Source organism: Bradyrhizobium sp. 139 (assembly GCF_023074175.1).
In the GTDB taxonomy this organism is placed as follows: domain Bacteria; phylum Pseudomonadota; class Alphaproteobacteria; order Rhizobiales; family Xanthobacteraceae; genus Bradyrhizobium.
Genome location: NZ_JADPKS010000024.1, coordinates 115,165 through 164,533 on the forward strand (window position 1 = coordinate 115,165; position 49,369 = coordinate 164,533).

Genomic DNA, 49,369 nt, shown 5'->3' on the forward strand with positions numbered 1-49,369 from the left:
TTGCGCGGCTTGCGGCGCAGATCGATGCAGCGGTTGGAGATGACGCGGTAGAGCCAGGTCGAGAATTTGGCGCGGCCGTGCTGCCAGCGACCGCGATGGCTCCATATCTTGAGCATGGTGTCCTGCACCACGTCTTCGGCGTCCGCCGCGTTGCCGACAATGCGCAGCGCGATCGCATAGGCGCGGTCGATGTGACGCTCGACCAGCAGGCGGAACGCGGCTTCGTCGCCGGTGGCGAGCTTGTCCAGAAGCTCGCTGTCCTCGTCGTAGACGACATCGGTGGTGACAGGAGCGCTGTCCGGCGCGAGCGGCACCGACGGCATCACCGGTACGATCGCATCGACCGGCGCCGTCGTCGTGATCCCGGTCCCGGCGGGAGCCCAGACATCAGCAGCGTAACTCATCCCGCAACCTCCAACCCGCAATGCCGGCAGCGCACGTGCCACACGGCTTCCAGGCGTTGAACGCGGCACCAAAACGATCCAGGCGGAGATTTTTTGTTATTTTTCAAGACGTTATCCGGACTCTTTTGCCGAGTATCGGGCAATAATTGCCGACTGCGCGCGCCTCTCGCCCATCACACCTTGCAATCATCACATCGTCTCGCACCATGGCGGATCATTCATCCTGAACAGATGCACTCGGAAGAAAATGCTGACATTACGCGGCACTAGGTGATCGAACGCGACACGCGCCTGGCGCGTGAAGAAGCGATTGTTTCGGAGTGTGAACGAACGCGAGACGATTTCTGCACTCGGCAATTTTTTCCGAATCACCTTTTTCGAACCTAGCGATTTTTTTGAATCTGTCAGTCGCGACGAATGCGATTTCGAATCGTGCGCGCAGTTTTTTCGCTGTTGTGGCGCCTGACTCCCCGCATGCGCACGTTAATCCTCCCGGTGGACGGGGAATTGTCGCATGAAGATCGCAATGGCCGGGCTCGAGCCCCGCGCGCAAATTGTTTCTGCTTGGTCGTTCGATGTTTTCGATACATTTCTGCTTCGCGCCTGCACGACGGCAGATGGTGTATTTGAAAGGACTTACGAGCTTTCGGGTATTTCAAGAACTTGTCCGAATGTTTCCGTGAGTTTCGTTCAGCATCGAATTCAGGCCGAAGCACGTGCACGCAGAACCGCGAACGAGAAGCGCGGCGCGAGCGAAGTCCACATCGCAGAGATCTATTCCTATTTTCCGTTCAGGCTGTTCGGCCTCACACGCCCTGATCTGAACGGTCTGGTCGAATCGGAGTTCGCAGCCGAGATCGAGCTTTGTCGCGCCAATCCAGACATGCTTCGGCAATATCTGGACACGAAGCGCGCCGGTCACCGCGTCGGATTCATCTCCGACACTTATTGGGATTCCGACCGGCTGGCACGGCTGCTGCGAGCCTGCCGTCCCGGGCTGACATGGGATTTCCTCTACGCGTCCTGCGACCACGGCAGCAGCAAGAGCGAGACGATGTTTGCCAGATATCTGTCTGAGCAGGGCATCGACGCGGCGACCTCCTTTCACGTCGGCGACAACGAGAAGGCCGACATCAGGGGCGCAAAGCGCCACGGCATCCAACCCCGCTATTATCCGCAGGCGACCGCGCAACTGGCCTCCAGGTTTCAGCGCGAAACGGCGCTGTTCGAACTGTTGTGTGCCGGCGCGCCGTCGCGGCTTGATCATGGTGCGCGAACGCTACGGCGCATGGTCGTCTCCCGCAGCGCCGAGAAATCTCCAGCCTTCCATCTGGGGCTGACCGTCCTCGGCCCGGTCATGGCCGCATTCGATGGCTTCATCGCCAGGCGTTGCGAAGAGGTGTCCGGTCCCGACCGAAAGGTCGCGCTCGGCTTCCTGGGCCGCGATGGCTTTCTGCCGCACCGGATCTGGAAGAATCTGCACGGCATGACGTCGGCCTATATCGAGGTCAATCGCCGCGTAAGCCTGATCGCCTCAGCGGATACGATGCGGCCGTTGCTCGATCTCCTCAGCAAGATCTTCAAGATCGACGCGCCGACCTTCCGCGACATCGTGAAAATCATGCCGCCGAAGGTCGCAGCCTTCTTCGCGAGCTTCCCTAACGGGATCGCCCCCGGCGAGGATCTTGCCAAAGCACTTCCCGAACTGATGGACGCCGGCGAGATCGTCGAGCTGGCGGCGTCCTTGCGCGCGCGGCTGCTCGCCTATCTACGGCACATGATTCCCGGCTTTGACAACTGCACCGACCTCGTGCTCGCCGATCTCGGCTATTCCGGCAGCGCACAGAAGGCGCTGCGCCGCATCTTCGACATGGAAGGCCTCAATATCCGCCTCCACGGTGCTTATTTACTCTCTCTCGACGACGCCTTCGACGACATCGCCGAAGAGGACAGCGCGGAAGGATTCATCTCCGACCTCGTGGTCACGCCCCATGTCAAGCGCATGCTGATCCGCAACATTGCGCTGCTGGAACAAATCTGCTGCTCGGCCGACGGCTCGGTGCGCGATTATGACGGCGACCAGGTGCTGCGTGAGGTCAATCCGCGCCCAGCGAGCCAGATCGCGCTCGCCGCGGAGATCCAGGCTGGCGCCCTCGCCTTTGCAGCGAGCGCGGAGGATGTCGCGCTCGACTTTTGTCTAGACCCCTATGCCGCGCCCGACGTCGCCGCGCGCTGGTGCATGGCGACGCTGGTGCGGCTGTTGCTTCTGCCTGATGACGGCGAACTGGCACTGCTCGGCGAATTGAAGCACGACGTCAATCTCGGCACGCATGCGCTGGCGCCGATGATCGACGCCGACTTCGTCCGCAATCAGATCACCGCCCGCGGCCTTTCCGCAGCCTGCACGTCGGCCGCGCCGCCGATGTGGCTCGCAGGCAGCTTTGCGCGCCTGTCGCCATCCCACGCCTATCTCTACACGCTGTTCGGCGCCAACCGCTTGCCGGCCGACGTCTTCGAGGAACGCCCCTGTGGCCCGATACAGGTCGGGCTGTTCCACGCCAATGGCGAAGCGACACTGGAGAGGGTGACCGTCCACCGCACCGGGCTCGGCGAGTTGCGCGTGCGCATTCCGGTCTCGCGCGCGATGAGCATCGCCATGATCGCACTGCCGCTGCCGAAGTTTGCCGCTGAAGGCCTGCTGCATGGTGTAACCATCCAGACTGCCGACGACGTCCGCGACGCCGCCGAGAGCCAGGAGGTGCTCGGGATCGCGGCTGAAAGTCTGGTTTGTGCCGGGATTCAGAGGAACGGCGACCACTATCGCGCCGAGACCGAGGACGGTTGTCTGCTGATCCCGGTCGCGCCAATGACGCAGAACATTGCGATCTATTCCGTGGCAATCGCACCACTCGGTTCCAATCCCAAATAGTTCGCCTGATCGCACCACTCGAGTCGTTGAAGTCCTAGGGCTGGTGACGTGAGGGGCACGGAATTGACAGACGGGACACACGAAAAGCTTGATCGGCTGCTGCAATCCGGCGGTATCCGGCTCGGCCGGTCCCAGCGCGATCGCTTGGACTGGCTGGTCGGCGAGTACGGCGCGCCGACGCTCGACGATCTGCCGGACAGCCGGCGAAACGGCGTCATCATCCTCAAGGAGCCGCTGAGTGGCGCGGCGGCCGAGCTGTTTTACCGCTCGCTCACGCCCGGCTCCGCCGTCGTCATTCCCAGAAGCGAGAATCCCGGCTTCGACTTCCTCAAATCGAAGCTGACCGAATTCGGCACCGTCAGCCCCTGCGGCGCGGACGGCCCGCACGAGATGTGGTGGGGCGGCATCGGCTGGTCGAAATTCCTCACCGCGGCGGATGCCTCCACCCTCCGACCGCGGATTGTGTCCTGCTATCCGCGCGGCGGCGACGCAACCGCCGCCTTCGCGCTCCGGCACTCGCTCGAGCGATTTGATCTCGCCTGCCATATCGAACCGATCGAGACGGAGTTCAGCGACCGCCTCCTCTGCTTCGAAAAGGCCGAGTTCATGATGCGGATGTGGAACAAATATCGCGAACCGCTGCTGTTCGTCGAAGCCGGCGCCGCGCTACGGGAGCAGCCTTTGCTACCGTCCTTCCTCGGCTGCGACGTCGCGCTCCACAAGTGGAATCGCTGGGAGATGTCGGCACGCACGCTCTATCTCGGCCGCACCGAGCGCGCCGAAATGCTGTTGCGCGCGTGGCAGCAGCTCGCCGCGTCGTATCCTGCGATCTGGGAAGGTTATCTGCTCGACCAGGTCTGGAGCCTGACCTCCTCGCAGGTGCCGCTCGACACGGTGTGGCTGCCGCGGTCCTATCACGCGCTGAAGGGCGATCTCGGCGCGATGCGCGCCACAATCCTGCATGACCAACAGACGACGACGATGGAGCTCGGGCCCGATCCGGCCTTTGCAAACATCGTGCGCTCCGCCCGCCGCGCCGGCCGCACCGGCGCCCGCGATGCCTTCATGGTCATGACCGCGAAGCCCGAGACCGCCAACGGCATCGCCGTGGTCCTGCGCGACGTTTCGGCCAGCGACGCGGGCGCGGTCGCCGCAACGGTGGAAGCCGTGACCGGCGCCTACGCCGCCGATTGCGGCGGATACGGCCGGCTCGAGCTGTCGCTCTGCGCCTGGCAGGAGGATGTCGGCATCGCGCGCGATGCCGCAGCACTGGCGCGCCACCGCATCCTGGAGATCGCGCCGGGGCAGCGCATCGCCAACGACTTCTTCGCTCACCACGCGGCCGACGATGCGGCCCTGACCGCCCGCCACCTCTTCCCCTGACGGACATTACGCGATGCTCAAGACCATCATCCTGCTCACCGATACCGTCCCACAGCAGCAACCGCTGGCCAATCTGCTCCGCGAGCACAATCGCGAGCTCGCCTTCTGTTCGGCACTGCGCGCAAACGACCTCGGCGCAATCGATCCGGACGTGCTGAGCGAAGCGCGCCTGGTGTCCTTTGCCAACGAGGTCGCCATCTCCGAAAAATTCCTGCTCCAGCTCGGCTATGGCGCCTACAAGTTCTACGCGGCGCCGGTGCAATATCCAGGCTTGCCGCCCGCGCCCGACGAGAGCGATGACGATCCGCGGTGCTACTCCGTGATCGCGCAGTCGATGACGATCTGGCCGGATTTCAAGAAAGTGGTCGGCCTCGAAACCGTGACAGTCCCGGACAGCACCGTTCCTGCCGAACGCGAGCGGCTGGTGTTCTCCCGCCTCGCCCATCTGTTCTGGCGAATGTCGGGCATGATCGCCGGCGAGGCGGCGGATCTCCCCGGCATCATCGAATCCAGCGAGAGCCAGCGTCCGACGCTCGCAATGATGAACTGAGCTAGCGCAGGGACCCGCGGAGCTGTGCCGACAGCGCGTCGCGGTGCCCCGGCGCCGCGATCGCGATCATGCGCCGCGCACGCTCGGCAAGGCCGCAGCCGCGCAGCTCCGCGATACCCCATTCGGTAACGATGGCATCGACGTCGGCGCGCGGTGTCGTCACCGTCTCGACGTCAGTGACGATCCGGCTGGTCCCGTCGGATGCCGTCGCCGGCAGCGCGATGATCGCCCTGCCCCCGGGCGAGGCATTGGCTCCGCGCACGAAATCAAGCTGCCCGCCGATTGCTCCGACCGCAATGCCATTCAGCGTTTCGGAGTTCACGCTGCCATCGAGCCCAACCTGAAGCGCCGAGTTGATCGCGACGAGCCGGTTGATCCGCGCCAGCACGCCCTGGCCATGCGTGTATGACGCTGGCCGCACCGCGACGGCCTTGTTCTCGTGCACGAAGCGATAGAGCCGCTGCGTCCCGATCACCTGGTTGGTGACGGTGATACCGGGATCGATCCCCTTCTCCGCATTCGTTACCGCGCCCCGCGCGATGAGGTCGACGGCGGCATCGTTGATCAGGCCGGAATGGATGCCGAGATTGCGCGCATGGGACAGTGAGGACAGGATCGCATCCGGAATCCGCCCCACGCCGAATTGGAGCGTGCTGCCGTCGGCGATCAGGCTCGCCGCATTGGCGGCGATACGACGCGACACCTCATCAAGCGGCGGCAAAGCGAATTCGACGGGTGGACGGCGGGCCGGCACGCGGACATGGATCGTCAGGCCCTCGGGCCATTCCGCTCCGAACGTAAAGGGTGCATCCGGGTTGATCTCGGCAATGACGAGGCGTGCGCCGCGCGCAGCATCGATGACATAGTCGTTGGAGAGGCTCGCGCTCAGCCGCCCCTCGGACTCCGCGAGCTGCACCAGAACGACATCGGCCTGATGGCGGCGCGCGGCGAAATCGGAACAGAAGGCGCTATAGTTGCTCGGGATCACGTCGAGCCGTCCGGCTTTTGCCAGACGCCGCGCATTACCGATCACGCCATAGCTCTGGAACGAGACGTTGGGCGCGCAGGCTGCGAAAAATGTGTCGGAGAACACCGGGCCGATCATCATGCGAAAGCATGGCAAGTCCCCCGCCCGTGCCATCAGCGCTTCGGTCAAGGTGACCGGCTCCGCCGTCGCCTGCCCGCACACGACGAGATCGCCCTCGCGGATCAGGCTGGAGAAGTCGACCGGTGCCGTGCGCTCGGGCATTGCCGCGTCAGTCCATCGGCGCAAGGCGAACGGAGGACTCGCCGAGCAGCGTCCGCAGCTCCGTCTTCACGATCTTCCCGTAGCTGTTCTTCGGCAGCTCGCCGGTGATGTAATAATGCTTCGGCCGCTTGAAGCGGGCGATCCAGGCATTGCACATCTGGTCCAGCTCAGCGCGCGTGACCGTCCGTCCCGCGACGGGAACGACGACCGCCACCACCTCCTCGCCCCATTCCGGATGCGGCCGGCCGATCACTGAAACCTCGGCGACGGCCTCATGCCGCAGCAGCACCTCCTCGACCTCGCGCGGATAGATGTTGGTGCCGCCGGAGATAATGACGTCCTTGGAGCGGTCCTTCAGCGTGAGGAAGCCGTCCGTGTCGAAGGCGCCCATGTCACCGGTGTAGAGCCAGCCGTCGCGCAGCGTGCTCGCAGTCGCCTCAGGATTTTTCCAGTAGCCGGACATCACGGTGTCGCCCCGCACGATGATCTCGCCGACCTCACCTGGCGCGACGTCTCGTCCGGCGTCATCCACGGTGCGGACTTGCACAACGCTTTGCGCGATGCCGACCGAGGCCAGACGCTCCTCCTGGCGCGGATGCCCGGCATCGATATGCATGGCTTTCGGCAAGTAAGTAATGCTCATCGGCGTCTCGCCCTGACCGTAGATCTGCGCGAGTTTTGGTCCGAACACGGCAAGCGCCGCCTTGCAATCGGCGACATACATCGGGCCGCCACCATAGATGATGGACTTCAGCCCTGGCGCAGTCGCACCTGCCGCTTCTGCCGCGACCGTCAGGCGACGCACCATGGTGGGCGCGGCGAAGAAGGAGACGCCGTCGCGCTTTGCCGTCAGCTCCAAAATCTCATCCGGCTCGAAGCGGCCGCTCTCCGGAACGATCTGCGCGCCCATGCCGAGCACGTGCGGCACCATGTAGAGGCCTGAGCCGTGCGACATCGGCGCGGCATGCAGCAGCGCTTCGCCTGGGACGACCGGATTGACCTCGGCGAGATAGTTCAGCGACATCGCCAGCAGATTGCGATGGCTCAGCACCGCGCCCTTCGGCCGACCGGTGGTGCCGCTGGTGTAGAAGATCCAGGCGGGATCGGTGATCGCGATATCGGCGATGGCGATGCCTTCGGCCTTCTCGAGGCTGCGATGTTCGGCCGAGCCGATTTCGACGATGCGCGGCTTTGCCGTGCCGAGCTCCAGCGCTTCCGACGCGACACCAGCCATATCCTCTGTCACGAACACGACCGCAGCACCCGAATTGTCGAGAATGAACGCGATCTCACGCGGATGCAGCTTTGCATTGATGGGGACGGCGATCAGCCCGGCATGCCAGCAGGCATAGAGGCAGGCGACGTAGTCGGGCACGTTCTTCATCAGCAGCGCGACACGCTCGCCCTTGGCTAGGTCAAAGCGTTGCTGCAACGATGCGGCTATCGACGCGACCGTTGTGGCGAGCCGGCCGTAGTCAGCCACCGGCGTCAGCCCCTTGAATAACGCCGGTGCGGACGCATCAGCCTTGGCGGCACGCAGGAGATGATGAGCGAGGTTCATGGCAATCCTGCCGAACTATCCGCGCGACCTTAGTAGGACTTCGCTAGCCCCAGCACCTTTTCCGCGATGAAGCTGAGCGCGAGCTGCGGACTGACCGGCGCGATGCGCGGGATCAGGACCTCGCGCAGATAACGCTCGACGTGGAACTCCTTGGCGTAGCCGAAGCCACCATGGGTCATCACCGCCTGCTCGCAAGCCGAGAAGCCGGCCTCACCCGCCAGATATTTCGCGGCGTTGGCCGCGGCGCCGCAGGGCATGCCCTTGTCGTACTGCCAGGCCGCCGACATCACCATCAGCCAAGCCGCCTCGAGCTCGACCCAGTTCACCGCGAGCGGATGCTGGATACCCTGGTTCTTGCCGATCGGGCGGTTGAAGACGACACGCGTCTTGGCATATTCGGTCGCGCGCGACAGCGCGAGCTTGCCGAGGCCGACCGCTTCCGCCGCGATCAGGATGCGCTCGGGGTTCATGCCTTCGAGGATGTACTGGAAGCCCTTGCCTTCTTCGCCGATGCGGTCCTCCATCGGGATCTCGAAATCCTCAAAGAACAGCTCGTTGGAATCGACGACCTTGCGGCCCATCTTCTCGATCTCGTGGACCTTGATCTTGTTGCGGTCGAAATCGGTATAGAACAGGCTGAGGCCATGGGTCGGCGAGCGCACCTCCTCCAGCGGCGTAGTGCGCGCCAGCAGCAGAATCTTGTGCGCGACCTGCGCGGTCGAGATCCACACCTTCTGGCCGTTGACGATGTAGCGGTCGTTCTTGGCGACGGCGCGGGTCTTGAGCTGGGTGGTATTGAGGCCGGTGTTGGGCTCGGTGACGGCAAAGCACGCCTTCTCGCGGCCCTCGACCATCGGCGGCAACATGCGCTTGCGCTGGTCTTCAGTGCCGAACACGACGACGGGATTGAGACCGAACACGTTGATGTGCACCGCGGATGCGCCGGACATGCCGGCGCCGGATTCCGCGATGGTGCGCATCATGATCGCGGCTTCAGTGATGCCGAGCCCCGAGCCGCCATAGGCTTCCGGGACACAGATGCCGAGCCAGCCGGCATCGGCCAACGCCTTGTGGAAGTCGTGCGGGAAGCCGCCGTCATGGTCCTTCTTCAGCCAGTAGGCGTCGGGAAAGCCTTCGCAGATCTTTGCGATCGCGTCGCGAATGGCTTCCTGCTGATCGGTAAGCGCGAAATCCATGTTGTTGATCTCCTTGATTGGAGCCGCCACGGTCCGGGCGTGCTAGCGTCCCATCTGCGAGGGCAGCCAGAGAATGATGGACGGAAACGCCACCAGGATCGCGATGGCGATCAGGTGCGCGATGAAGTGCGGGAAGGTGCCGTGGAACACCTCCGCGACCGGCCGCTTGGCATAACGGGCGACGATGAAGCAGTTCAGACCGACCGGCGGCGTGATCATGCCGACCTCGGCGGTGACGATCTTGATGACGCCGAACCAGATCGGATCGAATCCGAGCGTCTTGATCAGCGGCAGCACGATCGGCACCGTCAACACCAGGATCGCGATCTGGTCCATGAACGAGCCGAGCACGATGTAGCCGCACAGGATCAGCGTGATGATGACCCAGCGCGAGGTCTCCAACGAACCGATCCAGGCGACCAGGTCCTGCGTGACATGGGTCAGCGTGAAGAAGTAACCGAAGATCGAGGCGCCGACCAGGATCGTCACGATCATGCAGGTGCCATGGCATGCGCTGAGCAGCGCCTTGTAGAGCGAGCCGGGGGTCACCCTGCCCTTGGCGACGGCCAGCCCCAGCGCTCCTGCGGCGCCGAGCGCCGAAGCTTCCGTCGGCGTCGCCACGCCGAGATAGATGGTGCCGGTGACGAGCGAGAACAGCAGCGCCATCGGGCCGACCTGCCACAGCAATGCGAACCGCTCCCGCCACGGCACCGGCTCGACACGCGGGGCCCGCGACGGGTCCTGCCAGACCAGGAAAAGGATCGTTGCCATGATCGTGGCGGTCACGAGCGCCGCTGGAATGATGCCGCCGATCAGGAGCTGCCCGATGTTGACCTCCGCGAGCAGACCGAAGATCACTAGCGCCACGCTGGGCGGAATCAGCATGGCCAGCGTTCCCGAGATCGCGACGACACCGGCCGCCATCTTTGGCTCATAGCCCTGGCGGATCATCGCCGGGAGGCTGGTTGACGACAGCGTCGCGGCGGACGCCGTCGAGGTGCCGCAGATCGCACCGAAGCCGGCGCCGGCCAGCGCCGTCGCCATGCCGAGGCCGCCGGGAATCCGGCCGACCCAGGCAGACGCCGTCTTGAACATGTCGTCGGCGACGCCGGACAGCAGCACGAGGTCCGCCATCAGCAGGAACATCGGAATGGTGATCAGTTCATAGGACGAGACCGTTGAGAGCGGCGCCGTCTGGAGAATGCCGAACAGCGTGCCGGTGCCGCCGACCATCAGCAGGCCGACCGAACCCGCGAAGCCCATGGCGAAACCGACCGGCGTGCCGATCGCCAGCAGGAAAAAAAGCAGCCCGAGCACAAGAATGACTGACATCGATACCGCCGTTATTCGAAGGTGTGGGCTTCGCCGGTCTCGTTCACAGGCGGCAAAGGAAAGAGATCACGTCCGGTGAGGAGGCTGAGCACGTTACCGAGGAGTTGCAACGCCAGCCGCAGCACGAGCACGCCGCAGCCGAACGGCACCAGGGCGGCCGAAATCCCGGTCGGCCACGCAATGGCGCCGGCGAGCACATCGTGCTGCTCGTAATTGTCGAGCGCGCGCTCGAACCCGACCTTGCTGATCAGGCCAAAGACGAACAATCCGGTGAGCGCGGTGACGATCTCCGACAGGCGCCCGCCCGCTGGCGGAAAGCGCGACAGCAGGATGTCCACGCCGACATGCGCGTGCACGCGCAAGGTGTCCGACAGCGTCAGGAAGAACACGCCGGCCAGGAGATAGAGCCCGATCAGGTCGTAGGTGAAGGAGAACGGGCTGTTCAGGACGTAACGCATGAACACGTCGGCCACCACCAGCGCCATGATCGCGAAGAGAGAGATCGCCGCGATCACCGTCAACGCGCGCTCCATCGCGCCGAGCACGTCCGCTGCCCGCTTGATCATCTCTGACGTCTCCATTCCGCTGCGAACCTGCCGCGCTACTTCGTGCCGCCGGCGGCAAGCAAGCCCTCGAATTCCCTAAGCGCGGAGGAGGCCTGCTTGCCGCGACCGTCCAGCCCTGCCGCCCATTCCTGCGCGACGCCCTTGAGCTTTTCCTTCATTTCCGCGCGCGTGGCGTCCGGAAGCGCGGTGAAGCTGATGCCCTCGTCTTTCATCTTCTGCCGCGTCACGTCTTGCTCCTTGTCGACGTCGGCGCACGCCTTCGGCGTGATCGCCTCCGACGCCGCGTCCATTGCCTTCTTCACGTCGTCCGGCAATTTGTCCCAGACCGACTGGTTGATGGAGTAGGCGACGATGAAGCTGCCGAAGCTCACTCCTTCGGTCGCATGCTTGACGAGCTTGTCCAGGCCATAGGCGACGACGCTGTCCATGGGGAATAACAGCCCGTCCATCGTGCCGCGGGACAGCGACTCATAGGCGTCCGGCGCGGCCATGCGCACCGGCACGGCGCCGAGCGTACGTACGGTCAGATCCTGTGCGCCGCCCGTGGTGCGCAGCTTCAGGCCTTGCAAGTCCTTGATCGTCTCGACCTTCTGCTTCGCGGTCCACACCTGATAGGGCGGCAGCACCACGGCCATCAGCAGCTTGATCTTGTTGGGCGCATATTCGCGGCTGGCGAGAATGCCCTCGCGCGCAGTCTTCCAATAAGCGAGCGTGCCCTGGCAACTGGTCTGGAACGCGCCCGGCAATTGCGCGACCTCGGAGAGCGGCATCTTGTCGGACACATAGGACGGCCCGATGTAACCGATGTCGACCACGCCGGACTGGGTCAGCCGCAACATGTCGGTGGCTTTACCGATCTGCTGGTTCGGATAATGGGTGAAAGTGACGGCGCCGTTGGTCCGCTTGGCGACGTCGTCCATCCACGGCTTGAGCATCAGACGGACGAGATAGTGGTCGGCGGGGAAGGAGTCGGCGACCTTCAGCTCCAGCGCCTGCGCCGACATTGTCGAGACCGGCAGCGAGAGAGCGAGCATTGCGGCAGCCCGGACCAGGTTCTTCTTCATTTCGTTCTCCTTGGCGCGTCCCCATGCCGAAGACGGCAGCCTTTCGCCGCCAGCCGACCGGCCCTCGCTCCATTTCTTGCTTGAAGAAAGTGTACATATCGGTGAATTTATCTGTCAAGTATATGAACTAAGCATAGGCCCATGCGCGACAAGCTGAGGCCGGCGAATTGACATCGAGCTTTTATGAACTCTAACTCCACTGCTATGAATTCATCCAACGAGGCCTCATGGGACCGCTCGCCGGCTTCACCATTCTCGACCTGACCTCGGTGTTGATGGGCCCTTACGGCACTCAGGTGCTGGCGGACATGGGTGCCGACGTGATCAAGGTCGAAAGTCCCGAGGGCGACATCGTCCGCCAGATCGGTCCCGGCCGCACGCCCGGCATGGGCGGGATGTTCCTCAACGCCAACCGCGGCAAGCGCAGCATCGTGCTCGACCTGAAGAAGAAGGAGGGGCGCGACACGCTGCTGCGGCTGGCAAAGCGCGCCGCTGCGCTCGTCTATAATGTGCGCCCGCAGGCGATGGCGCGGCTCGGCCTCGATTACGAGACACTTCGCGAGATCAATCCCGCCCTCGTCTATGTCGGCGCATTCGGCTACGGCCAGTCCGGCCCCTATGCCGCAAAACCCGCTTATGACGACTTGATCCAGGGCGCCGCCACTATTCCGACACTGCTCGCGGCCGCCGGCGACGGCACGCCGCGCTACGTTCCCGTCACCATCGCCGATCGCATCGTCGGCCTGATGATGGTCAATGCAATCATGGGCGGGCTGATGCATCAGCAGCGCACAGGTGTGGGCCAGCGCATCGACGTGCCCATGTTCGAATCGATGACGGAATTCGTGCTGGTCGATCATCTCGGCGGTCTCACCTACGATCCACCGCTCGATCATGGCGGCTATGCCCGCCTGCTCTCGCGCTATCGCCGGCCCTACAAGACCAGCGACGGTTATCTCTGCGTCCTCATCTATAACGACAAGCACTGGCGCAGCTTTTTTGAGGCGATCGGGCAGCCGCATTTTCTCGATCAGCCGCGCTTCGCCAACCATGCCGCGCGCACGAAACATATCGACGAGATCTACGAAGAAATCGGCCACATCTTTGTCACACGCACGAGCGCGGAGTGGCGCGCGTTGCTGGAGCACGCCGACATTCCGGTGATGCCGATGCATACGCTGGAAACGATCCTCGAGGACCCGCATCTCAAGGCGATCGATTTCTTCAAGACGGTGGATCACCCCGTGGAGGGCCGCATCCGCCAGATGCGGGTGCCCTCCACATGGAGCGTGACCCAGCCGGAAGCCTCCGGTCCCGCGCCGACGCTCGGCCAGCATGGCCGCGACATCTTGCGCGAGGCCGGGTTCTCGGCTGAGGAGATCGAGCAGCTTGCAGAGAAGAAAGCAGTTCACGTGGCCGCGCCGCCCTAAAGGCAGCGCTGGCCAAATCGCAGGATATAGGGAGGGAACCGCGATGGCCGGACTTTATTTCGAAGACTTTTCCGTGGGCCAGGAGTTCAGGCATCCGCTGACCCGGACGGTCACGGAGATGGACAACACCATGTTCAGCCTGCTGACGCTCAATCCGCAGCCGCTGCACATCGACGCGCATTTCTCTGCAAAGACCGAGTTTGGCCAGCGCATTTTCAACAGCCTTTACACCCTCGGCATCATGATCGGCATGACGGTCTATGATACGACCATGGGTACCACCGTTGCCAATCTCGGCATGACCGACGTCACGTTTCCAAAACCGGTCTTCCATGGCGACACCTTGCGGGCGACGACGAAGGTGCTTTCGTTGAGGGAATCCAAATCGCGCCCCAAGGCGGGCATCGTCGAGTTCGAGCACCACGCCTTGAACCAGAACGACGAGATCGTCGGCAAATGCCGGCGCATGGCGATGATGCACAAGAGGCCGGTCTGATGCGTTCGATGCTGTTCGTGCCGGGCGATTCCCCGCGCAAATTCGAGAAGGCGAGCGAAGGCAAGGCCGACGCGCTGATCATCGACCTCGAGGACTCCGTCGTCACCGAGAGGAAGGAAGAGGCGCGCGGGTTGACACTCGCGATGCTCAGGGGTCGCCGCGGCCCGCATCAGCTCTATGTCCGCGTCAACGCGCTCGACACCGGCATGACCCTCGCCGATCTCGCCGCGGTCACGCCGGGCGCGCCCGACGGCATCGTGCTGCCGAAATCGCAAGGCGGCGATGACGTGCGCCAGGTTGAAACCTGGCTCGAAGCCTTGGAAGCCGCGGCCGGCATCACGGTCGGCGCGACCCGCATCATTTGCGTTGCCACCGAAACCGCGGGCTCGATCTTCGGCCTTGGCAGCTACAAGGGCTGCTCCCCCCGCCTCGCAGGCTTGATGTGGGGCGCGGAGGATCTCTCCGCCTCGCTCGGCGCAACGGAGAAGGCTTCGGGCGGCGTGTTCCACAGTCCCTATCGTCTTGCGCGCGATCTCTGCCTGATGGCGGCAGCCGCGGCCGATGTCGCGCCGATCGATACCGTCTACACCGACATCGACAATCTGGCAGGCCTCGAGCAGGAAACGCGCGCCGCGCGTCGCGACGGTTTTTCGGCGAAGGCGCTGATCCATCCCAAGCATGTCGACATCGTCAATGCGGCGTTCGAGCCAACGGATGCCGAACGCATCTGGGCGGAGAAGGTGATTGCGGCGTTCGCGAACAATCCGAACTCCGGCACACTGCGTCTCGACGGCCAGATGATCGACAAGCCGCATCTTCGCGCCGCGAAGAAGATCCTCGGCCAGCCCTAGATCAGGACGCAAGCCTCGCCATGATCGTTCGCCAAGCCGCAAATGTTCTGGAGATCATGGAATTCTTCGCGCAAGCGAGGAAGCCGGCGACCCTCGCGGAGATCGCCGATCATTTCGGCTGGCCGCGCTCGTCGACCTTCAACCTGCTCGCGACGCTCTCCGAGAAGGGCTACCTCTACGAACCGCGGCCACGTGCCGGCTTCTATCCGACGCCGCGCTGGCTCGCGATGGCGCGGATGATCTCCGAGGTCGAGCCGCTGCCGACCTGGACGCACACGCTGATCGCCGATCTCTCCGCTGAAACCGGCGAGACCGCTTCCATCGTAGCGCCGGCGGGCGTGATGGCGGTGTTCATCGACGTCGTCGAGTCCCAGGCCGCCATCCGCTATTTCGCCACCATCGGCCATCGCGTGCCGATCCACGCCACCGCCAGCGGCCGCGCGCTGCTGCTGCAATATTCGCAGGAAGAGCGCGACTCCGTCTATCGCAAGATCGAATTCAAGCAGTATGGTCCGTCGACACCGATCAGCATCGAGGCCGTGGAGGCGGAGCTGCGCAATTCGATCGCGCGCGGCTACTGCCAGAGTTTTGGCGATTACAGCCGCGACCTCGCCGGCGCCGCGATCCCGCTGCCGATCAGCGATCGCAGACTGTCGGTCGTGGTCGCCGGGCCGGAGTTTCGGATCGGCCCGAAAGTCGGCGAAGTCGCCGCGCTGATCGCGCGGACGGTCGACCGGCTGCGGCGGAAGACCGCGGCGTAGGATAACTTCAGTCGAATCCCTGAACGGGGGGCGTCGAAGTCTGCGCCGGCACCGCAGGAGCAGCCTGAACAGGCTGCACCGCGGGCGCGGTTTGAACCGGCGGATTGCTGGCAGCTCTCATCTGGCCGCTGGCATCCATCGCCTCGCGTGTGCGCGGCGGAGCGCCATTCGTGGCTGCGCGATACGCCTCGCGGCGCGGCGGCTGCCGATGTCTCGCCGAGTGCGAACCTCTCACGCCCCAGGACCGGGCGATTGAAGGTCCTGCGGTATAACCGACCACCGCGCCCGCGACGGCACCGATCGGACCCAACACGACGGCGCCTGACAGGGCTCCCAGCGCTGCGGCACCAGCGCGCTCCTGCGCGATGGCGCTTGCAGGCACGCCAGCCAGCATCACGACGGCCATAATCATAGCTTTCTTCATAGGAGCGCCTCCCTCACGGGAGATCACTCATGCTCAAATATGGCCGCAGGAGGTCTGTTCATTGCCCAACACGCGGCAATCGCCGATGGAACTCCGGCAATACAAGGGCGAGGCCCCGGAGCAGGCAGATCGAGGCGACTACGGCGCAACCTTGTCGCCGGTGAATCCGTTGCCGTCGAGCGCGCGGCGCACCGTGCTGTCCGCCTTTACCTCATCGAGGAAATGCGCGGCCCAGAGCTTCGCCGCAGCCTTGCCGTTGGGGACGACCACGACCACCCCGGTTCGATTGCATCACCTCACTCTTTCCGATCAACTCGGCTGCCGCGGGGCTTTTCGGTGAACGGATCACGCGTCGTCCAGAACGCCGACGCAGCGGGGCCGACGGCCATCGCCACGCGCAGTGTTCCGGCGCGACGTCGCTGGATCCCTCGGCTTTCGCGCCGGCAATGCCGGTCACCACGAAGGTCAGGCCCAGCGCAGCAAGCAATGCCGCGGCATATCGTGCCTCCAGGATTAGACGATGCGATGCGACCTCTCCCCGCAAGCGGCCGTTCGCGGGGAGAGCTGAAAGCGCCTACACGATCTTGATCGACATGTCCGGCAGGCCCTCGAGCTTGCACAGCAGCACGTCGCCCTTCACCACCGGGCCGACATTCTCCGGCGTGCCGGAATAGATGATGTCGCCGGCCTTGAGCTCGAACGCTTCCGAGAGCTTTGCGATCTGCTCGGCAACGCTCCAGATCATCTTGCTGAGATCCGAGCTCTGCTTGACGGTGCCGTTGATCGCCAGCGAAATCGCGCCCTTGTCGAAATGGCCGGTCTTGCTGGCCGGATGGATCGGGCCGATCACCGCGGCGTGGTCGAAGCTCTTGCCGATCTCCCACGGCTTCTTCTCCGCGGCCATGCCGTTCTGGAGATCGCGCCGGGTCATGTCGAGGCCGAGCGCGTAACCATAGACATGGTCGAGCGCCTTGTCGGCCGGGATGTTGGTGCCGCCGGATTTCAGCGCGGCGACCAGCTCGACCTCGTGGTGATAGTTCTTGGTCAGCGACGGATAAGAATGATCGGCGATCTCGCCGACCGCGACGTTCTGGATTGCATCGGTCGGCTTCTGGAAGAAGAACGGCGGCTCGCGGCTCGGATCCGAGCCACGCTCGATTGCGTGCGCGGCGTAGTTGCGGCCGATGCAGTAAATGCGGCGGACCTGGAACACCTGGGTCTCGCCGACGATGGGGATCGCGACCATCGGCACCGGGAAGATCGGCTTCGGCCCGGCCTGCGCCGCGGCCGGCGTTGCTTCGGCGATGCCCGCCGCCGCTATTGCGGCTGCGGCGGTGAGGACGTCACGTCGAGAAGTCTTTGTCATGGTTCTGTTCCCTGGCTTGGGGCACTCGTTTGCTACGTGGCTATTCTTAGGGCGAAACAACTCAATGGGCCAATGGATCTGGCCATCATCGATGCGGCCGTCAACATTCTTGGTGAAGAAACCGAGCGGGTATGGATTGCGCAGGTTCACCAACTCGCCGTTGATCAGCGCGAGCAGCGGCTCGCTGCCATTGGCGCTTGCGATCGGCACGTTCGCGCCGAGACCGAACGTGTCGTAGCGGTCGACCCAGACATAATAGGCTTGGTTGGCGCTGCCGCTCGCGTTCAGTCACCGCTGCCGGCGACTGCTGAAGACCAGGCTGTCGGAGCTGGAGCGCCATTGATCGAGAGACGCCTCGCGGAGGAACGGTCGGCGCTTGATGTCCTGACCACCGCGACCTTCCCGGTTGCTTTCGAGCCCATGGCCGCCCCGCGGCTTCCCAACTCAGGCCGCGCGGTGATCCAGCTGCGGGCGTCCGGAAACTCCCGGCGTCGATTGCGAGGTAAAATGGAGGTAAAATTGTCGATATAGGCAAAGGCCAGGATTGCCTCTTATGCATCTGGACCGTCAGCGCGCATGAAGAAGCACCGGACAGCACGTGACCGGCAAGGATCCCGAACGCGCCGGACGGGTCGCGCAGCAGGCGCAATGACGATTGCGCTGTTCGCTGCTGCATCCTTGTGCGCGGCGCACGCCGCCGATATCTCCATCGCGCCGGCGGAACTGAAGGCGATCGGCGCAATCGATACGCGCTTTCAGTCCTACAACATCGAAATGGTGAAGGTGACCGGCGGGCGGTTCTGGAAGCCCTATCCGCGAACGACGCGGGTCTTGGACGCGCGGGATCGATACAGCAAAAGAGCACCGATCGATCTTGCCAATGCGCGCCTGCGCGGGCTCGCGGCTGCGTTGGCGCCGGCCTATCTGCGGGTGAGCGGAACCTGGGCGAACGCCGCGTTCTTTGCCGATGCGCCGGGCAAACCGCCGCAGGGATTCGACTCCGTGCTCAGCCGCGAGCAGTGGCGCGGCGTCGTCGAATTCGCGCGTACGGTCGATGCGGAGATCGTCACCTCCTTTGCGATCAGTCCCGGCAGCCGCGATGCGGATGGCAGGTGGCGACCGGATCAGGCGCAGCACCTGATCGACTACACGCGCGCGCTGGGCGGCCGCATCGCCGCCGCCGAGTTCATGAACGAGCCGACGCTCGCAACGACCAACGGTGCACCGGCGGGATATGACGCGACCGCCTATGGCCGCGACTTCGAGATCTTCCGCGACTGGATGCGGCGCGCCGCGCCGGACACGCTGATCCTCGGCCCTGGTTCGGTCGGCGATGCACCATCGTCCGCCGGCTCGGGCATCACCACGCGCGACCTGCTTGCCGCGTCCGGGTCCGGCGTCGACCGCTTCTCGTATCACCATTACAATACGATCTCGCCGCGCTGCGGCGGGCACGATGATCCGGCGCAGGCGCTCTCGGAAGGATGGCTGGCACGCACGGATGCGACACTCGTGACCTACCAGGCGCTGCGCGACGCATTCGAGCCGGGCAAGCCGATCTGGCTGACGGAGACGGCCGACGCCGCCTGCGGTGGCAACCGGTGGGACAAGACGTTTCTCGACACGTTCCGCTATCTCGACCAGCTCGGACGGCTGGCGAGGGCCGGCGTCCAGGTGGTGATGCACAACACGCTTGCCGCCAGCGACTACGGCCTGCTCGATGAAGGCACGTTCCGTCCGCGGCCGAGCTACTGGGCTGCGCTGCTCTGGCGCCGGCTGATGGGAACGATCGTGCTTGACGCGAACTCAGTCGCAGCGCGAGATTTCCATCTCTATGCGCATTGCCATCCGGACATGCGGGGCGCGGTGTCCGTGCTCGCGATCAACGCATCGCAGCATGCATCATCTACCCTCACGCTGTCACACCCTGCCGAGCGTTACACGTTGCATGCGACGCGGCTGCAAGGCGCGACCGTGCAGCTGAACGGCAAGACGCTCGCGCTGAGTGCCGATGACGAACTGCCCCGACTCGAGCCGCGCGCAGCAATCGCGGGAGCGATCCGGCTTGCCCCGGCGACCATCACCTTCCTGGTATTTCCAACGGCCGCGAATCCTGCCTGCAGTTAGCCGCTCTCAGGATTTCAACGTGTCGCGCGCCGTCTCGGGAGCCATCAGCGTTGCGACGATCGTGATGATCGAGAGCCCAATGATGTAGAGCGACACCGGCGAGTACGAGCCGGCCCAGGCGAGCAGTGCGGTCGCGATCAGCGGCGAGAAGCCGCCGCTCAGCGCGGCCGCGACGTTGGCGCCAAGCGACGCACCGCTATAGCGCACCTGGGTTCGGAATAGTTCCGGCATGAACGCGGCCTTCGGCCCGAACAGCAGCGCGTGCGTCAGCGTCATCGTGACGACGAGCGCGAACGTGATCATTGCCGGCTCCCTGGTGTCGAGGAACCAGAACAGCGGAAACGCCAGCGCCACCGAGAACACGCCGCCGGCGAGATACAGCGCCTTGCGGCCAAAGATGTCGGAGAGCCAGCCGGCGAGCGGCAGCGTCGCGAACTCGACGATCGCGGCATAGACCACCGCATTCAGGATCACCTGCCGCGGCAGGCCGAGTTTCGTCGTGGCATACACCACGGTGAAGACGGTGAGGAGATAAGCGAGCCCGACTTCCGACACCGTGATGCCGACCGCGAGCAGAAAACTGCGCCAATCGCGGCGAAGCACCTCCCATACCGGCTGCGCCAGCACTTCCTTGCGCTCCACGACGTCCTTGAAATGCGGCGTCTCGGCCAGCCTCAACCGAACGATGAAGCCGACACCGACCAGCAGAATGCTGATCCAGAACGGTACGCGCCAGCCCCAGCTCAAAAAATCCGCCTCAGGCAGTTGGGTCATCAAAGCGAAGATGCCGGTGGACGCTGCAACGCCGACCGGAAAGCCGATCTGCACCAGGCTACCGTAGAAGCCGCGGCGGTTGCCGGCATACTCGATGACCATCACGACAGCGCCGCTCCATTCGCCGCCGAGCCCGATTCCCTGCACGAAGCGCAGGATGATGAGCAGGATCGGCGCCCAGACGCCGATCTGGCTGTAGGTCGGCAGGCAGCCGATCAGGAACGTGCCGAGCCCCATCGCGATCATGGTCGCGACCAGCATCTTCTTGCGGCCGAGCCGGTCGCCATAATGCCCGATAATCGCGCCGCCGATCGGCCGCGCCACGAAGCCGACCGCATAGGTCGAGAATGCCGCCAGCGTGCCGACAAAGGGATCGAAGCTCGGGAAGAACAGCTTGTTCAGCACCAGCGCGGCCGCCGTGCCGTAGATCAGGAAGTCGTACCACTCGATCGCTGTACCCAGCGCGCTCGCCCACACCACATGCGCCGTCGTCGATTTCTCCGCCGCCGCGGAGACGCCGGTTGCTGCCGTCATGCCCTGCCCCCAATTTCCGAGCGGGATCATGGCCAATCGCGATGGCGGTTGCAACCAGCCCGCGTGCTGGCTTTTGCCGCGCGATTTGTGCGCGACTGCTTCAACACCCGTCATTGCGAGGAGCCTTTGCGACGAAGCAAACCAGACTGTCTCCGCGAACCGATTCCGGATTGCTTCGCGGAGCCTGTCATCGGGCCGCGCTTCGCGCGGACCCGGTGGCTCGCGATGACGAGTCTGTTGAACCGGCTGTGCCCTACCCCGCCGTCGGCCTGGACGACAGCGGAGGGACCCGATCTGAACCTAACTTCGCTATTGACAAACTCATTCGCCAATATCTAATTTGCTGCCAGAACAAACGGCCGCGCCAAGCGGCCCATAAACGAGAGGAAACGACGATGAGAGGGCTTTTGGCCTGCGCGATGCTCGCGGCCATGACTTCGGCGGCGATGACGACGGCTGCCACCGCGCAAGTCTCCGATGACGCGGTGCGGATTGGCGTGCTGACGGATCTGTCGAGCTGGGGCCGCGACAACAGCGGGCCGGGCTCGGTCGAGGCTGCCAGGATGGCGGTGGAAGAATTCGGGCCCACCGTGCTCGGCAAGCCGATCGAGATCATCAGCGCCGACCACCAGATGAAGACCGACGTCGGCGTGCAGATCGTGCGCGGCTGGTTCGACAACAGCAAGGTCGACGCCGTCGTCGACATCCCCAATTCGGGCATCGCCATCGCCGTCCACAACATGGTGCGCGAGCGCAACAAGATCGCGCTGCTCTCCGGACCCGGCGCGAGTTCACTGACCGACGAGCTGTGCAGCCCGAACACCGTGCATTTCACCTACGACACCTACGCCCTGTCGAAGGTGACGGCCTCCGCCGTGATCAAGGAAGGCGGAAAGTCCTGGTACTTCATCACCGCTGATTACGCTTTCGGCCAGCAGCTCGAGAAGGATGCCACGCGGTTCATCAACGAAATGGGCGGCAAGGTGCTGGGCGGCGTGAAGCATCCGACCAACACAGCGGACTTCTCATCCTTTGCGCTCCAGGCGCAGAGCTCGAAATCCGACGTGGTCGCGTTCGCCAATGCCGGCCAGGACACCGACAACGCGATCAAGCAGTCCGGTGAGTTCGGCCTGGTCCAGAGCGGCCAGAAGCTCGTGGGCCTGCTGATGTTCGACACCGACGTCCACGCGGTTGGCCTCAAGGCCGCACAGGGCACCTACATGACCACGGCGTCGTACTGGAATATGGACGAGGCGACGCGTGCCTGGTCGAAGACGTTCTATGAGCGCACCAAGGTGATGCCGACCATGATCCAGACCGGCGTCTACGGCTCGGTGCTGCATTACCTGAAGGGCATCAAGGCCGCCGGCACCGACGATCCCGCCAAGGTCATGGCCAAGATGCGCGAACTGCCGATCGAGGATGTCTTCGTGCACGGCGGCAAGTTGCGCGAGGACGGCCGCGTCATCCGCGATATGTATCTGGCCAAGGTGAAGTCGCCTGAGCAGTCCAGGGAACCCTGGGACTATCTGGAGATCGTCAAGACCGTGAAGGGCGAGGACGCCTTCCGCCCGGTCTCCGAATCCAAATGTCCGCTGCTGAAGAAGTGAGGCCCGCATGACCGGCAACGAGCATAGCGCAATTGAGACTTACGAGTGCGATGTGCTCGTGGCCGGATCGGGAGCATCCGGCATGTCGGCGGCGATTACCGCGCGCTACCGTGGCCTCGACGTGCTGATCGTCGAGAAGGAACCGCGCTTCGGCGGCACCACCGCCCGCTCCGGCGGTTGGTCGTGGATTCCCGGCACGTCGCTGGCGAAGGCTTACGGCATCGAGGAAGCGCCGGAGCAGGCCCGCACTTACTTACGCCACGAAGCCGGCAACAACTTTGATGCCGCGCGGGTCGACGCGTTCCTGAGCGCCGGCCCCGAGGCGGTGGATTTCTTCACCACCAAGACGGCGCTGCGCTTCGACATGCCGCTGGTGTTTCCCGACTATCACGCGGAGGCGCCGGGCGGCGCGCAGGGCGGCCGCTCGATGGTGACGCGTCCGTTCGACGGCCGCGAGCTCGGCGAGCTCATCAAGACGCTTGGCATGCCGCTGCCCGAACTCACCGTGTTTGGCATGATGCTGGGAAGCGGCAAGGAGATCATCCATTTCATGCGCGTGACGAAGTCGCTGACCTCGGCGGCCTATGTCGCAAAGCGCCTGTCGCGCCATTTGATGGACGTGCTGCGCTATGGTCGCGGCATGACTTTGACCAACGGCAATGCGCTGGCGGGGCGGCTGGCAAAATCCGCGCAGGATCTGAAGATTCCGCTGTGGCTGTCCTCGCCGGTGCGCGAGCTGACGATCGAGAACGGTGCCGTGACCGGCGCCATCGTTTCGCGTGAGGGACGCGACGTACGCGTTCGTGCACGCCAGGGCGTCGTGCTCGCCTGCGGCGGCTTTCCGCATGACGTCGAACGGCGCAAGAAGATGTTTCCGCATGCGCCGACCGGCAACGAGCACTATTCGCCCGGACCGACCGGAAACACCGGCGACGGCCTGCGCCTTGCGGAAAGCGCCGGTGGGCATATCGAGAATCGCTTGCCGAACGCGGCCGCCTGGGTGCCGGTGTCGCTCACGACGCGCAAGGACGGTTCGAAAGGTGTGATGCCGCACTTCATCGACCGCGCAAAACCCGGCGTGATCGCGGTGATGCGCGACGGCAGGCGCTTTGCCAATGAAGGCAATTCCTATCATGACTTCGTCCAGGCCATGGTCAAGGCCGCCAAGCACGGCGACGAGATCGCGGCCTTCCTCGTCTGCGATCACCAGACTCTGCGCAAATACGGCCTCGGCTGCGTGCCGCCCTTTCCGATGCCGCTCGGCCACCACTTGAATACCGGCTATCTCATGCGCGGCGACACGCTGGAGGCGCTCGCGGCCAAAGCCGGCATCGACGCCAAGGCCTTCGTCGAGGCCGTCAAGCAGTTCAATGCCACGGCGCCACAGGGTTATGACGCGGCCTTCGGCAAGGGTTCGAAGGCCTATAACCGCTATCAGGGCGATGCGCTGCATGGCCCGAACCCCTGCGTCGCGCCGATCGCGAACGGCCCGTTCTACGCCATCAAGATGGTGATCGGCGATCTCGGCACCTATGCCGGCATCGTCACCGACGAGAACGCGCGGGCGCTCGACGCGGAAGGCCGCGTCATTCCAGGCCTCTATGCCGCCGGCAACGACATGGCGAGCATCATGGGCGGCAATTATCCCGGGGCCGGCATCACGCTTGGGCCGGCGCTGACCTTCGGCTACATTGCCGGCCGTCATCTCGCCGACAGCGCCGCCGAGCGCGACGCGGCGTAAGCCACACGCCAGGAGGCGCATGAAGAGAGAAAGCCGCGGCATCCAGTCGATTGAGGTCGGCGGAGAATTGCTCCGCGCGCTCGCCAGGTGCGGCGAGCCGATGATGTTGCGCGATCTCGCGCGCGAAGCCGGCATGACGCCGGCCAAGGCGCATCCTTATCTCGCCAGCTTCTCCCGCATCGGGCTGATCGAGCAGGACGAGACCACCGGCCGCTACGAGATCGGCGCGCTGGCGCTGGAGCTCGGCCTGATCAGCCTGCGCCGCCTCTCCGGCGTGCGCATCGCGCGTCCCAAGATCGCAGGCCTCGCAAGCCAGATCGGACACGCCGTCTCGCTCGCGGTCTGGGGCACGCATGGCCCGACGGTGGTGCAGCTCGAAGAGCCCGGCCAGCCCGTGCACATCGTGATGCGCGCCGGCTCGGTGATGGCGCTGCTGGAGACCGCGACCGGTCGCGCCTTTGCGGCGTTCCTGCCGGAGAAAACCATCAACGCCGCGCTCGAAAGCGGCCTCGACCGTCATGGCGTCGGCTACAATCCGAAGCGGGCGGTGAAAGGCGCGAAGGTCGCCGAGATGCTCACCGAGGTCCGCAAGCACGGCCTTGCGCGCGCGCTCGGCGATCCCCTGCCCGGCGTCAATGCGTTCTCCGCACCGGTGTTCGATCATTCCGGCCATGTCGCGCTGGTGATCACCGCGATGGGCCCGGAAGGCACGTTCGACGCGCGCTGGGACAGCCCCATCGCCCATGCCCTGCGCGACTGCGCAGGCGGCATCTCGAAGCGGCTCGGCTACGGGATGACGATCGCAGCGGAGTGAAGCGCGCCCCTATTTCTCCTTCACCGGCACCGTGTAGTTCAGGATCAGCCGGCCGCCATCCGGATAGATGGTCTGGCCGGTGATGTAGGACGCGTCGTCGCTGGCGAGGAACGCGACCACGGAAGCAACCTCGCTCGGCTCGCCGCCGCGGCCGGCTGGCGTGCGCGACATCACGGTCTTGCGGGCATCCTCGGACGTGTAGATCGCGGATGTCACCATGTCGGTCAATATCGTGCCCGGCCCGACCGCGACGACGCGGATGTTGTGCGGCGCAAGCGCGACGGCAGCCACCGAGGTGAGCTGCTTCATGCCGCCCTTGGACATCGCGTAGGTCGCAAGCGTCGGGATCGCCAGCAGCGCGTTCACCGAGGACATGTTGATGATGACCCCGCCGCCGCCCTGCGCGATCATCCGCTTCGCCGCAGCCTGCACACCGAAGAACGCGCCTTTCAAATTGATGGCGATGACGTCGTCGAAATCCTGCTCGGAGATTTCCAGAATATCCTGGCTGCGGGCGACACCGGCATTGTTGACCATGATGTCGAGCCGGCCGAATTCCTTGGTCGCAGTCGCGACGATCCGATCGACGTCGGCGCGCTTGGCGACATTGCCTGGAACGGCGCGCAAGGCATCCGGCCGCCCGAGCTCAGTGGCCGTTTGCGCAAGGCCATCGGCATCGACATCCGAGATGACGACCTTGACGCCGTCGTCCAACAATCTTTGTGCGCAGGCTTTGCCGATGCCGCGCGCCGCCCCGGTGATGGCGGCGACTTTGCCCGATAGTTTCATGGGTCTCACTCCAGGATAGCTGCGTGGGGCAGACTGTTGCCGGGTGAGAAGCCCGGCTCAGGCCGCCGCGAAGCCGAGATGAGCACGGAACCGGTTCTTGATAAAGACGGCATCGCGCGAGGGCAGCGAGCGCGGCGGATTTTCCGCCAAAACCTTGACGACAAAAAGCCGCGGGCCATCGGACGGCTCGGCGATTTGCGCGGCGAGGCGTTGCACCGCCTCAAGCGTTCGCGCGGTCCCTACCGCGGCAAAGCCGCAAGCGGCGGCAATTGCCGTGAGATCAACGCCGCGGCCGGTGTGGCTCGCCTGCATCCCGGTCTCGCCGAAATGCTGGTTGTCGATCACGACAATGTCGAGATTGCGCGGACGCGCGACGCCGATGGTGGCGAGGCCGCCGAGCCCCATCAACTGCTCGCCGTCGCCGGTCAAGGCGAGGACGCGCTTTCCCGGCTGGGCTTGCGCGAGCCCGAGCCCGATCAGCGCGGCGCCGCCCATCGCGCCCCAGAGATAAAAATTGCCGTCGTGATCCCCGACGGAATGCAGATCGTAGGTGGGCGAGCCGAGGCCGGAGACGACCAGCATGTCCTTGCGATCCTTCAGGAGCGCGGCGACAGCGGCGCGACGATCGAGTTGAGCTTGCATTGGCATCACCACTTCTTCTTGCCGATCAGGCGCTGCCCGATCAGAACCGCGATCTGCTGGTCTGAATCGTAGGCGAGCGACGCCGCCGATTCGACGGTCTCGACCAGGTCCTCCGGCGTCTCCGCGCGCATCACCTTCAGCCCGATCGCCTCCAGGGATGGCTGCGTCGCCCGGCTCATCGGCACCTGCCACGGATTGAACTCGGCCCATTCGCCGCGCATCGTCACCAGCATCAGAAGCGGAAATCGCCCGATCGCCGACAGCGACAGCATGTTGATGCAATTGCCGACCCCGCTCGACTGCATCAGCAACACGCTGCGCTGGCCGCCGAGCCAGGCGCCGGCGGCGATCGCGACGCCCTCCTCCTCGGTCGTCAGCACATTTGTCGTGACGTCGCTGTCGGCCGAAAACAGGCGGATGAGCTGGCTGTGGCCGGCATCGGGCACATAGGACATCTGCCGGACGTCGGCGGCTTTGAGGATGCGGTACAGCTGGGACGGCCAGTCGTCACTTGTGCGCGTGTCGAGATTCGGTTGAGGGCTGTGCACCACTTGTCTCCGTGAGATTCGAGCAGCACGCTAGCGATTATTGCGCGCGAAGGCTCTGACCGTCCAGCATGACCAGATATCGAGGAATTGTATAGCTGCGGCAAAAGTGGGATGCACATTGCAACGCCCTCTCCCCTTGTGGGCCCACAAGGGGAGAAGGGAGGACCGTCGCTTTGGCTTGCAGCTCAGTTCACCGAAGACTTCGTCGTCGCCGGCATATAGATCTGCGCTTAGCCTTCCTCGATCGCGGAGGTGATGCGGTCGATAGGCAGCTTCTTGACCTCTAGCCAAACCGGCGCGGGCGTAGCCCGGCATGAAACCACGTGATCATCGAATAGATGTCGTAGACGGGAAGCCCGACCTCGGCCTGCAAGGCCGCCGCATAAGGCGGCATGTTGGTGCATTCGAGCACGATGGCGCCGACGTCGGGGTTCTTCGCGACCAGTTGCTTGCCGGCCTCGACCACATCGCGCTCGGCTTGCGCGATGTCCATGTCGTCTTTCTCGGCCTTGATCAGGACACGGAAGAACTCCTTGCCGTTCTCGGTGCCGACCAGCGGCGTATCGAGCGGCACGCCGGCGCCTTCGAGATGAGCCGGCGTCAAGGTCGAGCCCGACACCGTGACGAGGCCGACGCGCTTGCCCGGCGGCAAGGTCGCCTGCACCCACGGCACCTGCATCAGCGACGAGGTCGCAACGGGAACGCCGACGGCGGCCGCGATCTCCTTCTGGAACAGCGAGAGGAAGCCGCAATTGGTGGTGATGGCTTCAGCCCCCAGCCGCACCAGATCCTTGGCCGCATCGATGAAATCGGGCAGCAGGCCGGCGGCGCCGTTCAGCACCACTTTCTCCGGCGAGGCGCCGCTCACCACACGATAGAGCACCGGGAACGGCCAGGTCGTGCCGTTGCCCATGTCGCCGGGAATGCGAGGGAAGCGCGCTTCCAGCATCAAGATGCCGAGCGGCGCGCCATAGATGGCCTTGCCGCCGCGGGCGATGCGAGAGGACGAGTTGGCTGGTGAGGTCATGGTGCGATCTCAGAGGAAGCGAGTGGGCGCGAACGGCGCCAGCGGAATCTCCGGCGGCTTGCCGCTCAGAAGCTGCGCGACGAGACGGCCGGTGCGAGCCGAGCCGACCAGACCGACATGGCCGTGGCCGAAGGCGTAGACGATGTCGCGCGAGGCGCGTGCATGGCCGATACAGGGAAGCCCATCCGGCATGCTCGGGCGATGACCAAACCAGGTCTTGATGCGCGAGGCCGGGATGTCCTTCGGCAGTTTTGGGAACATGCTGAAGAGATGGTTGCGTAAAATGTCGGCGCGTTTCCAGTTCGGCGCGGCCTCGAGGCCCGCAATCTCGACCGTGCCGGCAGCGCGCAGGCCCTTGTCGGTCCAGTTCACCACCATCCTGGCATCGGACGCCATCATCGAGCTGCGCGGACCCGATTCCGGGTTCTCGATCATGACGTGATAGCCGCGTTCGGTCTCGAGCGGCAGCGGATCGCCGACCGAGGCGGTGAGCCGCTTCGAATGCGCGCCCGCGGCGATTACCGCGGCGTCGCAAGGAATTTCGCCGGTATCGGTGATGATCGCAACGAGCTTGTTGCCGGAGAGCTTGAGGCCCGTCACCTTGGCGCGCACCAGCTTCGCGCCGCTCGCCAGCGCATGATTGGCAAGCGCCGCAACGTAAGCGCCGGGATCGCGGCAGCGGCCGGCTTCCTCAACCACCACGCCAAACGTGTAGCGCGGGTGCAGGTCCGGCTCGCGCTGACGCATCTCGTCGGCGGACAGCTCCAGCCATTCGACGCCGACCCGTTTGCGAAGCCGCCAGCCGAGATCGTTGTCAAAATTGCCACGCGACGGGAAGACATGCATCACGCCGTTGCGCTCGACGAGCTCAGGCACGCCCGCTTCCTCTGCGAGCTTTTTGTGCAGGAGCGGCGCGTCCTTGAGGAGGTCACGCAGCGCAAACGCCGTCTTTTCAACGCGCGCTTCGGTCCAGCCCGAGAGCAGATACTTGATCAGCCAGGGCAAGGCTTTCAGCAAGTAAGACCAGCGGATCGCCAGCGGTCCGAGCGGGTCCATCAGATAGAACGGCACCTTCTTCCAGATCCCCGGCTCGGCCGGCGGGATCACCGAATGCGAGGAGAGCCAGCCGGCATTGCCGTAGCTCGCCGCCTGTTCGCCACCGGGCTCGCCCGGGTCGATCAGCGTGACGCGATGACCCTCACGCAGTGCCTCGATGGCGCTGATCACGCCGACCGCGCCGGCCCCGATGATGGCGACGTGGCGGCCTTCCGGCATCGCTTACGCCTTCACTGCGGGTGTAAAATCCTTGCCGACCGAGATCGCGCGCGGATCGATGATGCAGTGGAGGATCGACGGTTTTCCTGACGCAAGCGCGCGCTCGAACGCCGGCGCGAACTCTTCCGTGCGCTCGACGCGCTCGCCATGACCGCCGAACGCTTTTGCGTACATCGCAAAGTCCGGATTCTTGAGCTGGGTGCCCACCACCCGGCCGGGATAGTCGCGCTCCTGGTGCATGCGGATGGTGCCGTATTGCGAATTGTCGACGACGATGACCACCAGCGGCGCATCGTACTGCACGGCAGTCGCGAATTCCTGGCCGTTCATCAGGAAGCAGCCGTCGCCGGCAAAGGCGACGACGGTCCGATCCGGATATTGCCGCTTGGCAAGCACCGCCGCAGGGACGCCGTAGCCCATTGAACCCGAGGTCGGTGCAAGCTGTGAGGCAAAGCTGTGGAAGCGGTGATGACGATGGATCCAGCCGGCATAATTGCCGGCGCCGTTGCAGACGATCGCGTCCTTCGGCAGGCGGTCGCGTAGCCAGGTCATGACCTGGCCATACTGGAACGTGCCCGGCAGCTCGCGCGCCTTGTCGGTCCAGGCGAGATAATCGGCGTGCGCCTTTGCCGCCTCGTCCTTCCAGGCGACCGTCGCGGCGGGCTTCAGCGTCTCGACGGCGGCGGCGAATGCAGCGGGCGTCGCCTGGATCGCGAGCTCAGGCTGATAGATGCGGCCAAGCTCTTCCGAGCCGGGATGCACATGGATCAGCTTCTGCTGCGGGGTCGGAATGTCGAGCAGCGTGTAGGACGAGGACGGCATCTCCGACATGCGGCCGCCGATGAGCAGAATGACATCGGCGCCATCGATGCGCGCCTTCAATCCCGGGCTCGGCCCGATGCCGAGATCGCCGGCATAGTGCGAATGATCGGCGTCGATGAGCGACGCCCGCCGGAACGAGGTCGCGACCGGCAGGTCGAAGCGTTCGGCGAAGCGCGCGATGCTCCTGGTCGCTTCATCGGTCCAGCGCGAGCCGCCGAGAATGACGAGCGGCGCCTTGGCGCTCGCGAGCATGGCGCTGACGCGCTCGATATCTGATGGCGCGGGCCAGCTCACGGCCGGTTCGATGCGCATGGCATCGGCGACGGCTGCAGTCTCGGTCAGCATGTTCTCCGGCAGCGAGATCACCACGGGGCCCGGTCGGCCCTGCATGGCGACGCGGAAGGCGCGTGCGACCAGCTCCGGAATGCGGTCGGGGCGGTCAATCTCGACGGCCCATTTCGCCATGGTGCCGAACACCGCCTTGTAGTCGAGCTCCTGGAACGCCTCGCGCTCGCGCATGCCGGTATCGACCTGGCCGACGAACAGGATCATCGGCGTCGAGTCCTGCATCGCGATGTGGACGCCGTGGCTGGCATTGGTGGCGCCGGGGCCACGGGTGACGAAGCAGATTCCGGGGCGGCCGGTAAGCTTGCCATAGGCCTCCGCCATCATCGCAGCGCCGCCTTCGGCGCGGCAGATCATGACGTCGATCGCGCTGTCATGGAGCGCATCGAGCGCCGCGAGGTAGCTCTCGCCCGGCACGCAGGTGACGCGCTCGACGCCTTGGGCGACGAGCTGATCGATCAGGATCTGGCCTCCGGTGCGGGTGTTGCGAATGGTCATGACAGCTCCATGCAGGCTTTGGCGATGCGCTCGGTAGCTTCGCGCAAGTTTTGTTCCGAGGTGGCGTAGGACAGGCGGAAATAAGGTGCAAGGCCGAAACAGCTGCCCGGCACCACTGCAAACGCAGCTCTGCATTCTCCCGGCGCATTTTGCCCGAGTTTTACGCTTCTCTTCATATCCTCTTTGGAGAGGCAGGCGTGCGCGTAGGCGATGTTTTCTGCGTCATTCCGGGGCGCGCCTCTTGGCGCGAACCCGGAATCCATTTTGCGGCGTTGCCTGCTGCCCGATGGATTCCGGGTTCGCGCTTCGCGCGCCCCGGAATGACGGCTCCCCAGCTGATGCGCCGCCTGCTATTGATGCTCGATCGCGCGGATCGCGCCACGGAGCTCGGCGAGGCCGCGCAGGCGGCCGATCGCGGTGTAGCCGGGATTGGTGCGCTTGGTGGCCGCGAGATCGTCGAGCATGCGGTGGCCGTGATCGGGACGGAACACGATTTTCTTGTCAGGCGAGCGCCGCGCGTTCTCCTTCAAGAGGGCCTTCAGCACCGCGACCATGTCGACGTCGCCGTCGAAATGATCGGACTCGTAGAAGGACAGGCCGTCGGCCTCACGCCTGGTCGCGCGCAGATGCGCAAAAGCTATGCGCGGGCCGAAGCGCTCGGCCATCGCAGGCAGATCGTTCCCGGCGCGCACGCCGAGCGAGCCCGTGCACAGGCAGATGCCGTTGGCCTTGGACGGCACGGCATCGAACAGCGCCTGGTAGTCGTCAGCGGTCGAGGCAATGCGCGGCAGGCCAAACAGCGGCCGCGGCGGATCGTCGGGATGCAGCGTCAGGGAGACGCCGAGCTGCTCGGCGACTGGCGCGACGCGGCCCAGGAATTCGGCGAGATGCCGGCGCAGGATGTCCCGTGTGATGTCGCGGTATTGCTCCAGCCGGTCGCGGAATTGCGGGAGCGTCATCGGCTCGGTGGTCGAACCCGGCAGCGCACTGGCGATGACCATGATGAGATAGTCGATATCGGCCTGGCTCATCTTCTCGAAGAGCTTGTTCGCACGCGCCTGCTGCTCCGGCGAATATTCCTGAAGCGCGGCCGGGCGCTTGAGGATATGCAGCTCGAACGCCACAAAACGGTCCTGGTCGAAACGCATGGCGCGGGCGCCGTTCGGCAGCTCCCATTCGAGATCGGTGCGGCACCAGTCGACCACGGGCATGAAGTTGTAGCAGATGATCTTGATGCCGGCGGCGGCCACGGCCTCGAGGCTTGCGATCCAAGCCTCGATCGAGGCCGTCGCCTTGCCACCGAGCCGCTTCACGTCATCCGGGATCGGGACCGATTCCACCACCGACCAGGTCAAGGGCGAGCGGCCAGGCTGGCCGTGCTCGATAAAATTCTTGCGCTCCTCGACCGCCTTGCGCGTCCAGGCCTCGCCGATCGGTACGTGATGTAGCGCCGAGACGATATCCGTCGCGCCGGCCTGCCTGACGTCATCCAGCGACACGGGATCATCGGGCCCGTACCAGCGCCATCCCTCTAGCATCATGTGCGTTCTCCAGGAGCGTTTTCGAGCGAAGCGGACACCGGTTCGCGAAAAGAAAACGCGTCAAAACAAGAATCTGGAGCCCCGTTCCGATTTCATCGGAACGGGGCTCTAGGGTCAGTTCGCAGTCAGCACGACTTTGACGCTCTGCGAGCGGTCGAGTGCGAGCCGCAGCGCCTCCGGCGCGGTCGACAGCGGCCGCTCGGCGGTGACCAGCGACAGCACGTCGACGCCACCTGCAGCGATCAGCTCCACCGCCGTCATGAACTCGAGCCCGAAGCGGAACGAGCCGCGCAGGTCGATCTCCTTGGCCATCACCGCGTTGGCCGGCACCGGAATCTGCCCGCCGGGCAGATTGCCGATCTGCACCACCGTGCCGCCGCGCCTGACGATGCCGATCGCGCTGGCAAGGCCCGCGGCCGTGCCCGAAACCTCGAAAGCGACGTCGTAGGGACGCGAAGCAGCCTGGGCCTTCAGGCCCTCGTCCCCGGCCCCGACGTTCTCGACGTGAGAGGCGCCGAGCCGGCTTGCGAAGGCCAGCGGCGCCGGCGCGATGTCGGCCACGGTGATGTCGGCCATGCCGGCGCGATGCGCGGCGAGCATGGTCAGGAGCCCGATCGGGCCGGCACCAAAGATGATGCCGCGCTTGCCTTCGATGTTGCCGGCGCGCGCGACCGCGTGCAGGCAGACCGCGAGCGGCTCGGCCAGAGCCGCAGCCTGGTAGGACACGTGGTCCGGAATCTTGACGCACTGCGCCGGGATCGCGTCGAAATAATTGGCAAAGCCGCCCTGCATGTGCGGCGTCTTCGAGGCCGAGCCCATGAAGTAGATGTTCTCGCAGAGGTTCGGCCGTCCCTCACGGCAGGCGACGCAATGACCGCACCAGCGCGACGGATTGACGGCGACGCGGTCGCCGACCGTCAAACCAGCTGCGGAACCGGAGATTTCCACGATTTCGCCCGAGATCTCATGACCAAGAACCAGCGGCGATTTCACCACGAAATCGCCGGTCCGGGCGTGGCGGAAATAGTGCATGTCCGAACCGCAGATGCCGCCGGCGCCGAAGCGGATGCGCACCATGCCCGATGCCAGCTTGTCGAGCGGATGCTCGACCATGCGCAGATCTTCGGGGCCGAACAGGGTTGCGGCGAGAGCTGAGGAGGTCATTTGGAAAGTCCCATGTATTTTGGCAGCCAGAGAGTCAGTTCGGGAATGTAGGTGATCGCGATCAGCGCGAGCATCAGCGGCACCAGCCAGGGCAGGATCGCCACCGTCGTGCGCTCGACCGAGAGCTTCGCCACGCGGGCAAGCACGAACAGCACCATGCCGAGCGGCGGGTGCAACAGGCCGATCATCAGGTTCAACGTCATGATCAGACCGAAATGGATCGGATCGATGCCGAGCTTGAGCACGATCGGCAGCAGGATCGGCACCAGGATGGTGATCGCCGCGGTGGTGTCGATGAAGCAGCCGACGAACAGGATCAGGACGTTGGCGAGCGCCAGGAACACCCATTTGTTGTGCGTGATGCTGAGCATCCAGTCCGAAAGCAGCTGGGCTGCATGCGACACCGTGAGGAGCCACGCAAAGATCGAGGCAGCGGTGACGATGAACAGCACCGAGGCCGTGGTCTCGATGGTGTCGAAAGTCGCCTTCGCCACCGTCTTCAGCGTCATGGTGCGATAGCGCACGAGACCGAGGAACAGCGACCAGATCACCGCGGCAACTGCGGCCTCCGTCGGCGTGAACCAGCCGAGCGTCATGCCGCCGACAAGGATCACCGGCGCCATCAACGCCATCACGGCGGAGAAATCGAAGTACCAGTCGATCGCGAGCAGCACGACCAAGCCAAGGCCAACTGCCCAATTGGTGGAGAGACCGGCAACCGTCAGAAGCCAGACAGCCATCGGGAAGCTCAGCACGATGACGATCTCGAGCCCCGCCGATCCCAATTGCGGCCAGGAGAAAGGCGTATCGCTGCCCCATTTGTTCTTGTGCGCGAAGTAGGTGACGGTCGCCATCATGAACAGCGTGAGGACGATGCCGGGGATGACGCCACCCAGGAACAGCGCGCCGATCGAGACGTTGGCCATCATGCCGTAGATCACGAAGGGCAGCGATGGCGGAATGATCGGGCCGAGCGTCGCGGAGGCCGCAGTGACGCCGACCGAGAACTCGGTCGAGTAGCCGTGGTCCTTCATCGCCTTGATCTCGATGGTGCCGAGGCCGGCGGCGTCCGCGATCGCGGTGCCGGACATGCCGGAGAAGATCACCGAGCCGATGATGTTGACGTGGCCGAGGCCGCCGCGCATCCAGCCGACCAGCGCCACGGCGAATTTATAGATGCGGCCGGTCACGCCGGCGATGTTCATGAGATTGCCGGCCAGGATGAAGAACGGTACGGCGAGCAGCGGGAAGCTCTCGACGCCGGCGATCATGCGCTGCGCCAGCGTGACATCAGGCGTCACGCCGCTGACCAGGATGTAGAGCAGCGACGACGCAGCCATGGCAATCGCCACGGGAAGGCCGAGCAGCATCAGGATGAGAAAGCCTCCAAGCAACAGCAGCATGAAATTATCCTTCCGATCCGTCGTAGGCCCCGGGACGTTCGAGGACCGAGTAGCCCTGCCGCCAGTTTTGCACTGCCACCTGCACCGAGCGTGCGAACATCAGCACGAAGCCGAGCAGCACGGCGTAATAGACGTAATTCTTGGGAAAGTTGATCGTGGTCATCGTCTCTTCGCCGATGATCTGGATGTAGATCCAGACCAGCCGGACCGCATAGCCGAAGAAGGCAATCCGGATCAGGTCGATCACCGTCGACAGTGCGCGGCCCACGAGGTGCGGCAGATAGCGGTAGATGAGATCGACCTGGATGTGCCGCGACAGCCGCACGCACATCGACGCGCCGATGAAGACCACGCCGATCAGGCAGTAGGTCGCAATCTCCTCGGTCCAGGCGTAGCTGTCGTTGAGCACGTAGCGGGTGAAGAACTGGAGGAAGACGGCGAGCGCCATCACCCAGAAGATCGCCAGCGCCACCCAGTCCTCGAAAGCGTAGATGCCGAGATCGACCTTCGGCGTTGCCTCCTCCTCGAAGGTATGGGCGATCTCGTCCCCGGTGATCTGCCGGTGCACTTCGACGCTCGACATGTGGTACTCCCCAAACGACGTGAACGTCATTCCGGAGCAACGCGAAGCGGCGGCCCCGGAATGACGGCTATTGCGTTACTTGACGGCCTGGATCCGCTCCCAGTCGGCCTTGCGATAGCCGAAGGTCTCGAACGGGACGTTCTTCAGCACGATCTCGCGGAACTCGTTCTTGTCGACCTCGGTCACGGTCAGGCCCTTCTCCTTGAAGAAGGCGACAAGCTTGGCTTCGTTCTGCTTGATCTCGTCGGTCGCCTTGGCGGCGGCTTCCTGCGCAACGTCGGTGAAGATCTTCTTGTCCTCATCACTGAGCTTCTTCCAGAGCGCGCCCGCCACCACGGTGTTGAGGTGGTCGACGATGTGGCCGGTCAGCACGATGTGCTTCTGCACCTCGTAGAACTTCTTGGCCTCGATCGTGGTCAGCGGGTTCTCCTGCGCCTCGACGGTGCCGTTCTGGAGCGCGAGATAGACTTCCGCGAACGCGATCGGCGCGGTGTTGGCGCCGCAGGCGCGCGGCATCGCCAGATAGGCCGGCACGTCTGGCACGCGCATCTTCAGGCCTTTCAGATCGGCGCAGGTCTTGATCGGCTTGTTCGACGAGGTCTGGCGCACACCGTAATAGGTCACTGCAACGATGTGGTGGCCGCTCTTGTCCTCATAGCCCTTGGCGAGTTCCTTGAAGATGTCGCTCTTGGTGTAGGCAAGGAGATGATCGGCGTCGCGGAAGGTGTAGGGATAATAGGTCACGCCGATCGGCGGAAAGCTCTTGGCCGCGAAGCTCGAGCCGGAGATGATGATATCGACCGAGCCGAGCGAGAGGCCCTGGTTGATATCGGCTTCCTTGCCGAGTTGGGACGCCGGATAGACGTCGATCGCATAGCGCCCGTTGGTGCGCTTGCCGATCTCCTGCGCGGCCCAGACCGAAGCGGTGTGGAACGGCTCCGAGGTCTCATAGACATGAGCCCATTTGAGCTTGGTCTGCGCCATGCCGGCATTGGTCGTGGCCAGCAGCGTGGCGGCGGACATCGCCGCGGCAATCGTCATCTTCTTCAACATCGACTTTTCCTCCATCGTTCAAGTCTGCTTCTTGTTCACCCGCCCCGAAGTGGATGCGGGCCGCCCAATGTCATCGCCGCCGCGCGTTGCCGTTCTTGGCCTGCATCTTCGGCGCTCGTACTGGTTTTGTCGGCTTGGCCTGAGGCGCCGTCCGGCCCCGCCCGGCGGGCGGGGCTGCGGCGGTCTCTGCGCCGAAATTCTGCGCAAATCGCTCCTGGGAGCGCACCAGATGATCACGCATGGCATCGCGCGCGGCTTGCGGGTCATGCGACGCGATCGCATCGCGGACGGCACGGTGCTCGTCGAGGGCGGTGCGCCAGGTCCCCGGGCTCTCGAAATAATGCGCGAGCTGCGCGAAATAGGGATTGAGACGCTGGTCGAACAGCTCGCCGACCACGCGCACCAGGACGGCATTTCCGAGACTTCCGGCGACCGCGACATGGAACGCGCGGTCATGGATCATCGAGGCCTCGCCGGGATGCTCGACATTCTCCATCGCGAGAAGGGATGCATCGATGCGTGCGAGATCGTCCTTCGTCGCCACGCGCGCGGCCTGCTCGGCGATCGCGCTTTCCAGCAATTCGCGGGCGCGCAAGAGCTCGAACGGACCTTCGATGACAGAAGCGGTTGCGGGCGCTGCGACGGCAGCGGGCTCGATGACATAGATGCCTGAACCGACGCGGATACGGAGGCGGCCTTCGACCTCGAGCGCGATCAGGGCTTCGCGCACCGTCGGCCGCGAGATCTTGAGCTGCTCGGCGAGTTCGCGCTCGGTCGGCAAGCGGCTGCCGACCGCGTACTCGCCGCTGTCGATCAGGCTTCGCAATTGATCGGCGACCTGGCGATAAAGCCGTCTCGCCTCCACAGCTTCCAGCGGCACGCTGGCCTCCCCGAAAAGGGTCACGCAGGGTCGTCTACACCCGCGGCCCGCCAATTTTGGAAAATTGGTCTTACCAATTGACCGAAGCATTGACCGAGGACAGGTGCCATGTCAAGCAACGGCCAAACAAAGGGGAGAGACGACCATGCGGCCTAGTTCAACGCGGCTTGGCCGCGCCAATCTCGACCGGCTGCTACCCAGCGTCCGCCGCCCGGCCTATGACCGTTCGCGCGTCACACCCGGCATCGTGCATCTCGGCCTGGGTGCCTTTCATCGTGCCCATCAGGCGGTCGTCATCGACGACTGCCTTGCCGCCGGCGCCACCGCCTGGGGCATCATCGGCGCAAGCCTGCGCAGTCCGGATACGCGCGACGCCCTCGCTCCGCAGGACCATCTCTACACCGTCGCCGTGCGTGCCGCCGAAGGCACCGGGCACCGCGTGATCGGGGCGCTGCTCGACAGCGTCGTCGCGCGCGAGAACCCGGCAACGCTGGTCGACAGGATGGCCGATCCCGCCATTCGCATCGTCTCGCTCACGGTCACCGAGAAGGGCTATTGCCACACGCCGCAGACCGGCGATCTTGACGAGCGGCATCCGGATATCGTGCACGATCTCAACAATTTTGACGCACCGCGCTCCGCGCCAGGCTTCATCGTCGCTGCGCTGGCGCGCCGGCGGGCGCAGGGGCTCGCGCCCTTCACCGTGCTGTGCTGCGACAATCTCGCCGCCAATGGCCATACCGTGCAGCGGATCGTGACGCAGTTCGCCGCGCTGCGATCGAAGGACCTCGGCAAGTGGATCGCGGATACCGCCACCTTCCCCTCGACGATGGTCGACCGCATCGTGCCGGAGACGAATGATGCCGACCGCGATGCGGTTTCATCCGCGCTCGGCTTGCGCGACGCATGGCCTGTCATGACCGAGCCGTTCACGCAATGGGTGGTCGAGGACCGCTTTTGCGCAGGCCGGCCCGATCTCGCTGCCGCCGGCATCGAACTCGTCACCGACGTCAAGCCGTTCGAGTTGATGAAGCTGCGGCTGCTCAACGCCAGCCATTCAGCGCTGGCCTATCTCGGCTATCTTGCGGGCTACGAGACCATCGCCAACACCATGACGGATCCGCATTTTGCCCGGCTCGCCGCGCAGGTGATGGAAGACGCCGCGATGACGCTGACGATGCCGGCTGGCACTGATCTTGCCGCCTATCGCGCCTCGCTGCTCAAGCGCTTCGCCAACCCGGCGCTGCATCACCGAACCTGGCAGATTGCGATGGACGGTTCGCAAAAGCTTCCGCAGCGCCTGCTCGGCGCGATGCAGGACCGCCTGCTCAAGAACCTGCCTGTCGCAACGCATGCGCTCGCGGTGGCCGGCTGGATGCGTTACGTCACCGCGATCGACGAGCACGGCCGACCGATCGACGTGCGCGATCCCCTTGCCGCCGAGTTGGCCTCGTTGGCGCGTGAGGCCGGTCCGGTCGCCGAACGGCTCGCGCCTGCGCTGCTCGGCGTTGGAAAGGTGTTCGGGCTGCTGGGCGCCGAGCCGCGCCTGCGCGAGGCCGTGACCACCGCGCTCGGCCGACTCTATCAGGATGGCGCGCGTCGGGCGGTGGAAACGCACGTCTCGGCGTGACCACAAAGTGGGCAGCAATGCTGCAATGCGATCAAAATCGACGGAAGTCGCGCTTGATTTTTGCCTGTCATTGCCGCACCCGAGAGGCATGGCAAAGGAAAACAAGGTCATCGCCGCGAATGCGGCGTTTTACGCCGCCTTTTCAACGGGCGACTTCGACGGCATGGAACAGATGTGGGCGGATGACGACGCCATCTCGTGCATCCATCCCGGCTGGCCTGCGATCATCGGGCGGGCCACGGTGATCGGCAGCTGGCGCGATATCCTGCAAAACCCCGAGCGTCCGCAGATCGTTTGTGCCGAACCGCAGGCCATCGTCGACGGCGACAGCGCGCGCGTGCTGTGCATCGAGATCGTCGACGGCACCGCTTTGGCCGCTGCCAACCATTTTCGGCGTGTCGGCGACGGCTGGCGCCTGGTGCATCACCAGTCGAGCCCAATCGCGCAGATTGTCGAGCAGGCTGAAGACGATAGAACGAGCCACCGCGTCCACTGAACGCGGCCGTCACGCCGGCGTGATCTACTGTGCATGGGGTTGTTTTTCAGTTTTTTGTTGTGCGGCCTCATCCAAGCCCCGACAGATCCTCCAGCACACACCGCGCATCAGTGAAATCATCATCCCGGAAGAACATGCTGCGCGTGATCAGAACCGGAATGTCGGCGCGCGAGGCCGCGATCAGGCCATTGGCGGAATCCTCGATCGCGACGCAGTCGGAGGCCTCCAGCTTCAGCCGGGCCAGGGCTTCCAGATAGACGTCCGGCGCGGGTTTCTTGTGCCGGACATCGTCGCCGGCGACGATCGCGTCAAAATCCGCAGCCCAGCGCGTTCCCAGCGCTTGCGACAGCAGCGCATCGATATTGCCGTGCGAGGTGGTGGTCGCAATCGCAAGCCGCTGGCCTCGCGCCTTGGCCGCAGCGAGCAGATCCGCCACGCCCGGCCGCAGCGGGCAGCAGCCGGTCTCGATCAGTTCGGCGTAACGCGCGGACTTGATGCGGTGAAGGGCTGCGATATCCGCATCCGGCAATGGCGGGGCGACCCGCAGCCTTGTGTGGAAGGCGCGCATGCGCTCCTTGCCGCCGGTGACACGCAGCAGGTCCCTGTAGACGGCCCGGTCCCACTCCCAGTCGAGACCGTGGCGAACGAAGGCGTGGTTGAAGGCCTGCCGATGCAACTCTTCCGTCTCGGCCAGCGTACCGTCGACATCGAAGATCAGCGCGGCGGCGCGCCGGATCAACTCCGCGGCATCGCATAGCACTGCGGCCGGCGCTTCTGCCTGCATCACCGACGCCTCCCTCCTGACAAGCGATCATCGCCTGCACTGGCGGGCGAGTAAAATTGCAATATCTTTTGCCGGACCCAAAAATCTCTTATGAGCGAAAGGCGCGCTGCGGCGCGAGCGGGAACTCTGACCAGCACGGGAGACGCATGCGGCTCTTCATCCTTGGCCTCGGCTACAGTGCCCGGCATTTCGTCCGCCGATTCGGCGGCACCTTCTCGCATATCGCCGGCACGGTGCGCGATCCCGGAAAGCGGAGCGACCTTCCCGGCATCGAGGTGCATGCCTTTTCCGGCGGCAGTCCGGCACGCGAGGCGGTGGAGAGAGTCCGCGACGCCGATGTCCTTCTCATATCGATCCCGCCCGGCAGCGCGGGGGATCCCGCAGTTACGGCCTTTGCCGACGCGCTCGCGGGCCGGCGGCGGAAGATCGTCTATCTCTCCACCATCGGCGTCTATGGCGATCACGCCGGCGGATGGGTGGACGAGAGCACACCGCCGCAGGCCACCCTCGACCGCACGCGAATGCGAGTCGCGGCGGAGCAGGCCTGGACGGACACGGCGCGCGGCGATGTCGCGATCCTGCGGCTTGCGGGCATCTACGGCCCCGGCCGCAATGCGCTGGTGATGTTGCGGGCGGGCACGGCCCGGCGCATCATCAAGCCGGGGCAGGTCTTCAACCGCACCCACGCCGACGACATCGCGAGCGCCATCCTGGCGGCGGTGAAGCACAGTGACGGCGGCACCTGGAACGTGTGCGACGACGAGCCGGCTCCGCCGCAGGACGTGATCGCTTATGCGGCAAAGCTGATGAACGTTGCGCCGCCGCCCGAGGAGCCGTTCGAGACCGCCGAGATGTCGGCGATGGCCCGCAGTTTCTATGCCAGCAGCGCCCGTGTCTCCAACGCGAGATTGAAGCGAGATCTCGGCGTCAAGCTGGCCTGCCCGACCTACCGGCACGGCCTCGACGCGCTGTGGCGCACGGGGGAAGGGCGATAGGGTTCGGGCACCTTCGACGCGTCCCAGACTTGCCTTGCCCGCGCTTGACTTCGCGCCGGTGCGGTCGTGATCTAATCACCGAGCGGGCCACTGCATAACGAGCTCGCGCTTGGGAGGATACAATGAAGACGATCGCCATGATCGCGACGGCGGCTGCCGTCATCACGTTCGGCGTAGCGCGCGCCGCACCGCTGCCCGAAACCAATCCCGACGATGTGGGCTTCTCCAAACAGGGCCTTGTCCGGCTCGACGATTTCTTCGCCCGCGAGATCGCCGCCAAGCGCGTGCCCGGCGCCGTCGTGGCGGTGGCGCGGGACGGCAAGCTCGTGCACTACAAGGCCTATGGCATGCTCGATCCGGACAAGGGCACGCCGATGCCTGTCGACGCGATCTTCGCATTGGCCTCGATGACCAAGCCGATGGCGGCGGTCGCTGGCCTGACGTTGATGGAACAGGGCAAACTGCCGCTCCAGGCCAAGCTGTCCGACTATTATCCCGGCTTTGCCGACATGAAGGTCGGCGTTCAGCAGGGCGACGGTTCTTTGAAACTCGAACCGCAGGCGTCACCGATCTTCATTCACGACCTGTACCGACACACGTCCGGTCTGATGTATGGCGGTCGCCCGGACAGCTCCAGCACGCTTGCGCGAGCATATCCGGAAGGCACCGCGCCGGCGATCGAAGGCGACACCCAGGCGTTCATCGACCGCATCACAAAGCTGCCGCTGGCGCATCAGCCGTCGACCGAATTCGAATACGGTTTCTCGATCGACGTGCTCGGCGCTGTCGTCGAGAAGGTCAGCGAGCAGAAGCTCGGCGACTATCTCGCCGCCAATGTCTGGCAGCCGCTCGGGATGAAGGACGCCACCTTCCATCCGACCGACGCACAGCGCCCTCGCCTCGCCCGCCCGTTCGCCAACGATCCGCTGACCGGCAAACCGCAAGCCATCAAGCTTTTGGACACGCCGACAAAATTCGACTGCGGCGGCGCCTGCTCGTTCGCGACCGTCGGCGACTACATCCGCTTTGGACAGATGCTGCTCAACGGCGGCGCGCTCGATGGCCAGCGCATCCTCGGTCCCAAGACCGTGCATCACATGACGATCAATCATCTCGGTCCCGAGATCAAGAACAACGTGGCGAACATCGAGCCGCATCGCGCCGGCTTCGGCTTTGGCCTCGCAGTCGCTGTCCGCACCGGCGAGGGATTGTCGTCGGTCCCCGGCAATCCCGGCGAGTTCACCTGGAACGGCGCGTACGGGACGCAGTTCTTCTGCGATCCCAAGGAGCGTCTCGTGGTGGTGGTGGGAACGGCCGCGCCGGGCGAGCTGCGGAAATATTATCGTGAGCAGGTGCAGGACATCGTCTATGGCGCGATGGTGAAATGAGATCGGCACGCCGCAATAGAAGGAGGGCGGCCGATTGGGCCGCCCTCTTGAATTATTTGAGCATGATCTTGTCGGAAAACCGCTGCACAGTTTTCCGGATCATGCTGCGACGTCAGCTCAACACGCCATATTTCTTGAACCAGGCCTGGGCCTGCTTCCAGGCATCTTCCGCCGCATCCTTGCGGTAGCTGCCGCGGTAGTCGGCATGGAAGCCGTGCGGCGCCCCCGGATAGATCTTGAATTCCGCCGTCTTCTTGTTCTGCTCGAGCGCCGCTTTGAGCTGCTCGACCTGGGCCACGGGAATGCCGGTATCGGCGCCGCCATAGAGGCCGAGCACCGGCGCCTTCATCTCGGGCGCGAGCTGCATCGGGCTCTTCGGCCACAGCGGATTGGGCGCATCGACCGGCGGACCATAGAAGGCGACGCCGGCCTTGAGCGTGCCGCCGTGGGCCGCATATTCCCAGACGGTGCGGCCGCCGCGGCAGAAGCCGATAATGCCGAGCTTGGTGGTATCGCCGCCTTGCGAGCCCGCCCATGCCACGGTCGCATCGAGATCGGACAACAGCTCGGCATCCGGCTTGGCATTGACGACCGGCAGCAGGTCCTTGATATCGCTGATCTTGGTCAGGTCGACGCCCTTGCGGAAGTAATAGTCAGGCGCAATCGCGAATGCGCCGAGCTTGGCCAGGCGCCGTGTCACGTCCTTGATGTATTCGTGCAGGCCGAAAATCTCCATCGCCACGACGATCACCGGCGCCTTGGTGTTGCCGGCGGGGCGAGCGAAATAGGCAGGCATCTCCTCGGAGCCGACCTTGATCCTGGCGTCGCCGGCCTGGAGGCCGCTGGTGTCGGTCGTGATCACCTCGGCACGGACCGGCCCGGCCGCGAGCGTGTAGCCGGCGGCGACGGCCGCGGTGGCGCTCATGAAGCCGCGACGTGAGACCGGGGCGACCTTCGTCAGCCCGACGACGTCGGATGTCATGGTGATTTCGATGCTCATCGGTTCATCCTTCCTGATGCCTGACCCCGATCCTTGAGGCGACGCATTCGTCGACGGTTGCCGGCGAAACGCAAATCACCAGCCTGCGAGCTGTCTGTCAGGAAGTCCGGTATCGGCGACACATGCAGCGCGTTCTGCCTATGGCGATCGTATTTCGGATTTAACCGGCTGGCTGCATTGCAGCCCAATATCCATTAACTGCAACGGGCAGTTCTCTTACCGCCATTTGCACCGCCACGCGTGCCGGCGCTCCGCCTGTTCGCGCGATTCGAAACGTCCTGCGGCAACAAATGGGCTCCGCAGTGGCCGTAACGACACATCATGTTGCTCGCACGCGGCACTTGATCGGAATCTTGCGTGCGACCCTCCGTCATTTGACTGAAATTTTCAGAAGAGTTGAGTCGTGCGATTTACTCGAACTTTCTGTGTGACGCTCTAGTTCCACATCCGAAAGTTCCATCTCCAGAACGGAGAAGCGTCTTCCAAGCGCCGTTGGTCGTCCGCTTCGCGCGAAGCATCGCTCGACAGCTTCGTCTCGCCCGCCCGGATTGCGCGACCAAAGACGCCATTGAATAAAGCTTTATCCGATCCGGACTTGAGATGATTTTAGCTCGCGAAGCGATTGAATTGTTGGGACAGATGGCCCGCATCCTGTGGTTCGAAGGCAGCAAGCATGGCTTGCGCGACCGCGAATGGATGGCCTTGCGCTTTCTCTCCCGCGCCAACCGCTTCTCGCGGACGCCCTCGGCGCTCGCGAGCTACGTCGGCACCACGCGCGGCACCGCCTCTTTCATCATCGGCGAGCTCGAGCGGCTCGGATATCTGCAAGCGATGCATCTTCCTGCGCGAAGATCGCTCCCCCACGGACGGCAAGCCGAACGTCGAGTTCAGCTGCCGCCTGTTTCGCGCGCCGATCGCGGAGGCGGAGGCCGATCTGCTATGCACCAGCTTCGAGCATCACCGCCAGTAGATGGCCTTCGATCACGGCGTCGCCTTGCGTGACGAGTAGATGACACCGCCGCTGGACTCCACCACCAGACGGCCGTTCTCGTTCTTGATTTCTTCGATGCGGCCAAGGCCGGGCACCTGCTGTCCCAGCATGGCCTCAATGACGCCGTTCGGGCCTTGCAGGATCGCAATCCCCTCATAGGCTTGGCGCACCGACCAGCCCTCGACCGCCTTGCGCGGCGCCGACGGAGGAACCGAACCCGTGATCTCGGGCGCGGCAACCGAGGCCATCATCGGCATCGTCTGGGAGGGCGGCTGCGAGGCAACGGCCGCCGGCGCCGGGGCTTGAGCCTGAGCCAGGGCCAGCTTGTCGAGCTTCACCGTCGAGGACGAGCTCACCCGCTCGATACGGTCCAGATTCTCGCCGAACCTGCCGAAGCGATCGTTGGTCGCCTTGCTCGACTGATCGACCGCGGTGCGCAGGCCGTCGAGATTTTCGGACACGCCCGACACCTGCTTGCGCAGCTGCGCGACCGTCTCGCGCAGGTTCCTGATCTCCGTGTTGGCCGCAACGCTGCTCTGGGCGGGCTGCGTGGTCAGATAAGCGATCACACCGGTGCAGGCGCAGACCACCAGGATCGCAGCGATTGCCAATGTTGCGGGCGGCGCGACCCATGTCGGACGCGGCAGCGGCGGCTTGGCCACGATCATTGCCGGCTTGATCACGGTCGGCGCAGGTTTCGGTATCCCCATCTTGTCGAAGCGCGCCTTGGCGCGAATACGCTTCACCCCCTCGAGCGCCTCTTTCGCCAGAGTTTCGTCGTTCGCCGCAGCCGACCCAACCTTTGCATTTGCAGCGGGCTTGGCTGTCCCTGTCGTGTTTGTATCGCGCGCTTCCAGAGCCGCTTTCGCCGCCGCGGAAACATCAGCGGTCGCGTTGGGACGAGCTTGTCCATCGGACAACATGTGAAAATGCTCCGTTCGGTTCGATCTATCGAAGGGTGAAGTTATTTGCCGAAGCTCGCCTGAAACGTGCGTAACGAAAGCTTTTCGTCGCGCATGATACGACGTCACATGAGTCAAAAACGTCATGCGCGTGGCGAGCCAGGGGTGAGGCAGGAGCGCGCGGCCTGACGAAAGACGCGACTTGGCAACACGCGGTGAGATGGGCCCCGGCTCTGCCGCTGCACCCTCGCAGTAGCGCTGCGCTACGTCCGGGGCACGAACACTAAGCTGAGATGCACACTCCCTCCACGTCGTCATTGCGAGCCAACGGGTCCGCGCGTAGCGCGGCCCCGTTGGCTCGCAATGGCGGAGCAAGGGGCCTCGTCACCAACGCGCATCTCACCCGTAGGATGGGTAGAGCGAAGCGAAACCCATCAGGTCTCATCCACGCGGGAGCATGATGGGTTTCGCAAGTGCTCTACCCATCCTACGCCTTCCTCTCGTTTCAACTTCCAGACACAGCTTCGCGCCCTCGCGGCGCAATTTGCCCGAGTTTTGCTTGGTCGCTCCACCCTCTTGAGCCAAGAGAGCGCAGGGAAGACCGGGTGCCGGCTGGCACCCGCGGTCCGCTGCGCGAAAAACACACGCAGAAAAACCGCACAGCAGCATACAGGTGAGCCCAACACACGGCCTTCCCTGCGCGATGGTTGGACGGCTTATGCCGTGCTCTCCCGGGAGCCGAGTTCCTTCTGGCCTCCCTCACCCCAGCGAAAGTCGCCGACACCGCGCCGGTTGACGCAAATGCCGCCTCCGCAAGAGCTTGACCGTAGCAACGACGGCCAGGACCACACGGTTTTGCCGTACGCACGGTTCGCTTGCTCGCCACATTATCTCCCGACGTTGTCGACGTTGCCGGAAGAATGCTGGCGAGACAAACCTGACAGCGCCGTCCGTCCGCGCGAAGCCTCGGGCTCACGGAGAGCAATCCGCCCTGCCCTTAACCTCTCGCGCCCGACGCTGCCGCGTCCACCGCAAGCCCGGCTCGCGAAACGTGACGACACAAGATCGTCCCTCAAGATGAGCCGGGATGCGCGATACATACGCCGTTTCCGAATTTCGGTAAAGTGGAATATTTTCGCGCGCGCGGATTGACAGCTTCGCAGGTGTTTTGCCCGTCGGGTCATGCGGCCAGTCGTGTTGATGGAGCGCGGCGCGATTCGGGAAAGGAGAGCGGTGGTCCGGGTTTTGTAGTTTTTAGTTGCGGCGGCGATTAGATTATAGATTCCGTTTGATGACGGAGCAGGCACAACTATGTGCTCTCAGCGTGAATTCTCATGATAAAACTCAGCGTGAAGCTCATGGCCACATCCAGCGCGCCGCCATCGCGATGCGGCGCAAGGTGCAACGGATTGCCGCTTATCGATGCCGGCTGTCGACGTGGGACCAAAAGCTGACGAGACGAACCATCGGCGCGACTCATCCACACGTCGCCACAAAGTCACAGGGACACTCCGTCATAGGCACACCCGGCGCCCTGCCCGCACTCGATATTTCCGAATTCGGCAAAGTGGAATATCCTGCGAGCGCTCCCGGACAGCTCTCCGCACGATGCACGCTATGGCGGGCAAGTCGCTCCATCGGGCTGGCGAAGATCACTGGCGCCTCCTTGTATCCATTATCCCAGTTGCCATCGCCGGGGACTTCGCTTTACATGCCGGCAATTCGCCCTCGGATGACGGCCGGGGCTCAAAAACCGCACAAGTTTTGTCAAAGGGACGGAATATGGCGCGTAACATCCTGATTCTCGGGGCTTCTTACGGCTCGCTGCTGGGCACGAAGCTGCTGATGGCCGGACACAACGTCACCCTGGTTTGCCGCTCAAAAACGGCAGAGTTGATCAATCGGGACGGTACCGAGGTGCGCATCAAGCTGCGCGACGAGGCGGTGCACCGTGCCATCTTCTCGCGCCGCCTGCCCGGCAAGCTCGATGCAGTGACGCCGGCAAATGTCGACCTCTCCCGCTACGACATGGTCGGCCTTGCGATGCAGGAGCCGCAATACACCAACCATACGGTCCGCGTTCTCATGGTCAAGATCGCTGCGGCGAAGCTGCCGTGCCTGTCGATCATGAACATGCCGCCGCTGCCCTACCTGAAGCGGATCCCCTCCCTCGCAGACATGGATCTTGAGGAGGCCTACACCAACGCGCAAGTGTGGGAGCGCTTCGAGCCGGGCCTGGTGACGCTGTGCTCGCCCGACCCGCAGGCCTTCCGCCCGCCGGAAGAGGCCGCGAACGTGCTTCATGTCGGCCTGCCCACGAATTTCAAGGCGTCGGTCTTCGCAGACGAGAAGCACAACAAGGTGCTGCGCGAGCTCGAAGCCGACATCGACGCGGTGACCCTCGATGACCATGACGTGCCGGTCAAGCTGAAGGTATTCGACTCGCTGTTCGTGCCGCTGGCGAAATGGTCGATGCTGCTCACCGGCAACTACCGCTGCATCACGCCGCACGAGCCGCAATCGATCCGCGACGCCGTGCACGGCGATCTCGCGCGCTCGCAGACGATCTACGACCATGTCGACGCGATCGCCCGCCGCCTCGGCGCCGATCCGCAGGATCAGGTGCCGTTCGCGAAATACGCCAAGGCCGCCGAAAGCCTGCTCAAGCCGTCATCGGCCGCGCGCGCGGTCGCGAGCGGCGCGCCCTTCATCGAGCGCGTCGACCTCCTGGTGAAGCTGATCTCGCATCAGCTCGGCACGCCCAATGCCGAGATCGACCGCACGGTCGAGACCGTGGACCTGAAGCTGAACGAAAAGATCGTGCAGGGCGGATCGGGCGCGCAGTAGCGCCCCCTTTCCGGCGACGTCAGCACTCACGCGCTCAGGAACGATTTGGCGGGATCAGGCCGGTCACTGCAAGAGCGCGACCGGCGCCGATGGGCGTGATCGGGTCGGGATGCCCAGGCGGGCACCGCGGCTGAGCGTCGCGCCCAGTGTCACCCACGCCGCAATCGTAAGTGATCTCGCGCGGCCCTGTTCCCGGTGTGACGCAAACTTAACGAGAGTGATCGCGAATCGTTGATCACGCGATCGTGTCGCCTCCACTTGGTTCCCGCTCTCACTCGCAAACATCACGTGTGCGTGAGACCACGGCAAATTGCCCGTCATGTCTCGACGTGACGCAGCGTGAAAACGCGTTATTTCCGCTCGAGCCGAACCAAAGCGCTCAAAATTCTTCTCCGCCGCGCGCGCAAATGAACTCGCACGCTCGCGCGCGATCCTTCATTTGCGCAAACGCTGCATGCGCATGCGGCAGGCCCGTCTTCTTGTCGCGCGCACAGGGCTGAGTAACGTAACCGTCCGGTGAGGGCCGCGGGATAACCGCGTTGGCGCGGTGGCCCGATCAGGCCGCGGACTGAACAGGGGTTTTCTTCCAGTCCCAAGGCAGCAG

44 protein-coding genes and 1 pseudogene (1 of these 45 cut by a window edge) are annotated in these 49,369 nt (G+C 64.4%); 18 read left to right on the forward strand and 27 right to left on the reverse strand.

The annotated features are described in order from the left end of the window. Nucleotides 1-404, reverse strand: the 5' portion of a protein-coding gene (locus IVA80_RS06885) for an RNA polymerase sigma factor (protein WP_247427080.1). 295 nt of this gene lie to the left of the window's left edge; 404 of the gene's 699 nt are visible here — the first part of the coding sequence; its start codon is at nt 402-404; its stop codon lies off the left edge, out of view. Nucleotides 405-918: 514 nt separating this feature from the next. Here IVA80_RS06885 and IVA80_RS06890 point away from each other — a divergent pair. The 3 genes from IVA80_RS06890 (at nt 919) to IVA80_RS06900 (ending at nt 5,266) form a co-directional block, all read left to right on the forward strand. Beyond that, complete coding sequence (locus IVA80_RS06890) at nt 919-3,333, forward strand: hypothetical protein (RefSeq protein ID WP_247427083.1); 2,415 nt, start codon at nt 919-921, stop codon at nt 3,331-3,333. Between the two features lie 63 nt (nt 3,334-3,396). Beyond that, a complete protein-coding gene (locus IVA80_RS06895; RefSeq protein ID WP_247427087.1) occupies nt 3,397-4,716 on the forward strand; it encodes a hypothetical protein in 1,320 nt (439 codons plus the stop codon). Between the two features lie 13 nt (nt 4,717-4,729). Then, nucleotides 4,730-5,266 (forward strand): hypothetical protein, encoded by a 537-nt coding sequence (locus IVA80_RS06900; RefSeq protein WP_247427089.1) that lies wholly within the window; start codon nt 4,730-4,732, stop codon nt 5,264-5,266. A 1-nt stretch (nt 5,267) separates the two neighbouring features. On the opposite strand, the gene IVA80_RS06905 is transcribed toward IVA80_RS06900, so the two are convergent. The 6 genes from IVA80_RS06905 to dctP are packed head-to-tail and all read right to left on the reverse strand — an operon-like array spanning nt 5,268 to nt 12,234. Then, nucleotides 5,268-6,515: an acetyl-CoA hydrolase/transferase C-terminal domain-containing protein gene (locus tag IVA80_RS06905; protein ID WP_247427092.1), complete on the reverse strand. Its 1,248-nt coding sequence runs from the start codon at nt 6,513-6,515 to the stop codon at nt 5,268-5,270. A gap of 7 nt (nt 6,516-6,522) precedes the next feature. Then, nucleotides 6,523-8,076, reverse strand: a complete 1,554-nt coding sequence (locus IVA80_RS06910; RefSeq protein WP_247427094.1) for an AMP-binding protein — start codon at nt 8,074-8,076, stop codon at nt 6,523-6,525. Between the two features lie 29 nt (nt 8,077-8,105). Continuing rightward, entirely contained in the window at nt 8,106-9,272 is a 1,167-nt protein-coding gene (locus tag IVA80_RS06915) for an acyl-CoA dehydrogenase family protein (RefSeq protein ID WP_247427097.1), read from the reverse strand. A gap of 42 nt (nt 9,273-9,314) precedes the next feature. Further along, complete coding sequence (locus IVA80_RS06920) at nt 9,315-10,604, reverse strand: TRAP transporter large permease (RefSeq protein ID WP_247427099.1); 1,290 nt, start codon at nt 10,602-10,604, stop codon at nt 9,315-9,317. Between the two features lie 11 nt (nt 10,605-10,615). After that, entirely contained in the window at nt 10,616-11,170 is a 555-nt protein-coding gene (locus IVA80_RS06925) for a TRAP transporter small permease (RefSeq protein WP_247427101.1), read from the reverse strand. A 35-nt stretch (nt 11,171-11,205) separates the two neighbouring features. Further along, complete coding sequence (dctP, locus tag IVA80_RS06930) at nt 11,206-12,234, reverse strand: TRAP transporter substrate-binding protein DctP (protein WP_247427104.1); 1,029 nt, start codon at nt 12,232-12,234, stop codon at nt 11,206-11,208. Between the two features lie 227 nt (nt 12,235-12,461). Here dctP and IVA80_RS06935 point away from each other — a divergent pair, with 227 nt between their 5' ends. From IVA80_RS06935 to IVA80_RS06950, 4 genes are read left to right on the forward strand one after another with little or no spacing between them, the layout of a single operon-like run. Next, complete coding sequence (locus tag IVA80_RS06935) at nt 12,462-13,664, forward strand: CoA transferase (protein ID WP_247427106.1); 1,203 nt, start codon at nt 12,462-12,464, stop codon at nt 13,662-13,664. A 16-nt stretch (nt 13,665-13,680) separates the two neighbouring features. Next, nucleotides 13,681-14,160 (forward strand): MaoC family dehydratase, encoded by a 480-nt coding sequence (locus IVA80_RS06940; RefSeq protein ID WP_346347974.1) that lies wholly within the window; start codon nt 13,681-13,683, stop codon nt 14,158-14,160. Continuing rightward, entirely contained in the window at nt 14,160-15,011 is an 852-nt protein-coding gene (locus tag IVA80_RS06945) for a CoA ester lyase (protein ID WP_247427108.1), read from the forward strand. The genes IVA80_RS06940 and IVA80_RS06945 overlap by 1 nt, the downstream gene beginning before the upstream one ends. Nucleotides 15,012-15,031: 20 nt before the next feature. Next, on the forward strand, nt 15,032-15,772 hold the full coding sequence (locus IVA80_RS06950; RefSeq protein ID WP_247427111.1) for an IclR family transcriptional regulator: 741 nt from the start codon (nt 15,032-15,034) through the stop codon (nt 15,770-15,772). 7 nt (nt 15,773-15,779) lie between these two features. Here the strand turns inward: IVA80_RS06950 and IVA80_RS06955 are convergent, their stop codons facing one another. From IVA80_RS06955 to IVA80_RS06965, 3 genes are all read right to left on the reverse strand, one after another. Then, nucleotides 15,780-16,196: a hypothetical protein gene (locus IVA80_RS06955; RefSeq protein ID WP_247427114.1), complete on the reverse strand. Its 417-nt coding sequence runs from the start codon at nt 16,194-16,196 to the stop codon at nt 15,780-15,782. A gap of 138 nt (nt 16,197-16,334) precedes the next feature. Beyond that, nucleotides 16,335-16,472 carry a hypothetical protein gene (locus IVA80_RS06960; protein ID WP_247427117.1) on the reverse strand — a complete coding sequence of 46 codons (138 nt, stop codon included), beginning with the start codon at nt 16,470-16,472 and terminating at the stop codon, nt 16,335-16,337. A 298-nt stretch (nt 16,473-16,770) separates the two neighbouring features. Then, nucleotides 16,771-17,562 carry a fumarylacetoacetate hydrolase family protein gene (locus IVA80_RS06965; RefSeq protein WP_247427120.1) on the reverse strand — a complete coding sequence of 264 codons (792 nt, stop codon included), beginning with the start codon at nt 17,560-17,562 and terminating at the stop codon, nt 16,771-16,773. A gap of 72 nt (nt 17,563-17,634) precedes the next feature. On the opposite strand from IVA80_RS06965, the gene IVA80_RS06970 reads away from it, so the two are divergent. Both IVA80_RS06970 and IVA80_RS06975 read left to right on the forward strand, forming a co-directional pair. Then, on the forward strand, nt 17,635-18,093 hold the full coding sequence (locus tag IVA80_RS06970; protein WP_247427122.1) for a hypothetical protein: 459 nt from the start codon (nt 17,635-17,637) through the stop codon (nt 18,091-18,093). Nucleotides 18,094-18,210: 117 nt separating this feature from the next. After that, the gene (locus IVA80_RS06975; protein WP_247427124.1) at nt 18,211-19,689 is read left to right on the forward strand and encodes a hypothetical protein; all 1,479 of its coding nucleotides are present in this window, start codon (nt 18,211-18,213) and stop codon (nt 19,687-19,689) included. A gap of 6 nt (nt 19,690-19,695) precedes the next feature. On the opposite strand, the gene IVA80_RS06980 is transcribed toward IVA80_RS06975, so the two are convergent. Next, a complete protein-coding gene (locus tag IVA80_RS06980; RefSeq protein ID WP_247427126.1) occupies nt 19,696-20,997 on the reverse strand; it encodes an MFS transporter in 1,302 nt (433 codons plus the stop codon). A 395-nt stretch (nt 20,998-21,392) separates the two neighbouring features. Between IVA80_RS06980 and IVA80_RS06985 the strand changes: the two genes are divergently transcribed. Genes IVA80_RS06985 through IVA80_RS06995 form a run of 3 tightly spaced genes read left to right on the forward strand, consistent with a single transcriptional unit; the run spans nt 21,393 to nt 25,162 of the window. Beyond that, the gene (locus tag IVA80_RS06985) at nt 21,393-22,607 is read left to right on the forward strand and encodes an ABC transporter substrate-binding protein (RefSeq protein WP_247427128.1); all 1,215 of its coding nucleotides are present in this window, start codon (nt 21,393-21,395) and stop codon (nt 22,605-22,607) included. Nucleotides 22,608-22,614: 7 nt separating this feature from the next. Beyond that, nucleotides 22,615-24,348 carry an FAD-dependent oxidoreductase gene (locus IVA80_RS06990; protein ID WP_247427131.1) on the forward strand — a complete coding sequence of 578 codons (1,734 nt, stop codon included), beginning with the start codon at nt 22,615-22,617 and terminating at the stop codon, nt 24,346-24,348. Nucleotides 24,349-24,367: 19 nt separating this feature from the next. Continuing rightward, nucleotides 24,368-25,162, forward strand: coding sequence for an IclR family transcriptional regulator (locus IVA80_RS06995; protein WP_085405267.1), 795 nt, complete (start codon nt 24,368-24,370; stop codon nt 25,160-25,162). Between the two features lie 9 nt (nt 25,163-25,171). Here IVA80_RS06995 and IVA80_RS07000 read toward each other — a convergent pair whose 3' ends face one another. The 13 genes from IVA80_RS07000 to IVA80_RS07060 form a co-directional block, all read right to left on the reverse strand. Beyond that, complete coding sequence (locus IVA80_RS07000) at nt 25,172-25,951, reverse strand: SDR family oxidoreductase (protein WP_247427133.1); 780 nt, start codon at nt 25,949-25,951, stop codon at nt 25,172-25,174. A 57-nt stretch (nt 25,952-26,008) separates the two neighbouring features. Next, entirely contained in the window at nt 26,009-26,599 is a 591-nt protein-coding gene (locus tag IVA80_RS07005; RefSeq protein ID WP_247427135.1) for a thiamine pyrophosphate-dependent enzyme, read from the reverse strand. After that, nucleotides 26,599-27,141 carry a thiamine pyrophosphate-binding protein gene (locus IVA80_RS07010; protein ID WP_247427139.1) on the reverse strand — a complete coding sequence of 181 codons (543 nt, stop codon included), beginning with the start codon at nt 27,139-27,141 and terminating at the stop codon, nt 26,599-26,601. The genes IVA80_RS07005 and IVA80_RS07010 overlap by 1 nt, the downstream gene beginning before the upstream one ends. Nucleotides 27,142-27,424: 283 nt before the next feature. Then, nucleotides 27,425-28,168 carry an aspartate/glutamate racemase family protein gene (locus IVA80_RS07015; protein ID WP_247427142.1) on the reverse strand — a complete coding sequence of 248 codons (744 nt, stop codon included), beginning with the start codon at nt 28,166-28,168 and terminating at the stop codon, nt 27,425-27,427. Between the two features lie 9 nt (nt 28,169-28,177). Further along, nucleotides 28,178-29,443, reverse strand: a complete 1,266-nt coding sequence (locus IVA80_RS07020) for an FAD-binding oxidoreductase (protein ID WP_247427145.1) — start codon at nt 29,441-29,443, stop codon at nt 28,178-28,180. Between the two features lie 3 nt (nt 29,444-29,446). Further along, complete coding sequence (locus tag IVA80_RS07025) at nt 29,447-31,108, reverse strand: thiamine pyrophosphate-binding protein (RefSeq protein ID WP_247427148.1); 1,662 nt, start codon at nt 31,106-31,108, stop codon at nt 29,447-29,449. Then, nucleotides 31,105-31,371 carry a hypothetical protein gene (locus IVA80_RS07030; protein WP_247427212.1) on the reverse strand — a complete coding sequence of 89 codons (267 nt, stop codon included), beginning with the start codon at nt 31,369-31,371 and terminating at the stop codon, nt 31,105-31,107. The genes IVA80_RS07025 and IVA80_RS07030 overlap by 4 nt, the downstream gene beginning before the upstream one ends. 87 nt (nt 31,372-31,458) lie before the next feature. After that, entirely contained in the window at nt 31,459-32,646 is a 1,188-nt protein-coding gene (gene uxuA, locus IVA80_RS07035) for a mannonate dehydratase (RefSeq protein WP_247427198.1), read from the reverse strand. Between the two features lie 117 nt (nt 32,647-32,763). Continuing rightward, nucleotides 32,764-33,813, reverse strand: a complete 1,050-nt coding sequence (locus tag IVA80_RS07040; RefSeq protein WP_247427151.1) for an L-idonate 5-dehydrogenase — start codon at nt 33,811-33,813, stop codon at nt 32,764-32,766. Continuing rightward, the gene (locus tag IVA80_RS07045) at nt 33,810-35,216 is read right to left on the reverse strand and encodes a TRAP transporter large permease (protein ID WP_247427153.1); all 1,407 of its coding nucleotides are present in this window, start codon (nt 35,214-35,216) and stop codon (nt 33,810-33,812) included. The genes IVA80_RS07040 and IVA80_RS07045 overlap by 4 nt, the downstream gene beginning before the upstream one ends. Before the next feature lie 4 nt (nt 35,217-35,220). After that, the gene (locus IVA80_RS07050) at nt 35,221-35,799 is read right to left on the reverse strand and encodes a TRAP transporter small permease (RefSeq protein ID WP_247427156.1); all 579 of its coding nucleotides are present in this window, start codon (nt 35,797-35,799) and stop codon (nt 35,221-35,223) included. Nucleotides 35,800-35,874: 75 nt separating this feature from the next. Beyond that, nucleotides 35,875-36,852, reverse strand: coding sequence for a sialic acid TRAP transporter substrate-binding protein SiaP (locus IVA80_RS07055; protein WP_247427159.1), 978 nt, complete (start codon nt 36,850-36,852; stop codon nt 35,875-35,877). Between the two features lie 70 nt (nt 36,853-36,922). Then, nucleotides 36,923-37,732 (reverse strand): FadR/GntR family transcriptional regulator, encoded by an 810-nt coding sequence (locus IVA80_RS07060; protein WP_247427201.1) that lies wholly within the window; start codon nt 37,730-37,732, stop codon nt 36,923-36,925. Between the two features lie 145 nt (nt 37,733-37,877). On the opposite strand from IVA80_RS07060, the gene IVA80_RS07065 reads away from it, so the two are divergent. Next, nucleotides 37,878-39,362: a mannitol dehydrogenase family protein gene (locus tag IVA80_RS07065; protein ID WP_247427163.1), complete on the forward strand. Its 1,485-nt coding sequence runs from the start codon at nt 37,878-37,880 to the stop codon at nt 39,360-39,362. A gap of 88 nt (nt 39,363-39,450) precedes the next feature. Then, the gene (locus IVA80_RS07070; protein ID WP_247427166.1) at nt 39,451-39,858 is read left to right on the forward strand and encodes a nuclear transport factor 2 family protein; all 408 of its coding nucleotides are present in this window, start codon (nt 39,451-39,453) and stop codon (nt 39,856-39,858) included. A 67-nt stretch (nt 39,859-39,925) separates the two neighbouring features. Here the strand turns inward: IVA80_RS07070 and IVA80_RS07075 are convergent, their stop codons facing one another. Further along, complete coding sequence (locus IVA80_RS07075; protein ID WP_247427204.1) at nt 39,926-40,642, reverse strand: HAD family hydrolase; 717 nt, start codon at nt 40,640-40,642, stop codon at nt 39,926-39,928. Between the two features lie 146 nt (nt 40,643-40,788). On the opposite strand from IVA80_RS07075, the gene IVA80_RS07080 reads away from it, so the two are divergent. Continuing rightward, nucleotides 40,789-41,637, forward strand: coding sequence for an SDR family oxidoreductase (locus IVA80_RS07080; RefSeq protein ID WP_247427169.1), 849 nt, complete (start codon nt 40,789-40,791; stop codon nt 41,635-41,637). Nucleotides 41,638-41,759: 122 nt separating this feature from the next. Next, a complete protein-coding gene (locus tag IVA80_RS07085; protein ID WP_247427172.1) occupies nt 41,760-43,025 on the forward strand; it encodes a serine hydrolase domain-containing protein in 1,266 nt (421 codons plus the stop codon). A 112-nt stretch (nt 43,026-43,137) separates the two neighbouring features. Here the strand turns inward: IVA80_RS07085 and IVA80_RS07090 are convergent, their stop codons facing one another. Further along, nucleotides 43,138-44,025 carry a dienelactone hydrolase family protein gene (locus tag IVA80_RS07090; RefSeq protein WP_247427175.1) on the reverse strand — a complete coding sequence of 296 codons (888 nt, stop codon included), beginning with the start codon at nt 44,023-44,025 and terminating at the stop codon, nt 43,138-43,140. Nucleotides 44,026-44,625: 600 nt separating this feature from the next. Between IVA80_RS07090 and IVA80_RS07095 the strand changes: the two are divergent. Next, nucleotides 44,626-44,995 (forward strand): annotated as a pseudogene (locus IVA80_RS07095) (helix-turn-helix domain-containing protein). A gap of 11 nt (nt 44,996-45,006) precedes the next feature. On the opposite strand, the gene IVA80_RS07100 reads toward IVA80_RS07095, so the two are convergent. Continuing rightward, nucleotides 45,007-45,939 carry a hypothetical protein gene (locus IVA80_RS07100; protein WP_247427178.1) on the reverse strand — a complete coding sequence of 311 codons (933 nt, stop codon included), beginning with the start codon at nt 45,937-45,939 and terminating at the stop codon, nt 45,007-45,009. 1,761 nt (nt 45,940-47,700) lie between these two features. Between IVA80_RS07100 and IVA80_RS07105 the strand changes: the two genes are divergently transcribed. Further along, nucleotides 47,701-48,765 (forward strand): 2-dehydropantoate 2-reductase, encoded by a 1,065-nt coding sequence (locus tag IVA80_RS07105; RefSeq protein WP_247427181.1) that lies wholly within the window; start codon nt 47,701-47,703, stop codon nt 48,763-48,765. The last annotated feature ends 604 nt before the right edge of the window (nt 48,766-49,369 follow it).

Excerpts from the sequence above, each read along its gene's own strand:
- IVA80_RS06990 (WP_247427131.1), top strand. The coding sequence starts at position 22,615 with ATGACCGGCAACGAGCATAGCGCAATTGAGACTTACGAGTGCGATGTG.
- IVA80_RS06955 (WP_247427114.1), bottom strand. The coding sequence starts at position 16,196 with ATGAAGAAAGCTATGATTATGGCCGTCGTGATGCTGGCTGGCGTGCCT.
- IVA80_RS07065 (WP_247427163.1), top strand. The coding sequence starts at position 37,878 with ATGCGGCCTAGTTCAACGCGGCTTGGCCGCGCCAATCTCGACCGGCTG.
- IVA80_RS06915 (WP_247427097.1), bottom strand. The coding sequence starts at position 9,272 with ATGGATTTCGCGCTTACCGATCAGCAGGAAGCCATTCGCGACGCGATC.
- IVA80_RS06925 (WP_247427101.1), bottom strand. The coding sequence starts at position 11,170 with ATGATCAAGCGGGCAGCGGACGTGCTCGGCGCGATGGAGCGCGCGTTG.
- IVA80_RS07025 (WP_247427148.1), bottom strand. The coding sequence starts at position 31,108 with ATGACCATTCGCAACACCCGCACCGGAGGCCAGATCCTGATCGATCAG.
- IVA80_RS06905 (WP_247427092.1), bottom strand. The coding sequence starts at position 6,515 with ATGCCCGAGCGCACGGCACCGGTCGACTTCTCCAGCCTGATCCGCGAG.
- IVA80_RS07030 (WP_247427212.1), bottom strand. The coding sequence starts at position 31,371 with ATGGATTCCGGGTTCGCGCCAAGAGGCGCGCCCCGGAATGACGCAGAA.
- IVA80_RS07070 (WP_247427166.1), top strand. The coding sequence starts at position 39,451 with ATGGCAAAGGAAAACAAGGTCATCGCCGCGAATGCGGCGTTTTACGCC.
- IVA80_RS06975 (WP_247427124.1), top strand. The coding sequence starts at position 18,211 with ATGACGATTGCGCTGTTCGCTGCTGCATCCTTGTGCGCGGCGCACGCC.
- IVA80_RS07080 (WP_247427169.1), top strand. The coding sequence starts at position 40,789 with ATGCGGCTCTTCATCCTTGGCCTCGGCTACAGTGCCCGGCATTTCGTC.
- IVA80_RS07000 (WP_247427133.1), bottom strand. The coding sequence starts at position 25,951 with ATGAAACTATCGGGCAAAGTCGCCGCCATCACCGGGGCGGCGCGCGGC.
- IVA80_RS06950 (WP_247427111.1), top strand. The coding sequence starts at position 15,032 with ATGATCGTTCGCCAAGCCGCAAATGTTCTGGAGATCATGGAATTCTTC.
- IVA80_RS07055 (WP_247427159.1), bottom strand. The coding sequence starts at position 36,852 with ATGTTGAAGAAGATGACGATTGCCGCGGCGATGTCCGCCGCCACGCTG.
- IVA80_RS07005 (WP_247427135.1), bottom strand. The coding sequence starts at position 26,599 with ATGCCAATGCAAGCTCAACTCGATCGTCGCGCCGCTGTCGCCGCGCTC.
- dctP (WP_247427104.1), bottom strand. The coding sequence starts at position 12,234 with ATGAAGAAGAACCTGGTCCGGGCTGCCGCAATGCTCGCTCTCTCGCTG.
- IVA80_RS06910 (WP_247427094.1), bottom strand. The coding sequence starts at position 8,076 with ATGAACCTCGCTCATCATCTCCTGCGTGCCGCCAAGGCTGATGCGTCC.
- IVA80_RS07075 (WP_247427204.1), bottom strand. The coding sequence starts at position 40,642 with ATGCAGGCAGAAGCGCCGGCCGCAGTGCTATGCGATGCCGCGGAGTTG.
- IVA80_RS07105 (WP_247427181.1), top strand. The coding sequence starts at position 47,701 with ATGGCGCGTAACATCCTGATTCTCGGGGCTTCTTACGGCTCGCTGCTG.
- IVA80_RS06970 (WP_247427122.1), top strand. The coding sequence starts at position 17,635 with ATGGATCTGGCCATCATCGATGCGGCCGTCAACATTCTTGGTGAAGAA.
- IVA80_RS07085 (WP_247427172.1), top strand. The coding sequence starts at position 41,760 with ATGAAGACGATCGCCATGATCGCGACGGCGGCTGCCGTCATCACGTTC.
- IVA80_RS06935 (WP_247427106.1), top strand. The coding sequence starts at position 12,462 with ATGGGACCGCTCGCCGGCTTCACCATTCTCGACCTGACCTCGGTGTTG.
- IVA80_RS07015 (WP_247427142.1), bottom strand. The coding sequence starts at position 28,168 with ATGACCTCACCAGCCAACTCGTCCTCTCGCATCGCCCGCGGCGGCAAG.
- IVA80_RS06985 (WP_247427128.1), top strand. The coding sequence starts at position 21,393 with ATGAGAGGGCTTTTGGCCTGCGCGATGCTCGCGGCCATGACTTCGGCG.
- IVA80_RS06980 (WP_247427126.1), bottom strand. The coding sequence starts at position 20,997 with ATGACGGCAGCAACCGGCGTCTCCGCGGCGGCGGAGAAATCGACGACG.
- IVA80_RS06920 (WP_247427099.1), bottom strand. The coding sequence starts at position 10,604 with ATGTCAGTCATTCTTGTGCTCGGGCTGCTTTTTTTCCTGCTGGCGATC.
- IVA80_RS06945 (WP_247427108.1), top strand. The coding sequence starts at position 14,160 with ATGCGTTCGATGCTGTTCGTGCCGGGCGATTCCCCGCGCAAATTCGAG.
- uxuA (WP_247427198.1), bottom strand. The coding sequence starts at position 32,646 with ATGCTAGAGGGATGGCGCTGGTACGGGCCCGATGATCCCGTGTCGCTG.
- IVA80_RS07020 (WP_247427145.1), bottom strand. The coding sequence starts at position 29,443 with ATGCCGGAAGGCCGCCACGTCGCCATCATCGGGGCCGGCGCGGTCGGC.
- IVA80_RS07050 (WP_247427156.1), bottom strand. The coding sequence starts at position 35,799 with ATGTCGAGCGTCGAAGTGCACCGGCAGATCACCGGGGACGAGATCGCC.
- IVA80_RS07040 (WP_247427151.1), bottom strand. The coding sequence starts at position 33,813 with ATGACCTCCTCAGCTCTCGCCGCAACCCTGTTCGGCCCCGAAGATCTG.
- IVA80_RS06965 (WP_247427120.1), bottom strand. The coding sequence starts at position 17,562 with ATGACAAAGACTTCTCGACGTGACGTCCTCACCGCCGCAGCCGCAATA.
- IVA80_RS06995 (WP_085405267.1), top strand. The coding sequence starts at position 24,368 with ATGAAGAGAGAAAGCCGCGGCATCCAGTCGATTGAGGTCGGCGGAGAA.
- IVA80_RS07090 (WP_247427175.1), bottom strand. The coding sequence starts at position 44,025 with ATGAGCATCGAAATCACCATGACATCCGACGTCGTCGGGCTGACGAAG.
- IVA80_RS06900 (WP_247427089.1), top strand. The coding sequence starts at position 4,730 with ATGCTCAAGACCATCATCCTGCTCACCGATACCGTCCCACAGCAGCAA.
- IVA80_RS06890 (WP_247427083.1), top strand. The coding sequence starts at position 919 with ATGAAGATCGCAATGGCCGGGCTCGAGCCCCGCGCGCAAATTGTTTCT.
- IVA80_RS07100 (WP_247427178.1), bottom strand. The coding sequence starts at position 45,939 with ATGTTGTCCGATGGACAAGCTCGTCCCAACGCGACCGCTGATGTTTCC.
- IVA80_RS07045 (WP_247427153.1), bottom strand. The coding sequence starts at position 35,216 with ATGCTGCTGTTGCTTGGAGGCTTTCTCATCCTGATGCTGCTCGGCCTT.